The sequence below is a fragment of the Stenotrophomonas sp. SXG-1 genome, from assembly GCF_014083965.1.
Classification (GTDB): Bacteria; Pseudomonadota; Gammaproteobacteria; order Xanthomonadales; family Xanthomonadaceae; genus Stenotrophomonas; species Stenotrophomonas geniculata.
On record NZ_CP046588.1, the window covers coordinates 411,463 to 466,536 of the forward strand.

General features: G+C 65.5%; 52 protein-coding genes and 1 pseudogene (1 of these 53 only partly in view). 26 read left to right on the forward strand and 27 right to left on the reverse strand.

Annotated elements, in window-relative coordinates:
* Window positions 1-348: 348 nt before the first annotated feature.
* Window positions 349-3,144: a bifunctional [glutamate--ammonia ligase]-adenylyl-L-tyrosine phosphorylase/[glutamate--ammonia-ligase] adenylyltransferase gene (gene glnE, locus GOC52_RS01840; RefSeq protein ID WP_071306532.1), complete on the forward strand. Its 2,796-nt coding sequence runs from the start codon at window positions 349-351 to the stop codon at window positions 3,142-3,144.
* A gap of 142 nt (window positions 3,145-3,286) precedes the next feature.
* On the opposite strand, the gene GOC52_RS01845 is transcribed toward glnE, so the two are convergent.
* The 6 genes from GOC52_RS01845 to GOC52_RS01870 form a co-directional block, all read right to left on the reverse strand.
* A complete protein-coding gene (locus tag GOC52_RS01845; protein ID WP_010484198.1) occupies window positions 3,287-3,847 on the reverse strand; it encodes a queuosine precursor transporter in 561 nt (186 codons plus the stop codon).
* 75 nt (window positions 3,848-3,922) lie between these two features.
* Window positions 3,923-4,438 carry a hypothetical protein gene (locus GOC52_RS01850; protein WP_049412249.1) on the reverse strand — a complete coding sequence of 172 codons (516 nt, stop codon included), beginning with the start codon at window positions 4,436-4,438 and terminating at the stop codon, window positions 3,923-3,925.
* A 32-nt stretch (window positions 4,439-4,470) separates the two neighbouring features.
* Entirely contained in the window at window positions 4,471-4,974 is a 504-nt protein-coding gene (locus tag GOC52_RS01855; protein WP_029379931.1) for a hypothetical protein, read from the reverse strand.
* 19 nt (window positions 4,975-4,993) lie between these two features.
* Window positions 4,994-5,845, reverse strand: coding sequence for a DUF2145 domain-containing protein (locus tag GOC52_RS01860; RefSeq protein WP_071306533.1), 852 nt, complete (start codon window positions 5,843-5,845; stop codon window positions 4,994-4,996).
* 48 nt (window positions 5,846-5,893) lie between these two features.
* The gene (locus GOC52_RS01865) at window positions 5,894-6,124 is read right to left on the reverse strand and encodes a hypothetical protein (protein ID WP_071306534.1); all 231 of its coding nucleotides are present in this window, start codon (window positions 6,122-6,124) and stop codon (window positions 5,894-5,896) included.
* A gap of 128 nt (window positions 6,125-6,252) precedes the next feature.
* Entirely contained in the window at window positions 6,253-7,212 is a 960-nt protein-coding gene (locus GOC52_RS01870) for a mitochondrial fission ELM1 family protein (protein ID WP_191850529.1), read from the reverse strand.
* A gap of 126 nt (window positions 7,213-7,338) precedes the next feature.
* Here GOC52_RS01870 and GOC52_RS01875 point away from each other — a divergent pair, with 126 nt between their 5' ends.
* Window positions 7,339-7,929 carry a malonic semialdehyde reductase gene (locus tag GOC52_RS01875; RefSeq protein WP_005415046.1) on the forward strand — a complete coding sequence of 197 codons (591 nt, stop codon included), beginning with the start codon at window positions 7,339-7,341 and terminating at the stop codon, window positions 7,927-7,929.
* Between the two features lie 86 nt (window positions 7,930-8,015).
* The gene (locus tag GOC52_RS01880; RefSeq protein ID WP_191850531.1) at window positions 8,016-8,723 is read left to right on the forward strand and encodes a YceI family protein; all 708 of its coding nucleotides are present in this window, start codon (window positions 8,016-8,018) and stop codon (window positions 8,721-8,723) included.
* A gap of 157 nt (window positions 8,724-8,880) precedes the next feature.
* Here GOC52_RS01880 and GOC52_RS01885 read toward each other — a convergent pair whose 3' ends face one another.
* Window positions 8,881-9,282, reverse strand: a complete 402-nt coding sequence (locus tag GOC52_RS01885; RefSeq protein ID WP_010484191.1) for a hypothetical protein — start codon at window positions 9,280-9,282, stop codon at window positions 8,881-8,883.
* A gap of 197 nt (window positions 9,283-9,479) precedes the next feature.
* Between GOC52_RS01885 and GOC52_RS01890 the strand changes: the two are divergent.
* Window positions 9,480-9,806, forward strand: a pseudogene (locus GOC52_RS01890) (hypothetical protein); the annotation flags it as partial.
* A gap of 159 nt (window positions 9,807-9,965) precedes the next feature.
* Here GOC52_RS01890 and GOC52_RS01895 read toward each other — a convergent pair.
* Window positions 9,966-10,763 carry a siderophore-interacting protein gene (locus GOC52_RS01895; RefSeq protein WP_043399937.1) on the reverse strand — a complete coding sequence of 266 codons (798 nt, stop codon included), beginning with the start codon at window positions 10,761-10,763 and terminating at the stop codon, window positions 9,966-9,968.
* A 60-nt stretch (window positions 10,764-10,823) separates the two neighbouring features.
* Complete coding sequence (locus GOC52_RS01900; protein WP_049437044.1) at window positions 10,824-11,384, reverse strand: PadR family transcriptional regulator; 561 nt, start codon at window positions 11,382-11,384, stop codon at window positions 10,824-10,826.
* A 545-nt stretch (window positions 11,385-11,929) separates the two neighbouring features.
* Between GOC52_RS01900 and aceE the strand changes: the two genes are divergently transcribed.
* Window positions 11,930-14,617, forward strand: coding sequence for a pyruvate dehydrogenase (acetyl-transferring), homodimeric type (aceE, locus tag GOC52_RS01905; protein ID WP_191850533.1), 2,688 nt, complete (start codon window positions 11,930-11,932; stop codon window positions 14,615-14,617).
* 88 nt (window positions 14,618-14,705) lie between these two features.
* Here the strand turns inward: aceE and GOC52_RS01910 are convergent, their stop codons facing one another.
* Complete coding sequence (locus GOC52_RS01910; protein ID WP_191850536.1) at window positions 14,706-16,334, reverse strand: TIGR04141 family sporadically distributed protein; 1,629 nt, start codon at window positions 16,332-16,334, stop codon at window positions 14,706-14,708.
* A gap of 565 nt (window positions 16,335-16,899) precedes the next feature.
* Between GOC52_RS01910 and GOC52_RS01915 the strand changes: the two genes are divergently transcribed.
* Entirely contained in the window at window positions 16,900-17,787 is an 888-nt protein-coding gene (locus GOC52_RS01915; RefSeq protein ID WP_191850539.1) for an HNH endonuclease, read from the forward strand.
* Between the two features lie 135 nt (window positions 17,788-17,922).
* Here GOC52_RS01915 and GOC52_RS01920 read toward each other — a convergent pair whose 3' ends face one another.
* The 3 genes from GOC52_RS01920 to GOC52_RS01930 all read right to left on the reverse strand — a co-directional run bounded on the left by GOC52_RS01920 (window position 17,923) and on the right by GOC52_RS01930 (window position 19,471).
* Window positions 17,923-18,291: a hypothetical protein gene (locus GOC52_RS01920; protein ID WP_057499938.1), complete on the reverse strand. Its 369-nt coding sequence runs from the start codon at window positions 18,289-18,291 to the stop codon at window positions 17,923-17,925.
* Window positions 18,292-18,744: 453 nt separating this feature from the next.
* Window positions 18,745-19,170 carry a TonB family protein gene (locus tag GOC52_RS01925; RefSeq protein WP_191850541.1) on the reverse strand — a complete coding sequence of 142 codons (426 nt, stop codon included), beginning with the start codon at window positions 19,168-19,170 and terminating at the stop codon, window positions 18,745-18,747.
* Between the two features lie 91 nt (window positions 19,171-19,261).
* Window positions 19,262-19,471: a hypothetical protein gene (locus GOC52_RS01930; RefSeq protein WP_191850543.1), complete on the reverse strand. Its 210-nt coding sequence runs from the start codon at window positions 19,469-19,471 to the stop codon at window positions 19,262-19,264.
* Between the two features lie 668 nt (window positions 19,472-20,139).
* Here GOC52_RS01930 and GOC52_RS01935 point away from each other — a divergent pair.
* The 4 genes from GOC52_RS01935 (at window position 20,140) to GOC52_RS01950 (ending at window position 23,926) form a co-directional block, all read left to right on the forward strand.
* Window positions 20,140-20,607: a hypothetical protein gene (locus tag GOC52_RS01935; protein ID WP_238794417.1), complete on the forward strand. Its 468-nt coding sequence runs from the start codon at window positions 20,140-20,142 to the stop codon at window positions 20,605-20,607.
* 9 nt (window positions 20,608-20,616) lie between these two features.
* Window positions 20,617-21,555 (forward strand): XVIPCD domain-containing protein, encoded by a 939-nt coding sequence (locus tag GOC52_RS01940; protein ID WP_049453048.1) that lies wholly within the window; start codon window positions 20,617-20,619, stop codon window positions 21,553-21,555.
* Between the two features lie 133 nt (window positions 21,556-21,688).
* Window positions 21,689-22,615, forward strand: a complete 927-nt coding sequence (locus GOC52_RS01945; protein ID WP_191850547.1) for an XVIPCD domain-containing protein — start codon at window positions 21,689-21,691, stop codon at window positions 22,613-22,615.
* Window positions 22,616-22,780: 165 nt separating this feature from the next.
* Entirely contained in the window at window positions 22,781-23,926 is a 1,146-nt protein-coding gene (locus GOC52_RS01950; RefSeq protein ID WP_191850549.1) for a YncE family protein, read from the forward strand.
* 65 nt (window positions 23,927-23,991) lie between these two features.
* Here the strand turns inward: GOC52_RS01950 and GOC52_RS01955 are convergent, their stop codons facing one another.
* The gene (locus tag GOC52_RS01955; protein WP_191850551.1) at window positions 23,992-25,074 is read right to left on the reverse strand and encodes a hypothetical protein; all 1,083 of its coding nucleotides are present in this window, start codon (window positions 25,072-25,074) and stop codon (window positions 23,992-23,994) included.
* Between the two features lie 516 nt (window positions 25,075-25,590).
* On the opposite strand from GOC52_RS01955, the gene GOC52_RS01960 reads away from it, so the two are divergent.
* From GOC52_RS01960 to GOC52_RS01975, 4 genes are all read left to right on the forward strand, one after another.
* Entirely contained in the window at window positions 25,591-27,141 is a 1,551-nt protein-coding gene (locus GOC52_RS01960) for a hypothetical protein (RefSeq protein ID WP_191850553.1), read from the forward strand.
* Window positions 27,142-27,227: 86 nt separating this feature from the next.
* Window positions 27,228-27,782 carry a tellurite resistance TerB family protein gene (locus GOC52_RS01965; RefSeq protein WP_033833675.1) on the forward strand — a complete coding sequence of 185 codons (555 nt, stop codon included), beginning with the start codon at window positions 27,228-27,230 and terminating at the stop codon, window positions 27,780-27,782.
* A 12-nt stretch (window positions 27,783-27,794) separates the two neighbouring features.
* Window positions 27,795-28,820: a hypothetical protein gene (locus GOC52_RS01970; protein ID WP_191850555.1), complete on the forward strand. Its 1,026-nt coding sequence runs from the start codon at window positions 27,795-27,797 to the stop codon at window positions 28,818-28,820.
* A 70-nt stretch (window positions 28,821-28,890) separates the two neighbouring features.
* Window positions 28,891-29,910: a helix-turn-helix transcriptional regulator gene (locus tag GOC52_RS01975; RefSeq protein WP_049397217.1), complete on the forward strand. Its 1,020-nt coding sequence runs from the start codon at window positions 28,891-28,893 to the stop codon at window positions 29,908-29,910.
* Between the two features lie 39 nt (window positions 29,911-29,949).
* On the opposite strand, the gene GOC52_RS01980 is transcribed toward GOC52_RS01975, so the two are convergent.
* On the reverse strand, window positions 29,950-30,432 hold the full coding sequence (locus GOC52_RS01980; RefSeq protein ID WP_191850557.1) for a nuclear transport factor 2 family protein: 483 nt from the start codon (window positions 30,430-30,432) through the stop codon (window positions 29,950-29,952).
* Window positions 30,433-30,653: 221 nt separating this feature from the next.
* On the opposite strand from GOC52_RS01980, the gene GOC52_RS01985 reads away from it, so the two are divergent.
* Together GOC52_RS01985 and GOC52_RS01990 are read left to right on the forward strand one after the other, a co-directional pair.
* Window positions 30,654-31,466 (forward strand): alpha/beta fold hydrolase, encoded by an 813-nt coding sequence (locus GOC52_RS01985; protein ID WP_053442448.1) that lies wholly within the window; start codon window positions 30,654-30,656, stop codon window positions 31,464-31,466.
* Between the two features lie 9 nt (window positions 31,467-31,475).
* Complete coding sequence (locus GOC52_RS01990) at window positions 31,476-31,649, forward strand: hypothetical protein (protein WP_191850559.1); 174 nt, start codon at window positions 31,476-31,478, stop codon at window positions 31,647-31,649.
* A 91-nt stretch (window positions 31,650-31,740) separates the two neighbouring features.
* On the opposite strand, the gene GOC52_RS01995 is transcribed toward GOC52_RS01990, so the two are convergent.
* Window positions 31,741-32,421, reverse strand: a complete 681-nt coding sequence (locus tag GOC52_RS01995; RefSeq protein WP_053442449.1) for a hypothetical protein — start codon at window positions 32,419-32,421, stop codon at window positions 31,741-31,743.
* A gap of 133 nt (window positions 32,422-32,554) precedes the next feature.
* Here GOC52_RS01995 and GOC52_RS02000 point away from each other — a divergent pair, with 133 nt between their 5' ends.
* Together GOC52_RS02000 and GOC52_RS02005 are read left to right on the forward strand one after the other, a co-directional pair.
* On the forward strand, window positions 32,555-33,214 hold the full coding sequence (locus GOC52_RS02000) for a hypothetical protein (RefSeq protein ID WP_053442450.1): 660 nt from the start codon (window positions 32,555-32,557) through the stop codon (window positions 33,212-33,214).
* Window positions 33,215-33,284: 70 nt separating this feature from the next.
* The gene (locus GOC52_RS02005; protein ID WP_043399891.1) at window positions 33,285-34,253 is read left to right on the forward strand and encodes a polysaccharide deacetylase family protein; all 969 of its coding nucleotides are present in this window, start codon (window positions 33,285-33,287) and stop codon (window positions 34,251-34,253) included.
* Window positions 34,254-34,256: 3 nt separating this feature from the next.
* Here GOC52_RS02005 and GOC52_RS02010 read toward each other — a convergent pair whose 3' ends face one another.
* The 3 genes from GOC52_RS02010 to GOC52_RS02020 form a co-directional block, all read right to left on the reverse strand.
* Window positions 34,257-35,183, reverse strand: coding sequence for a class I SAM-dependent methyltransferase (locus GOC52_RS02010; RefSeq protein WP_428703049.1), 927 nt, complete (start codon window positions 35,181-35,183; stop codon window positions 34,257-34,259).
* Entirely contained in the window at window positions 35,164-35,544 is a 381-nt protein-coding gene (locus tag GOC52_RS02015) for a hypothetical protein (protein WP_043399885.1), read from the reverse strand. The genes GOC52_RS02010 and GOC52_RS02015 overlap by 20 nt, the downstream gene beginning before the upstream one ends.
* 69 nt (window positions 35,545-35,613) lie before the next feature.
* Window positions 35,614-36,030, reverse strand: coding sequence for a hypothetical protein (locus tag GOC52_RS02020; RefSeq protein ID WP_049412170.1), 417 nt, complete (start codon window positions 36,028-36,030; stop codon window positions 35,614-35,616).
* 90 nt (window positions 36,031-36,120) lie between these two features.
* On the opposite strand from GOC52_RS02020, the gene GOC52_RS02025 reads away from it, so the two are divergent.
* Window positions 36,121-36,405, forward strand: coding sequence for a hypothetical protein (locus GOC52_RS02025; protein ID WP_049412167.1), 285 nt, complete (start codon window positions 36,121-36,123; stop codon window positions 36,403-36,405).
* A 123-nt stretch (window positions 36,406-36,528) separates the two neighbouring features.
* Here GOC52_RS02025 and dmeF read toward each other — a convergent pair whose 3' ends face one another.
* The gene (gene dmeF / locus GOC52_RS02030) at window positions 36,529-37,500 is read right to left on the reverse strand and encodes a CDF family Co(II)/Ni(II) efflux transporter DmeF (RefSeq protein ID WP_191850561.1); all 972 of its coding nucleotides are present in this window, start codon (window positions 37,498-37,500) and stop codon (window positions 36,529-36,531) included.
* A 52-nt stretch (window positions 37,501-37,552) separates the two neighbouring features.
* On the opposite strand from dmeF, the gene GOC52_RS02035 reads away from it, so the two are divergent.
* On the forward strand, window positions 37,553-37,837 hold the full coding sequence (locus GOC52_RS02035; RefSeq protein ID WP_010484160.1) for a metal-sensing transcriptional repressor: 285 nt from the start codon (window positions 37,553-37,555) through the stop codon (window positions 37,835-37,837).
* 95 nt (window positions 37,838-37,932) lie between these two features.
* On the opposite strand, the gene GOC52_RS02040 is transcribed toward GOC52_RS02035, so the two are convergent.
* Complete coding sequence (locus GOC52_RS02040) at window positions 37,933-38,307, reverse strand: MerC domain-containing protein (RefSeq protein ID WP_010484159.1); 375 nt, start codon at window positions 38,305-38,307, stop codon at window positions 37,933-37,935.
* 69 nt (window positions 38,308-38,376) lie between these two features.
* Between GOC52_RS02040 and GOC52_RS02045 the strand changes: the two genes are divergently transcribed.
* Window positions 38,377-39,702 carry a GTP-binding protein gene (locus GOC52_RS02045; protein WP_019337975.1) on the forward strand — a complete coding sequence of 442 codons (1,326 nt, stop codon included), beginning with the start codon at window positions 38,377-38,379 and terminating at the stop codon, window positions 39,700-39,702.
* Window positions 39,703-39,886: 184 nt separating this feature from the next.
* Here GOC52_RS02045 and GOC52_RS02050 read toward each other — a convergent pair whose 3' ends face one another.
* Together GOC52_RS02050 and GOC52_RS02055 are read right to left on the reverse strand one after the other, a co-directional pair.
* Window positions 39,887-41,494 (reverse strand): ATP-binding cassette domain-containing protein, encoded by a 1,608-nt coding sequence (locus tag GOC52_RS02050; protein ID WP_191850563.1) that lies wholly within the window; start codon window positions 41,492-41,494, stop codon window positions 39,887-39,889.
* Between the two features lie 263 nt (window positions 41,495-41,757).
* Window positions 41,758-42,657 (reverse strand): LysR family transcriptional regulator, encoded by a 900-nt coding sequence (locus tag GOC52_RS02055; protein WP_053442455.1) that lies wholly within the window; start codon window positions 42,655-42,657, stop codon window positions 41,758-41,760.
* 228 nt (window positions 42,658-42,885) lie between these two features.
* Here GOC52_RS02055 and GOC52_RS02060 point away from each other — a divergent pair, with 228 nt between their 5' ends.
* Window positions 42,886-44,064, forward strand: coding sequence for a serine hydrolase domain-containing protein (locus tag GOC52_RS02060; protein WP_043399859.1), 1,179 nt, complete (start codon window positions 42,886-42,888; stop codon window positions 44,062-44,064).
* On the forward strand, window positions 44,061-45,245 hold the full coding sequence (locus GOC52_RS02065) for an MFS transporter (RefSeq protein WP_019660888.1): 1,185 nt from the start codon (window positions 44,061-44,063) through the stop codon (window positions 45,243-45,245). Before GOC52_RS02060 ends, GOC52_RS02065 begins: the two co-directional genes overlap by 4 nt.
* 314 nt (window positions 45,246-45,559) lie before the next feature.
* On the opposite strand, the gene GOC52_RS02070 is transcribed toward GOC52_RS02065, so the two are convergent.
* The gene (locus tag GOC52_RS02070) at window positions 45,560-47,176 is read right to left on the reverse strand and encodes an EAL domain-containing protein (protein WP_043399852.1); all 1,617 of its coding nucleotides are present in this window, start codon (window positions 47,174-47,176) and stop codon (window positions 45,560-45,562) included.
* A 230-nt stretch (window positions 47,177-47,406) separates the two neighbouring features.
* Between GOC52_RS02070 and cycA the strand changes: the two genes are divergently transcribed.
* Window positions 47,407-48,780, forward strand: a complete 1,374-nt coding sequence (gene cycA / locus GOC52_RS02075; protein ID WP_010484152.1) for a D-serine/D-alanine/glycine transporter — start codon at window positions 47,407-47,409, stop codon at window positions 48,778-48,780.
* A 319-nt stretch (window positions 48,781-49,099) separates the two neighbouring features.
* Complete coding sequence (locus GOC52_RS02080) at window positions 49,100-49,876, forward strand: lytic transglycosylase domain-containing protein (protein ID WP_049480840.1); 777 nt, start codon at window positions 49,100-49,102, stop codon at window positions 49,874-49,876.
* 93 nt (window positions 49,877-49,969) lie between these two features.
* Here the strand turns inward: GOC52_RS02080 and GOC52_RS02085 are convergent, their stop codons facing one another.
* A complete protein-coding gene (locus GOC52_RS02085) occupies window positions 49,970-51,490 on the reverse strand; it encodes a tetratricopeptide repeat protein (RefSeq protein ID WP_125438013.1) in 1,521 nt (506 codons plus the stop codon).
* Between the two features lie 165 nt (window positions 51,491-51,655).
* Between GOC52_RS02085 and GOC52_RS02090 the strand changes: the two genes are divergently transcribed.
* Window positions 51,656-53,737 carry an NHL repeat-containing protein gene (locus GOC52_RS02090; RefSeq protein ID WP_191850565.1) on the forward strand — a complete coding sequence of 694 codons (2,082 nt, stop codon included), beginning with the start codon at window positions 51,656-51,658 and terminating at the stop codon, window positions 53,735-53,737.
* On the opposite strand, the gene GOC52_RS02095 is transcribed toward GOC52_RS02090, so the two are convergent.
* Both GOC52_RS02095 and GOC52_RS02100 read right to left on the reverse strand, forming a co-directional pair.
* Window positions 53,715-54,122 carry a YciI family protein gene (locus tag GOC52_RS02095; protein WP_010484148.1) on the reverse strand — a complete coding sequence of 136 codons (408 nt, stop codon included), beginning with the start codon at window positions 54,120-54,122 and terminating at the stop codon, window positions 53,715-53,717. The genes GOC52_RS02090 and GOC52_RS02095 overlap by 23 nt on opposite strands.
* A gap of 616 nt (window positions 54,123-54,738) precedes the next feature.
* Window positions 54,739-55,074 carry the 3' end of an IS3 family transposase gene (locus tag GOC52_RS02100; protein ID WP_043397638.1) on the reverse strand. The gene runs 498 nt beyond the window's last position, so the window shows 336 of its 834 coding nt (coding positions 499-834); the start codon falls outside the window, past its right edge; the stop codon is at window positions 54,739-54,741.

The window sequence follows — 55,074 nt, forward strand, 5'->3', positions numbered from 1 at the left end:
ATCCTCATCCGTACGGGGGGTTCTACCTTCGTGGAATGGCTTTTCACCGGAGGGCTCACCCATACCCGCCGGTTTTGTTTTGCAGTGCAGCGTGCAAAGTGCTTTCGCAGCCCGCACGATGGCCCTGCATCCCGACGTGGGGGAGGGAGCAGAGCCCGCTGGCAGTTCGCTGCAAGCGGGCTTTTTTATTGCCTGTCATCCAGTATGAATACGCGGCACCCCTTCAGGGTCGGATCCTTTTGCCAAGGGCAAAAGGCTCTGACCCCACCCGCGGCATCAAGCGGCGGCATCTCGGGGGCAGAGCCCTTCGCCGTTGGCAAAGGGATCCGACCCCGCGAGAATCAGGGCATGACCCTCGCCCCCGCCGAACTGTCCGCCGCCCTCCAGCCCGTTGTCGACCGCGCCCTGACGCGCCTGGCCCAGGTCCTGCCCGAGCCCGTTCCTGCCGAGCTGCTGCCGCTGCTGACCCGGCTGGCGGTGACCAGTGACTTCGCGCTGGACACCCTCGTGCGGCAACCGGCGCTGCTGGCGCAGCTGGCCGCGCCCGGTTGCCCGCCGATCCCGGCGCCGGTGCTCGATCCGCTGCAGCCCAGCGACTGGCCGGCGCAGATACGGCGCTGGCGCACCGCCATGTCCACGCGGCTGATCTGGCGCGACCTGGCCGGCCTCGACGACGTGCCGCAGACCCTCGCCGGCGCCACCGCTTTGGCCGAAGACTGCCTGCGGCTGGCACTGGACGCCCTGCAGCAGGAATTCGCCCAACGCCACGGCGTGGTCCGCGATGGCGAAGGCACCCCACAGCAGCTGGTGGTGTTCGGCCTCGGCAAGCTCGGCGGTGGCGAGCTCAACTTCAGTTCCGATGTGGACCTGGTCTACGCCTACCCGCACGGCGGCGAATCCGACGGCGCGCGCGCGCTGGCCGCCGAAGAGTATTTCGCACGCCTCGGCCAGCGCCTGGCCAAGCTGCTGGACGAAACCACGGTCGACGGCTTCAGCCACCGCGTCGACCTGCGCCTGCGCCCGTTCGGCAGCGCCGGCCGCGTCGCGCTGTCGTTCGCGGCGATGGACCAGTATTTCCAGCGCGAAGGCCGCGACTGGGAACGTTATGCCTGGCTGAAGGCGCGCGCGGTGGCCGGCGACATCGCCGCCGGTGAAGCGTGGCTGCAGACCCTGCGCCCGTTCGTGTACCGCCGCTACCTGGATTTCACCGCACTGGACGGCCTGCGCGAGATGAAGGCGGCGATCACCGCCGAAGTCGCGCGCCGCGAGCTGCACGAGGACATCAAGCGTGGCGCCGGTGGCATCCGCGAAATCGAGTTCCTGTGCCAGGCGCTGCAGCTGATCCGCGGTGGTCGCGAACCGGCACTGCGCGAACGCCGCCTGCTGGTGGCGCTGGACGCGCTGGTCGCCGCCGGGCAGATCGCCCCCGAAGATGGCAGCGCGCTGCGCGAGGCCTACCTGTTCCTGCGCCGGCTGGAAAACCGCCTGCAGATGCTGCGCGATGCGCAGACCCACGTGCTGCCCAGCGATGCGCTGGACCGCGAGCGCATCGCCGTCGGACTCGGCTACCTGGACTGGGACGTGCTGCGCGCGGCGTTGGCCGAACAGCAGCAGCGGGTCAGTACTGAATTCGCCGCACTGCTGGCACCGCGCAAGGGCCAGGCCGCGCCCGATGCACTGGCCAACTATTGGCGCAGCCTGCCCGAAGGCGCCAATGCACCGCTGCTGGCCGAAGCCGGTTTCCTTGACGCCAACGGCGCCGACCAGTCGCTGCGTGATTTCGCCCAGGGCACCGGCGTGAAGTCGTTGTCCGACGCCGCGCGTGCGCGGCTGGATCGCGTGCTGCCGGCACTGCTGCATGCCGCCACGCGTTCGCCCCAGCCCGACGCCGCGCTCAAGCGCGTGCTTGGCCTGCTGCAGGCGGTGCTGCGCCGGACCAGCTATCTCGCGCTGCTGGACGAGCAGCCCAGCGCGTTGGCGCGGCTGGTCGATGTGCTGGCGCGCAGCGCACTGCTGGCCGAACGCCTGGCGGCGTATCCGCTGCTGTTGGACGAACTGCTGGACGTGCGCGTGTCCGGGCCGATGCCCGATGCCGCCGGCATGCTGGCCGAGTGCCAGCAGGTGCTGGCGGTGGAGGATCCCGAATCTGCGCTGCGCTGGCTCAACGAGACGCGGCTGGCGCTGAGCTTCCGCATGGCGATGGCCACGCTGGACGGGCGCCAGGGGGCGGTGGACAGCACCCGGCAACTGGCCGAGCTGGCGCAGGCGGTGGTGGTCACCGTGCTGGCAATGGCCGAGGCGGACATGCGCGCCGCACACGGCGAGATTCCCGGTGGCCGCTTCGCGATCATCGGCTACGGCAGCCTGGGTGGCCTGGAACTGGGCTTCGGCTCCGATCTGGACCTGGTGTTCCTGCACGACAATCCGGCCGGCGTGGACGCCAGCGACGGCGCGCGTCCGCTGGAGCCGGGGCGCTGGTATGCGCGCCTGGCGCAGAAGGTGATGGCGCTGCTCGGTGCGGTCACTGCTGCGGGCCGCCTGTACGACATCGACGTGCGCCTGCGCCCGGACGGTGGCAAGGGTTCGCTGGTGTCTTCGTTGGCCAGCTACACCGAATACCAGCGCGAACGCGCATGGACCTGGGAACACCAGGCCTTGGTGCGCGCACGCGGCGTGGCCGGTGATGCCAGTCTGCTGGCCGACTTCGAACAGGTGCGTGCGCAGACGCTGGGGCGTGAGCGCGATCCGGCCACGCTGTATGCCGATGTGCTGAAGATGCGTGGACGCATGCGCACCGAGCTGGACCGCAGCGATGCCGCGCGGCTGGACCTGAAGCAGGGTGCCGGTGGCGTAGTGGACCTGGAGTTCCTGCTGCAGACCGGCGTGCTGGCGCGCAGCGCGCAGCATGCGGCGCTGCTGCAACCACGCGATACGCCGTCGTTGATCGACGCGTTGGCGGTTGTCGGTTTCCTGCCGGAAGACACCGCAGAGGCGCTGCATGGCGCACATGCCACGTTGCTGGACGTAGGCCTGGCCTGCACGCTGGATCGACGTCCGCGACTGGCACCGACCACGCCCGCGATTGAAGAGGCGTGTGCCGCGATTACGGCAGCGTGCAGAGCCGCGGAGTTGCCGTTCGGGTGAGTGGGTGCACCCATTAGCGCAATTGCCCGGGGATGATCCGCTGTTGGTAGGTGCCGACCGTTGGTCGGCACAATCTGTCAGCGGTGATGAACTCTGATGGAGCGTGCCGACCAACGGTCGGTACCTACCAGAGCATGTGCGGTCAGCTGGTGGCGCGCAGCGGCGCCATCTTCCACAACAGCGCGCGGAACGGGGCCAGCAGGCAGACGCCGATGGCCAGCTTCACCGCCAGGTCGCCGGCGGCCCAGCTCACCCACGGCAGGGCGGAGCCGGCAAACGCGATCGACCAGAAAATGGTGGTATCCACCGTCGCACTGCAGGTGGTGGCCACCATCGGCGCGCGCCACCAGCTGCCACGGCGCAGGCGGTCGAACACGGTGATGTCCAGCAGCTGCGCCACGATGAACGCCGAGCACGAGGCAATGGCGATGCGCGGCGTGGCCACCCAGATCGACAGCAGTACCGCCACCGCGAAACCGATCCACGCCACGCGGCGCGCCGGGCCCGGGCCGAAGCGGCGGTTGATCAGGTTGCTGACCAGGAACGCCACCGGATAGCTGAAGGCACCCCAGGTCAGCCAATCGTTGATCGGGTACTGCACCAGTACGTTGGACAGCAGCACCACTGCGCCCATCGCCAGTACCGCCAGCACCAGGGCGCGCGGGGTCAGCGGGGCAAACACAGGGGCAGGACGCACGGACATGGCGAGCCAGGGGGACAAAGGGGATCGCCCATTATCCGCCCGGCCCGCGGCAAAGCCAAAACCGGTCGTTCAGCTTTACAGCACCTCGCTCATCACGTCGCCGGCGGCGTAGGCGGTCGGCACATAGGCCAGCGCCTGGCCCTGCGCGCTCTTCACGGTCCAGCCGGCACCGGCGTCGGTCGGGTCGAAGCGCACCTGCTGGCCAACGACGAAGCCGGCGACCGGGTCATCGCCTGCAGCCGCCGGCCATTGCAGCGTTGCGGTCTGGTCGGCCTTGCCAGGTACCTGCAGGTGCACCTGGCGATCACCGGCTGGCGTGGTGGCGACCTGCTTCACCTCCATCGGCGGCAGCGGAACCGCCGGTGTGCGTGCGGCGACCTTGCCGTTGCGCTCGCTGGCCTTGAACGGGGCCTTGGACAGTTCGGCCAATCCCATCGACGTGGCCAACGGAATCGACAGCACGATCAGCGACGTGACCAGCACGCTGGTCTGGCCGCTGTTCAACTGTGGCGCGGCGCCGGCATGGACGGTGGGCACCACCAGCGCCGAAAGCAGCAGGGCAGTGGCGGGAACGCGCAGGCAACGGAACATGGAGACCTCCTGGTCAGGGTGGGGACGGCGGCTCAGCGCCGGGTATCGAAGATGTCGCGCGGGCCGGTGGCCTCGGGCAGGTATTCCAGCGGGCGGCCCTGGTTGTCCTTCAGCTGCCAGCCCTGGTCGTTGCCAGTGGGCTCGAAGTTCACGGTCTGGCCCACGGTGAACTGCACGGCGGGATCGCCGATGCCGCGCGGGTACTGCATCGACGCGGTGTTCTGCGGGTCGTTGGCATCACGCAGCAGCACTTCGCGGCGGCCGTCGACGGTGGTGGCGATGGCGCTCACCTGCATCTGCGGCAGCTTGATCTGCTGCGGGCGCGCCAGCGGCTGGCCAGCATCGGCGGCATCCTGGGCTTCCTTCGCCGCCGCCGCACGGGCCGAGTTCACCATCTGCGAGGACATCTCCAGGCTTGGCCCCTGTGGGCCCGGATCGTGGATGATGACGATGCGGCGTTCTGCATGAGCGGCCGTGGACCAGGCCAGGCTCGCGACGATCAGCATCGGCATCAGGAAGGCAGGCAGGGTGCGCATGTCGTTCTCCTTGCTGGATTCAGGGCGTGGCGGCGGCAGCACCGGCCACCGGTACATGGGGGATCACCAGTTCCTGCTGCAGTTGGCTGCGCTGGTGCAGGAAGTCGAATACCGATTCCACCGTCACCACCGAATAGTTGCCGGAAATGCGTTCGCCGGCCGGATGGTCGGTGGTGGTGGCGTTGGCCACGAACAGGCGCGCACCCACGCGCTTGCCGAGGCCGATATGCAGCACGCTGGGCTGGTACTTCTGCTGGCGCAGCCACTGCTGGGCCTGTTCGCGCTTGACGATGGCCGGCGCGCCTTCGGCCTGCGCCATCGCCGCCGCCAGCACTTCCAGCACCCACTGGTTGGAGTTCTGGTAGTCGGTGGCGAACGGGTAGGCGACCACGTTGTACCTGGTTTCGTGCAGCGCCTTGGGCTGGATCGAGGGCGACACCAGCATCGCCTTCAACGCGGCACGCAGCGGCGCCGCCGGCACGCCGATGCGCAGGTCGGTATGGCCGCCGCTCTCGCCGACGAAGTTGCCCAGCCCTTCGTGGTACAGCTGCGAGCTGTCGGTCTTGCAGCGGTTGAGCAGGTGCATCGCGCGCCAGCGGCCATCGTCCTCGCGCAAAAGGAAGGCCAGGTGGCTGTGTCGCAGGCCGTAGCGGCTCAGATCCTGGCCACCGCGCGCGGCGACCACCACGTCCACATCGGGCAGCGCATCCAGGCGCTCGGCGGTGGTCCAGGCCACGTCCAGCATCGCCGCCTGCGAGGCGACGCTGGGGTAGCGCTCGCGGCACTCGGTGCTGTTGGCCCAGGCCGGTGCAGTCGCCAACAGGCTGGCGATCAGCAGGGCGGCGCGGGGCAGGCGGGAGAAACGATCCATGTCGATACCTTCAACGGCGGGCAGGCCCGCGCGCCGATCATACGCCGCTCAGCGCAGCGGGCGGTCCACGCCCTTGTGCTTGAGTTCCCTGTCGCAGGCATCGCTGATCGGCGCGATCGGCAGCGGCGGGCGCTCGCCAGTCTTCGGATCGCGCAAGGCCGGTTGTTCGCGATACGCGTCCAGCTGCTGCTGGCACTGGTAGGAAATCGGGTCCAGTTCGGTGGGCGCGGTGGAGCAGGCAGCGAGCAGGGTCAGGGGCAGCAGGAGCAGGGTGCGCATGAAGACGTTCAGCGTGATGGGGGAAGCTGGACTCTAACGGTGCGGGCGGATCGAAATGTTCAGAAATCGCTGCGCACCCGGCACCACCGTGATGCCGGGCGCCCAGGATTGCCGGCCAGCGGCCGGCACTACCCCAATGCCAGGTGCTGCTTCACTTCCGCCGCTACCCGCGCAGTCTCGCGCAGTGGCTCGATGCGGTCGTACTGCCAGTCCAGCCAGTGCGGCTGCAGGCGCCCGCGCTCGCGCAGCTGCTGCTGGAAGCGGGCCAGCCGGCCCTGCGCGGTCTCGGCCAGCGCCACCATCACCGGCATGCGCGTGGCGCAGGCTTCAGAGAGCAGGTTCACCGAATCGGGCGAGACCACCACGCGGTTGGCCCAGCCGAGCAGGCCACCATAGGGATTGGTACCGTCGCCACCATCGCCCCAGATCACGTGCGGCAGGTTGGCGAACTTCGCGCGCAGGATCTCGGCCAGGGCCGGCGGCGTGCGTCGCGACGTGGTGGCCAGCAGGCTGCCGCCCTCGCTGTGGATCTGGTCGGCCAGCGCGCGGAACACACCGACCATCGACGTTTCATCCCACGGTGCCAGCGGCGTCGGCCCGCCCACCAGCAGCGCCGTGCGCGGGCCAGGCAGGGTACTGAAGCCGGCGAACGCGGCGCGGCCCCAGGCCAGCCAGTCGTCGTCCACCGGGTTGAGGCTGCCGAGCAGGGTGAGCACGTTGCTGCCACGCAGGGCATCGTGTTCGGGCACCACCACCACGTCCCAATGGCGGGCGCTGATGCGCGGGTCGAGGATCTGCACCACCTGGCTGCCGCGTGCGCGCAGCACGCGCAGCGCGCCTGCGGCCTGGCGCCCGCAGCCGATCGCCAGCGCCGGCGCCTCGTTGGCCAGTGACGCAAAGGCCTCGCCGTAGCCGTTGACATCGCCGGGCAGGCGCCGCGGCGACAGCCAGCGCCAGGGTGCGCGCGGTTGCAGGAGCAGCGGTCGGTGGGTGCCCTGGCGCAGTGCCGAGGCCAGCGCGACCGCCTGGCGGACATTGCCCGCACGGCCGTCGGTGACCGTCGATGGCGCGCTCGATCGTTTCACCATTGGCATTAATTCGTTTCAGCCCTGCTGGGTGTTGCAACAGTCGCGACACTCTACACTGCGGCTCGTCGTTTCGCCCCGCGCCGCCCGCGGGCACTGACTTCCTTTCGCCGCCCTGGAGATCCACCGATGTCCCACGCGCTCGACGCCGCCGCCCTTGATCAGCTGTTCCGTACGGCCCGCACCCAGAACGCCTTCCTCGACAAGCCGGTCCCCGAGAGCCTGCTGAAGGAACTGTACGACCTGGTGAAGTGGGGCCCCACCGCGGCCAACACCACGCCGGCGCGCTTCGTCTTCGTCACCTCGAAGGAGGCCAAGGACAAGCTGGCCCCGGCGCTGTCCGAAGGCAACCTGGCCAAGACCATGGCTGCGCCGGTCACCGTCATCATCGGTTTCGACCTGGACTTCCACGAGAAGCTGCCGTACCTGTTCCCGCACACCGATGCCAAGGCCTGGTTCGACGGCCCGCAGGAAGGCCGCCACGAAGCCGCCATCCGCAACGGCAGCCTGCAGGGTGCCTACCTGATCCTGGCTGCGCGCGCGCTGGGCCTGGATGCCGGCCCGATGTCCGGCTTCGACCCGGCCAAGGTCGACGAAGCCTTCTTCGCCGGCACCTCCATCAAGTCGAATTTCCTGGTCAACCTGGGTTACGGTGATCCGGCGGGCCTGTTCCCGCGCCTGCCGCGCCTGTCGTTCGACGAAGCGGCGCGCATCGCGTAAGTCGCTGTATCGGTTTCGGGCCCGCTGTCGTGCGGCGGGCCATTGCTGCACCGTGTACCCACCCTACGATCCGGAGAGTTCCTCAGATGAGCGCCACCCGTAAACTGCTGCTGCCGCTGGCCCTGACCCTGGCCATCGCCGCCTGCTCCAAGCCGGCCGACACCGCTGCCCCGGCTGCCGATGCCGCCGCCCCGGCCACCACCGAGCAGGCCGCCACCCCGGCTGCCGATGCCGCCGCCGCTGCGCCGGCCGCCGAAGCGATCAAGATCGCCTCGGGCAACTACAAGCTGGACCCGACCCACACCGACGTGCTGGCCCAGTGGAGCCACTTCGGCTTCTCCAACCCGAGCGCGCACTTCGGCAACGTCGAAGGCACCCTGGTGTACAACGCCGAAGACGTGACCAAGTCCACCGTGGAAGTGAAGCTGCCGCTGAGCGGCCTGAACAGCTTCACCGCCAAGTTCGACGAGCACCTGAAGAGCGCCGACTTCTTCGACGCCGCCAAGTTCGCCGATGCCACCTTCAAGAGCACCAAGGTGGAAGCGGCCGGCACCAACAAGCTGACCGTCACCGGCGACCTGACCATCAAGGGCATCACCAAGCCGGTCACCCTGGACGTCACCGTCAACGGCGGCGGCGAGCACCCGATGGCCAAGGTTCCGGCCGCCGGCTTCGATGCCACCACCACCCTGAAGCGCAGCGATTTCGGCGTCGGCGCCTACGCCCCGAACGTCAGCGATGAAGTGAAGATCCGCATCACCACCGAAGCCACCGGCGAAAAGCCGGCGGCTTGATGCCCCCAACTCACTCGTCGTGAGAAGGCAGAAGGCCCGCTGAAAAGCGGGCCTTCTTTTTGGGTGTTGGGGAACACGCGTTGGTAGATGCCAACTTTGGTTGGCGCACGAGCACTCCGCAGGCCAACCAAGGTTGAGCACTACCGGGTATGCGCGCTCAGCGCAGCGCGCCCAACCATGCCACGCACGTTTCGCTCGGGCTCTGCTTGGCCTTCACCGTCATCCCGCTCACGCGCACGAAGGTCTGCGCTGCCTGCGCCACTACCTGGCGTGCGATCAACGCCGCCTGCTTGGTCGCGGCCTGCTGCTTGCGCAGCTGCACGATGTGCACCGACGGCCGGCCCACCGGTGCGTACTTCTGGTCGCGGCGCAGCACATCGGCCACCTGCGCCACTTCGAACTCGGCTTGCAGGTAGCGGTGCTGTGCTTCCACCAGCTCGCGCAGCGGCGTGCGCAGGGCAACGGTGTCGGCGAAGGCGGCCAGCGCCGCATCGCAGGCAGTGTCATCGGCGAAGCGGGTACGCAGCGCATCCACGCTGGCCAGGGTCAGTTTGGCCATGTGGGCCTCGTTGCTGCAGGAAAGGAGCGCGATTGTCGCATTGCTTGCCGGCTGATGCGTTGAACCGGGCGGCGGAATACCTGTAGAGCCGAGCCCACGCTCGGCTCATCGCGCGTAGCGCGAGGGTTCGCCGATCGCGGAACGAAGAGCAGCCGAGCATTGGCTCGGCTCTACAATGGCCCGCTGTATCACCCACGGAAGTGCGCGAAGGTCTGCTGTGCGGCATGGTGGAAGACACGCTGGTGGAACGGGCCGGTACCCTCGGCCTGGAACCGGAAGTGGTGCGCGAGGCGCTGACCATGCACGTGGATGAGCTGCTGCACACCCGTGGCGTGCTGCGGCTGGTGAAGGCGCAGATCAACGGCATGATGCCCGGCGTGTACTTCGGGCTGCTGCTGCCGGTGCTGATCATCGCCCTGCTGGTGGCGCTGGAAATATGGGCCGCGAAGCGGTTCGGGTGGACGCGGCAGGGGGCGCCCAGTGCTCTTGTAGAGCCGAGCCCACGCTCGGCTCATCGCGCGTAGCGCGAGGGTGGAGCGAAAAGCAGCCGAGCGTGGGCTCGGCTCTACATGGTCAAGGGCGTGCGGACCAACGGTCCGCACCCACCCAGGAAGGTGCGTCAAAGGCGTGCGGACCAACGGTCCGCACCCACCAAGCAGGGTCCGCACCCACCGGCTGCCCGGTCAATCGCCGTCGGTTTCGTCCGGGTGGGCCTTCCAGTAGCCGGTCGAGCGGATCCAGTCGCGTGGCACGCCCAGGTGGCCTTCGATGAACTTGCGCATCATCCGCGCGCGACGCGATTCGGTGGCGATCCAGTAGAAGACATCACCTTCCGGCGCCTCGAAGTCGGTCAGCATGTCTTCCAGCAGGGTGCTGGTCGCCGCCGGGAAGCCGTTGCGCTCCAGCCAGTGGATGCGCACGTTCTCGTACTGCGGCAGGTCCTGGCGCTCGGCTTCATCGCTCACTTCGATGAAGGCCTGCACTTCGGCATCCTCCGGCAGCACGTCCAGCCAGCGGGCGATGGCCGGCAGCGCGGTTTCATCGCCGATCAGCACATAGGCGTCGTAGGTGTCGGCCACCACGAACGAACCGCGCGGGCCACCGATTACCAGCACGTCGCCCGGCTGCGCGCGCTCGGCCCACGGCCCGGCAATGCCCTGGTCGTGCAGCACGAAGTCGATGGCCAGCTCGCCGGTCTCGTGGTCCCACCAGCGCGGGGTGTAGTCGCGGGCGGGCGAGGGCTCCTTGCCGTCCGGGTAGCTGCGGCCTTCGGCGGTCAGCACCGGCAGCACCATCTCGCCCGCAGCGTTGGGGAAGAACAGCTTGATGTGGTCGTCGGCGCCGGGCGAATCGAAACCGGCCAGCGCGTCACCGCCCAGCACGATGCGGCGCATGTGCGGGGTGACCTCTTCAGTGCGCAGCACGGTCAGTTCACGGAAGCGCACATCCAGGCGCAGGCGCGTGTTGTTGTGTTCGGTCATGGGGTTACCTGTAAAGGTGTCGCGCGGGGGCGCGCGGCGTAGGGGAGGACCTGGCTGGATTCAGTCTGGCTGGGTCGTTGAAAGCGGTGATGCCTCGCTACCGGCGGTACCGTTGAGCAGGGCAGACGCCCGCGTCAGCAGCGCCGCCACTTCGTCCGCCTCGCCCTCGGCCCAGCGGCCGTGGTGGTGCACCAGCGCCCGCTTGAACTCGCGCAGGGCGCAGGCCAGCGGCGGCGGCAGCGAGGCCTTGGTGATCTCGCGGGCACGGTCGAAGGCACGTCGCTGCGCCAGGCGCACCTGGGTGCGCTGCACCTTCAGCTCGAACTCGCCGGCCGCGGTGATGCGGAAGATCCGCTTGCCGTCCACTTCCTCGGCCTCGATCCAGCCGGCCTGCTCGAAGCTGGCCAGCAGCGGGTACATGGTGCCGGCGCTGGGCGTATAGGCCTGCATGAACTGGTTGCTGATCAGCTGCATCAGCTCGTAGCCATGGCGCGGCTGCTCGCCGATCAGGGCCAGCACCAGCAGGCGCAGGTCGCCGCGGCTGAGCACCCGCGGCTGGCCATTGCGGCGGGGCACTGCCGAATCGGTGGAACGGGCTCTGGGAGAGGGGCTTCGGCTCATTTCGATATATCGGTAAACGAGTGTGCAAACGATATATCGATATGTCGAAAGCGACAACACTCGATCCGGCCACAAGCAGGTGCAATTTGGGCCACGGCCAGCCCCACCCACAGCAAAAGGGGCGCCCCTTGCGAGGCGCCCCGGCGATGCTGTGGAAGGGAGCAGGGCCACCGGGCCCATCACTCACGGGCCACCCTGGGCCCGCGGCCAGCGGCAATCCAGAGGCAGGTGCGACACGTTGTCGCCGGTTCAGTGGCGAAGCCCGAACGGCGCTCGCCGTGGCCCCGGCGCTGCCCCACAACCGTCATCGGCAGCAGTAACACTGCGTCCTGCACATGGGCGCAGCGGCCCGCAAGCGACAGCCCGCGCCACCGCCAAGGCCCGCCGCAGGGCCTTCAAGGGCGCGTGCAAGCCCCTTGCGGACACTGGCCGGTTGCATCCATACGCCTGCGTAGCCAAGTGACGAAAGCCCTTGGTGCGCTACACTTTGCGGTCTAGAAATCTATACAACAGTCGCGCGCGTGCGTGCGGTTATGGGAGCGCTAATGAACTGGTTGAACGAGGTGCTGAACAACGACCCGAATCCTGTGGAAACCCAGGAGTGGATCGAGTCGTTGAAGGCCGTTATTGATGTCGAGGGCTCCGAGCGCGCGCATCAGCTGCTGGAAGGCATGGTGGAACTGACCCGTCGTTCGGGCGCCTACCTGCCGTTCTCTCCCACCACCGAATACGTCAACACCATCGAGCCGCAGCTCGAGGCCAAGAGCCCGGGCAATGCCGAGCTGGAATGGCGCATCCGTTCGATCATCCGCTGGAACGCGATGGCCACCGTGGTGCGCGCCAACCGCAAGCCGGGTGACCTGGGCGGCCACATCGCCTCGTTCGCCTCCGGCGCCACCCTGTACGACGTGGGCTTCAACCACTTCTGGCGCGCCCCGAGCGAAAACCACCCGGGCGACCTGCTGTTCATCCAGGGCCACAGCGCCCCGGGCATCTACGCGCGTTCCTTCCTGGAAGGCCGCATCAGCGAAGAGCAGCTGGACAAGTTCCGCATGGAAGTGGACGGCGGTGGCCTGTCCTCGTACCCGCACCCGTGGCTGATGCCGGACTACTGGCAGACCCCGACCGTGTCGATGGGCCTGGGCCCGCTGGCCGCCATCTACCAGGCGCAGTTCATGCGCTACCTGGAAAACCGTGGCCTGATCGAGAAGTCCGACCGCAAGGTGTGGTGCTTCATCGGCGACGGCGAGAGCGACGAGCCGGAAACCCTGGGTGCCATCGCCCTGGCCGGCCGTGAGGGCCTGGACAACCTGATCTTCGTGGTGAACTGCAACCTGCAGCGCCTGGACGGCCCGGTGCGCGGCAACGGCAAGATCATCCAGGAACTGGAAGGCGTGTTCCGTGGCGGCGGCTGGAACGTGATCAAGCTGCTGTGGGGCGGTTACTGGGATGCCCTGCTGGCCAAGGACAGCGACGGCGTCCTGAAGAAGCTGATGATGGAAACCGTCGACGGCGAATACCAGAACTGCAAGGCCTTCGGCGGCGCGTATACCCGCGAGCATTTCTTCGGCAAGTACCCGGAAACCGCTGCGATGGTCGCCGGCCTGAGCGACGACGACATCTGGCGCCTGAACCGTGGTGGCCACGACCCGCACAAGGTGTACGCCGCCTACCACCAGGCCGTGAACACCAAGGGCATGCCGACCGTCATCCTGGCCAAGACCGTGAAGGGCTACGGCATGGGCAGCGCCGGTGAAGCGCTGAACCCGACCCACCAGACCAAGAAGCTGGACGACGAAGCGGTGCGCCACTTCCGCGACCGCTTCAACATTCCGGTGACCGACGCGCAGCTGGCCGACGGCCAGGTGCCGTTCTACCACCCGGGCCCGGATTCGCCGGAAGTGCAGTACCTGCAGGAACGCCGTGCCGCGCTGGGCGGTTACCTGCCGCAGCGCCGCCGCAAGGCCGACAAGACCTTCGTGGCGCCGAAGCTGGAAGCCTACGAGCGCCTGCTGAAGAGCAGCGGCGAGCGCAGCTACTCCACCACCATGGCCTTCGTGCAGAGCCTGAACATCACCCTGCGTGACAAGGAACTGGGTCCGCACATCGTGCCGATCGTGGCCGACGAAGCCCGTACCTTCGGCATGGAAGGCCTGTTCCGCCAGATCGGCATCTACGCGCCGTTCGGCCAGAAGTACAAGCCGGTCGACGCCGACCAGCTGATGTTCTACCGCGAAGACCAGAGCGGGCAGGTGCTGCAGCAGGGCATCAGCGAGCCGGGTGCGATCAGCTCGTGGATGGCCGCCGGTACCAGCTACTCGGTCAGCAACGTGCCGATGCTGCCGTTCTACATCTACTACAGCATGTTCGGCTTCCAGCGCGTGGGCGACATCGCCTGGCAGGCGGCGGACATGCGTACCCGCGGCTTCCTGCTGGGTGGCACCGCCGGCCGCACCACGCTGAACGGTGAAGGCCTGCAGCACGAAGATGGCTTCAGCCATCTGGTGGCCGGTGGCATCCCCAACGTGCGCAGCTACGACCCGACCTTCGGCTTCGAAGTGACGGTGATCCTGCAGCACGGCACCAAGCGCATGATGGAAGACCAGGTGGACGAGTATTACTACGTCACCCTGATGAACGAGAACTACACCCACCCGGAAATGCCGGAAGGCGCGGCCGAAGGCATCGTCAAGGGCATGTACCTGCTGACCGACGCCGGCAAGCCGAAGAAGGGCGAGCTGCGCGTGCAGCTGCTGGGTTCGGGCACCATCCTGCGCGAAGCCATTGCTGCCGCCGAGCTGCTGGACAAGGACTTCGGCGTGACCGCGGATATCTGGAGCTGCCCGAGCTTCAACGAACTGCGTCGCGATGGTTTCGACGTGGAACGTGCCAACCGCCTGCATCCGGAAGGTGAGCAGCGCAAGGCCTACGTGACCGAGCTGCTGGAAGGCCGCCAGGGCCCGGCGATTGCCGCCACCGACTACGTGCGTGCGTATGCGGACCAGATCCGCGCGTTCGTGCCGATGAGCTACACGGTGCTGGGTACGGATGGTTTTGGTCGTTCGGATACGCGTGCGAACCTGCGCCGGTTCTTTGAGGTGGATCGCTACTACATCGCCCATGCCGCGATTGCGGCGCTGGCGAAGGAAGGGAAGATGACCGCGAAGGATGTGGCCCGGGCGATCAAGCAGTACAAGATTGATCCGGAGAAGGCTAACCCTGTCGGGGTTTGATTGAGCTGCACTGCTGGTACAAAAGGGGTGGCCATTAGGTCGCCCCTTTTTTATGGAAGTTAAGTAAGCGCCTTACCAACAGAGTATTTCACTTCTTCTTTCTGACAGCCTTTGGTCTATATTTCTTTATTTTGCTCAGGGTTGGATCTAACGGAATGCTCGTTAACTCAACGTTGAATCCTAGTGCTTCGAGGTGAGAAATGGAGTTCTTTAGAGTGACCTTGGAAAAGAAGGGTAGTTCGATGGGCAGCGCCTTGGACGTGGCTATTGCATACGTGATGGTGTAATTGCTTGGATCAGGACGTCTGGCTGTATCCGTCAGTGCGATATGGCTTGGCAGTTTTGCATTCAGTCTTCTGCGGAAATCTTCGTCTTTCAGGAATATCTCTGCGGCCACTGCGCCTTGCGAAAAAAGATGGCTAAGTGTCGCGGATGATCTGTAGTACTTGACATGCACAAAATTACTACTTCCAACAATTAGGTCGCAAAACTCAATTTTGTCGTATGGGCCGCCTGTTTTTACATTATTCTTATCCATCAGGTGGATGTTTGTAGTGCTCTTGGCAACTTGCGAGTTGTATTCGCCCTCGTTGGCGTACGAGTATGGTGGCAGGAAGGTCCGGGATATTTTTGCGTTAGATAGCCGTCTGTCTATCTCGGCAATGAAGTCCGCTTCTATCTTGAACCATGACCCATTCCTAATTATGAATCTGTCGTTTCCATCCACTATTTCTGCGTGGATGCATCTGTAGGCCGGCCAGCTTTGAGTTGACCGATAGTTGGCATCATTGATATGAACGGTAATGTTCTTCAGCGCATCAAGGCTGAATTTCACTGACTTTGAGTCTAGATAATCGCGAAGATCGGAAATGCATAAGGTTTGATGGCGTGGTGTGCTTTGGTACATGTCAAAGGAGTACCCAGCGTTTGATTCCCAATTGACAATTTCTGGCTCCCCAAGCCAGACATTGGTGCCTCCTACTTTTGATATTTCGTCATCAAGAAGAAGGTCAAGAATTCTAATTGTGTCCGGGTCTCGTACCTTTGCGATGTTATCTATCCACGCGTAGGCGCTCGGTAGGGGTGAGTTAAATAGCTCGATCGTCTTGGAAAGTATTCTCGGGATTCCATTAAGGTCCGTTTCGACCATTAGCGTAAGAGCGTCTCGGCCTGTGATATGTGTGCCGAGTAGTGGGACTTTGCAGGCTCCAGTAACTGCATACACCAAATCGGATTCAGTGTTCGCTTGAAGATCGAATATATCTACCTCAAGGGAGCTTTGTGTCCTAGAATTGAGCGGATTGTCGTCATAGCTGGCTTTGTCGAGGCTTCTGAGTTTTTCCGGGTCAACTGCGTTCAGTGTTACGCGCAATCCGAAATCTCTCTCAGTGAGCTCCCCATTAATTAGGTGAAATCCTGAGCCAAAAGAGATAAGGAATTTTTTCCCATCCAAGTTGGCGTAGAGAGCGGCGCCAACGTTGCTACTTTTCCCGAATTCCACCGTTGGACCATCAGGATGCTCCGTAAATATACGTGTCCAAAGAGGTGGATGCGCTGGCGCCTCCCTTTTTACATAGAGAAACGCCTCAATACCTGGGATGTTGAAGACGTACTTTCGCCCAACCAGTTCCAGCTTTACGCATTCGTCCGGGCTGTAGTGACCATCCTTAACTAAATAAATTGAGAGCTTTTCCTTACGTTCAGTAGTGTTCGCCAAATGTCATCCCCCTGAATGAAATGGCACGAAAGCGCTGCTGATGTCTTGCTGATTTAACTCTTATTTCCGGTTGTGTCAATGATTCTAAGTACGTCCTGGAGACCCTTTCCTAAAACCTGTGAGGAAGGACATGTGGACATCGGAACGCCAACTAGCAGAATCGGCCGAAGCGCTGCTTCTGCACCGCCGGCAGCGAGATGTCCCCGATCCATTCAATTCCAGTGCTACAAGAGGGATGGGCAGAGCCGAGCACGCAGTTTCGGTTGTGCAGATCGATCTTCACATGTCGCGCCGCAACTCGTGCGTGAGAAGAGCAGCATGCTATTCGTGAGCCTCAAGAGCCGCGAGAACGATATGAACTGCGCAAACGAAAGTGGAACGCGGATGTAGTTGTGGGCATCTCGCGCCATCAAGGAGAAGGAGAGCTGCCAGCGCATTCCCTGCATCTCGCTGTATTCGATGAAAGCGTGCTGATTGCGACATAGGAGGGTACTATCCCGTCTCGAAGGCCAATAGGCCGCATCAATTGGATGTGACGGGGGAAGCAGGGATGGCGTACTGGTGGGTGAACCAGAAGCAGACGTTTGATCGGGCGGTTAAGGCTGGCTACTTGTGGTCGCCGAAGACCAATGTGGAAGGGAAGACAAATCCCTTCTATGAGCACATGACCCAGGTGCGTCCAGGTGATGTGGTTTTCGCTTTTGCCAATGCTCAAATCAAGGCTGTCGCGATCGTCAATGGGGCGCACTATGCAAAAGATCGCCCTGATGATTTCAAAAAGACGGACAACGAGTGGCGCAGGGACGGCTGGGCCGTTCCGGTGGACTATCACCTGATGGAATCGCCGCTAAAGGTGAGCGAGCATATTGCGAAGATTCGGCCGCGTCTTCCGATGAAGTACTCGCCGCTGAAACCGGATGGCAAGGCTAACCAGGCCTACCTGTTCCCAGTGCCGCCGGAAATGGCTACTGAGCTTTTGTCGCTGCTCAACGTTGACGTTGATGACCTGAGCGCTTGGCAAGAGGAGGTGCGAGTCAAGGAGATCAAGGAAGACAAAAATATTGGGGAGACAGTGAAGACCCAGCTGATCAATGCCAGAGTGGGACAGGGAATCTACCGTAAGAACGTGAGCGACATCGAAAAGGTCTGCCGCGTTACCGGCACGAGTGAGCCCAAGTTTCTCATCGCTAGCCACATTAAGCCCTGGGCGAAGAGCACCAACTCTGAGCGCCTTGATGGAAGCAATGGGCTGATGTTGGCGCCCCATATCGATCGGCTATTCGACCGTGGATACATCTCGTTTGAAGATGACGGTCGGCTAATTCTGAGCAAGCAGTTGCCGGAGGCAGTGCGCTTGAGGTGGGATGTGGTGCAGAAGATTCCGAGCGTTCCGTTCTCGGCGGCGCAGGTCTCGTACCTGAATTACCATCGGGCCGTACTGCTGCGTAAGTAGGAAATAATCACCAGAGGTAGGCATCTCCGAATCGGGGATGCCTTGTGGAACCCGCAAGGGTGACTTCCATCCGACGTCAGCCGATAGCACGTGGATGACCAGCAGCCACGTGACACATGGCCAGATCCAACTGGGCTATTCCCGCACGTGCAACCGCTCAGCCACCTGCGCAGTCAACGCCACACACGCCATCTTCAATCCTTCCATAACCCGATCCCCCAGGTACTCCTCGGGCGCACCATTCTGCCGAGTGCGCTCCGCAGCCAGCATCAGCTCCGCCACCACGCGCAGCCCTGCCAACGCGCAATCCGCATCCGCCAGCTGAAGACAACGCCCAGGCAGTTGATGCCGCTCCGGCCAAGGCTGGCCGTCCGCAGCCGCACCAGTGCCGATGCGATGCAACGTGGCGACGAAGGCGTTGGGATCGATGGACCGTTCGCGGTCGGGTTCGGTGTTGTCCGGATCGTACTGCGCGTGCAGGGAACGGAAGTCCGATGTGTTCATGGCAATGCTCCGTACAGGACAGATAGCAGCGCCACCAGATAAAGGCGGCGGACGATGCGTGGTTCGAAAGCCGGACAGTAACCAAGCCGGTGGGTCCGAAGACCCCCACGCACCGCCCGCCATGGAACGCGAACGGATTGCCAGCCGGCGCCACGCAAAGGTGACGCCGGCTGACAAGCGTAAAACACATGGTTACTGAACGGGCTTTCGAACCCGCGCCACCCTTTTCCGGTGGCACGCCAAGAGATACCCGCGCAGCTGCCAAATGCCAAGAAACTGCAGAACTGACGATTGCCAGTCCTGACGCTTTCGGGATTGTCGCACACGGTGTTAAGCCGGCAAGCGATTGCGCCGCAACGGTCTTGAAGGGCTTGGCGCTATTGGCCCCAAGCGCAGGATGCCCACAGCCAGGCCCACGGCGTAGGACCAATCACGACAGATTGCACCAGCGGTTCAGCCGGGCGGCGCCTCGGCCGTGGGCACGAAGGTCATACGGACCCGAACCCGCGCGTGCAGCGCGACGCCCTCAATCACAACCGGTTCGAAGCGCCACTGGTCCACTGCGGTAAAGGCCGCACGATCAATCTCCCGCAGTCCGCTGGACCGCGCCACCATCACGTTGGAAACGTGGCCCAGCTCATCCAATTGAGCAACCAGCAGCACCTCCATGGGAGCCTGCAGCAAGGTATCGGGCGGCGTGGCAGGGGCCGTTGAATACACAACGGCAGGCGCCTGCTGCAGCTCGAAAGTGGGGTTGTCACCGCGCTCTACGAACACTTCGGTGGAAACCTGCGGGTCTGCCGCCATGGCCATGGCAGGTGTGGCGCCCAGCAGCATCAGAACGAGGTTCAGTGCCAGGGCGGTGTTCAAACGGGGCATACGTGGTTTCCATTCCGGTGCGCTGCCAGCATAGCGGCCATCCCCTGGCATCGCTTGCCTTGAATGCCTGCGTGCGGGATTGCTGCGCGGATTACATAGGCGCGCCCGGCCGTGGCCACAGTGCATCGTCGCGCTCCAGGTCGTAGTCGCCGCCGAACGCCAGCGCAGCCTCACGCGGTGGGAGGTCTGCGTAGCAGCCCAGCAGATACTCATCCATGCCGGCGTCGCTATGGTCGATGGCGAACAGGTGGAGGAGCTTCTTGTCGAAGGCTTCCAGCCATGTGGGGTGGATCTTGGTCATGGGCATCCTCCAGTGGGGACGGGGGGAGGCTTAGGCCTGTCTCAGCGGCTGTGACGGTGCGGCCCCGCCCAAATTTGGCGGGGCCGCATCCGCTTCGCTTTCGGCCGTTGATCAACTCGTATGGCAGGCTGCAGCGCAAGTGGCACAGCCATTCGACTGCCGGTACCACCTCCGGGCTTCAGCCACGGCCGTCCTACAGCTGGTGTGCAAGCCGAGGTCCTGTGTGGACTGGGCGCGAGCAAGCCAATAGCATCCCTGTTTATGCACCTCATGGTCTCCATTGGCCTGCGGCGTTCTGTTCACAAAGTAGCGGTCCATTTACTACCCCCTATGCGTGTACGGTAAGCGCACCATTGCGCGTGGTCGACTTTGATCACTCCCAGTCGCAGGAGCCGCGACGCAGCGAACTTCGTCGCAGAATCATCTGCGGCCGGGGTGTATAAGTACGGGCGAAGGCGCCTTCAACGGCTTCGATGAGCCTTGGAAGAGGAAAAGCGATGTTTCGACAAGGAAGATGGTTGGTCTGCCTGGCCTTGATACTGTCAGGTTCCCTGCTGAGCGGCTGCCGAGCCAGCTCGGAGGCGGTACCCGGGCCGCGTGCTCCGGCAGAGAACGGGACCCTGGTGCCCTTCGTCAGGCCGCTGCCGCTGGTGGCAATGACCACACCCATGGTGGTCGAGTTCACCCTACCGCCCCCAGGGAAAAGTTCCTCGCCAACCTTGTTTCTTGGAATCCGGGTGGGTGGAGAAGACGGGCTGAAATCACTGAATACGAGCCGTGAGATCCGCAGTATGGGCCTACCCGCCGAGGTGAAACTGGAGCGGCTGGAGGCGCAAAAGCGCATTCCTGTTCCGTTGGTGAGGGTGGAGTCGGTGGCAGGCACGCCCGCGCGTATTGAGCCCATCGGACCCACGGGCCGGGTGGAAGGCGGGTGGTTGGATGACGTCGATCATCAGTCTCTGCAGTCAGCAGGATTGGAGGCGCCTGACAGTCACCACACACAACTTGCCCTCGCTTGGGCTCAGGAACTGCAGCCTGGCCACTACAGGCTGAGTATGCAGATACTGAAGCCTGATGATCGATTGGCGGCCACGCAAGCCGAGTTGCTGGTGGCCTACGTAAACAGGTCGAAGTAGGAGTGCGTCATGGACGACAAGTACACAGTCACAATCTTCGTTGCCGCTCCCGGCACGCCGCTGCTGGCTGGAGGGACATCCAGCGCCGGCCACGTCTACTACAAAGTGGCACATGGCAAGGACGAGGTGAGCTTTGGCTTTGCACCCATCGAGCATGGCGTCGTGACTGGGCCTGGAATGGTCTACAACAATGACGCCGAGCAGTACAAAGACCCGTACTACACGCGGACGATGGAAATCAGCCAGCGGCAGTACGACAAGCTGGTGGAATTTGGCACAAAGCCCGGCGAGCATGGATTCAATACTGAGTATCACGGGGTGGAAAACAGCTGTATCGACTACACGTGGGGCGCACTGAATCACGCCGGCCTTCATCGAACCAACCTTCTCTTCATGCAGGACAAGAGCTTCGAAGGTGGCCTGAAACCGCTCAGCAATGTGGAGTACATCCGCAGCATCCGCGCGCCCTTTCCAGATAGCGCGCTGAATAGCGAGCACTACAACAAAATGCCGGAGAGAACGTTGATGCAGCGAATCATCAGCGATGAGCAACTGCCGCGGGGCGATCGCGATATGCTCGATTCCATCCGCAAGGGAATAGCGGGCATTGATGAGGCGCATGGCCGCTCCTACGATGGGACCAGCGAGCGGATCTCAGTGGGCTTGTTGGCCACGGCCAAGGAGAGCGGGCTGGAGCATGTCGACCATGTGGTATTGGGCAATGCTCCAAGCGATGGTTCGCCGCAGCGACTGTTCGTCGTGCAGGGGGAGCTCAACGATCCTGCCCATGTGCGAGCTTCGATGACGGCGGAGGAGGCTGCGCGAACACCGGTGGAGCAGTCATTCGCCAAGGTCGAGCAGATTGCGCAGGCCCAGCAGGAGCGCGCCTCGTTGGCGCCGCAGGAGCCGGCCCTGGAACAAACCCGGGCGCCGCTGCAGATGGGCTGACTTCCAGCGACTGCACGGAAGATCACAGTTTCGAGCGCCTCGGCCTCGAAACTGCCTCCATCTCTACCTGTCCCCCATCCCACCTATGCCATCATCCGCCCAGGACCGCAGTACCCAACAAGGCTGAGCAGGCATGGAGCAGGCAACACGCTACACCGCAACGCTGTACCTGGCCGCCCCCGGCACACCACTTAAGAGCGGGGCTATCTCGCCGCGCGGCCACATGTACCTGCAGGTGGCCGCGGACGACGAGGCCCACAGCTACGGCTTCGCGCCACCGCGCCACGCGCCGGGCGAAGCCCGCACCGGCGTGCAGTACGCGCAGGTGCGCCACGATGATGCCGACGAACATCTGGACCCGTACTACAGCCGCACCCTGGAAATCACCGAGGAGCACTACGGCTGCCTGCGTGATTTCGCCGAGGAGCCTGCCGAGTTCGAATTCGATGTGGATCGCCCGGCCACCATCAACCGCTGCAGCGATTTCGTCTGGGCGGCGCTGCACTACGCCGGCCTGCATCCGCTGCCGGCGCCGCTGGATGGCGGCAGCAACCTGGGCGAGTTCGCAGTGCTGTTCAACCTGCCGGAAATCCAGTGCATTGCTGCGCCGTTCCCGGGCAGCGATCTGAATGCCGAAACCCACCACGCGATGCCCGAGCGTGAGGCCGAGCATCATCGCCAGGGGGACCGCGCGATCGATGAACCGCCACCGACGCCGATCGAAGTGGCCGGCACGCTGCTGGACCCCTCACATCCGGACCATCGCCTGTTCTCGCAGCTGATCCAGAAAGTGGCCGAACTGGATGCCGCGCACGGCCGCCCGTTCGATGCGGCCAGCCAGCGCATCAGCGCCAGCCTGCTGGTGCTGGCCAAGCAGAACAATCTCTCACGTGTGGACCACGTGCTGCTCAGCCAGCCGACGAAGAGCAGCCATGCGGCGGAGAGCATCTTCATCGTGCAGGGCGACCGCAACGACCCGGGGCACCGCCGCGCCAGCATCGCCACTGAAGTGGCAGCCAAGACCGATGTGGCCGATTCGCTGCGGTTGAAGGAGCAGTAACCCGCGCGCCTGCCATACGTGTGCAGGCGCACGCCACGCCCCCCACCTGCTACCATTCCCCCGCAACCCCAGCCAGCCCACCCGCGCAGACAGATGCGGGGCGGGCCGTCGCAGTACGGCCCAGCGAGCCAGGACACCTTCCCGTGCCCATTCAAGGACGCTCGCATGTTCCGTACTCCTCTCTTCCGCTCGGCCGCCCTGGCCGTTGCCGTTTCGCTCAGCCTCGGCGCGCCCTCCGCATTCGCCGACAACGCACCCGCCGCCAGCGCCACCACTGCCGTGCAGCGCCAGGCCGTGGCCAAGGGCCTGTACGAGCTGGCCTACAGCCCGAAGCAGAACGCCGTGTTCGTGGCCTCCTCCGGCGGCTTCGGCGATGACGCCGGCCCGGCCCAGGTGCTGCGCCTGAACCCGGCCACGCTGGCCGTGGAAACCCGCATCCCGCTGGAGCGCAAGGCGTTCGGCGTGGTGCTGGATGACGCCCACAACCGCCTGTACGTGGGCAACACCGTGGACCTGTCGGTGACCGTGGTCGACACCGCGCAGAACAAGGCCGTCGGCACCATCCAGCTGATGGAGAAGAAGACCGGCAAGGACGGCAAGGCCGCCTACACCCACGACCTGCGCGAGCTGGTGGTCGACAGCGCGGCCAACCGCCTGTACGTGACCGGCCACAGCAGCCAGCCGGACGTGAGCAGCGTGCTGTTCGTGATCGATACCACCACGCTGAAGGTGATCAACACCATTGATGGCCTGGGCAATGCCAAGGCGCCGGGCCTGGCGCTGGATGCGGCCAACAAGCGCGTCTACACCAGCAACCTGCTGGCCGACCTGGTGGTGGTGGGCACCGATTCGAACAAGGTGGTGGCGCAGCACAGGATCGCCGCCGAGCAGCCGATGAACATCGCGCTGGACCCGGCCGGCAAGCGCCTGTTCGTGACCGACCAGGGCTCGGAATTCCTGCGTGGCTACCAGGCCAAGAGCAGCGGCCTGGTCAGCAAGCATCCGGGCCAGCGCGTGCTGGTGCTGGACCGCAGTACCGGCAAGGAACTGGCCAGCATCCCGACCGATGCCGGCCCGCTGGGCATCCTGCTGGATGCACCGCGCAAGCGCCTGTACGTGACCAACCGCGAAGCCGGTACGGTGACCGCGTACAACAGTGACAGCTACCAGAAGGTGGCGACCTACAAGGTGCCGACCCACCCGAACAGCCTGGCGCTGGATGCTAAGAACAACGTGTTGTTCGTCAGCATCAAGAACGGCGAGAAGGACGACAAGGGCGCTGACGAGAGTGTGGCGCGGATTCAGTTGTAACCGGCTACGGGGCCGCCCGTGCGTCTGGCACGGGCGGCCCTGCTCGGATCAGGGCATCAGCTTCCTTATGTCCCGGGTGACTTCTCGGTGTCTGTTTCCCGCGGGCACGGGTTGAACTCGGTAACCTGGTCCATGGGGATGCGATGGATGGTCCTGCTGTCGTCATCCTTCAAGCGTACAAGCAGCACGGAACTGGTCGAGTAGACAACGTTGACCGGATGGGTAGCGGTACCATCACCGATCAGGAGCTTGCGGGATGCGCTGTCACGCGATCGCAGATCCAGCGTCATGCAGCCGCGGGATTTTCCGCTTGGCGGATTGACAACCTGCGAGGCCAGGTATGCACCGGTCGGAGGGAAGAGCATGGCCACGGTGACCATGATCGAGGCGAACGAGAGTGCAAGTACACCAACGCCGTATCGTCCACTCAGTTCATCGACCACTCTGATGACGATGGACTGGAATATGCCCAATGCTACTGCGGCCGTGAGCAGGCACATGCCAATCACCAGATCACTTTCCCTGGAGACCAGGCCGAGCATGAGCCGCATGATCGTGTTGATGGACAGCAGTTGCATGAGCCCCATGCCCAGCAGGAAGTAGCTATCCAAGGAAAGCCATTTCTGCTTCCTGTCATCGGGCTTCGCCCAGCGGGAAAGGAGAACGAAGATCAGCAGGCAGCCAATCGTACTGAACCACAGTGCTGCATCTGAAATCTCGGTGTAGAAGGATGCGACATAGATTCCGCTGAAATGCAGTACGCCCGGAGTGATCAGCGCAAGGCTCCAGCGCCAGAGCGTCCTGTTCCGGCTCGCCGGAGCGTCCGGCAGCAGTTTGATTCCCTGGCCTGGGATATACGAGAACCGATTGGGGGACAGTACGATGGGGGAAAGGAACATGACGGCCAGGGCAAGGACGCGCAGCCCGGTCACCGCAAGCATCATGGGGAGTGCGGAAACGGCATCGGACGAAAGCAGGCTGAGAGGCAGCTCTTCCCTGACGGCGTAGTAGAGGATGCCTGCGCTGGGCAGAAGTACGGCAATCGACGCAATAAGGACCGGATGGCGCTCGATCCAGGCCAGCACCGGGCGAAGTTCTGCGACGACATTGTCAATGAAGATCACGAGCTCGGAATGACGCTTGTTCATCAATCTCTCTTTTGGGGGTTCCATCATCCTGATCTGTGTTCCCTCGCTGTCCGGTGAGGGGATTGCCTGCTGTCGACCGCTGAGGTCGTCCGGGTCTCGACAGGAGTAAAGGTCTACCTCGTGTCACGTACTTCGTGGCTGTCACGTACCCAGCATCCCAGGCCATACAGCGCGAGCCCGTACACCACGGTTGCACCGATGATTCTGAACATGGCGTTCCTCGTCAGGTGATGGAAGGAAGGGAGGCCCAGCACCTGCGTGGCCTCCCCGGAGAGGAATATGCGGATTCCCCCGACAATCTGTGTCGCAGTGCGATGTGTCGTCGCAATCGGCCACGAAAAGTTCGCAATAGGCCTAAAGTTTTCGGAAGTGCTGTCGATGATCCGGGGGATCAGGCGTTACGACATGGTTTGTCGCTATGCACGCCGAAGATGGATCTCCCAGCCAAACCCGCCGGCGAAGCATGCCTGGGTATTGGCCCACAGCTGGATGCTTTGCGTCACGGAGGAAAACGCAATGGAACCCAATGCAAATGCAGATGACAGTGCCCGCGAAACGTCGGGCAGGCAGATCCTGGACGCAGCGACGACGATGTCAACGCTGGAGACTGTCCAACGTTATGGCAATGCTAATGCCGAATACATCAAAGGGTATACCGGAAGAGACGAACTGACCGGTCAGACATTTACCCATGGCCTGAAGAAGATCTCCGGGTACAAGCTTGATCCGGTACGTCCGGAAAACAGCATTGCCCAGCAGGCCGGCTATGCGGCTGAGGTCGCAGCGACCAGTCGTGACAATGCCGAGGCCATCAGCAGTGGGTCACCCGTTCGCACGGTGCGCAGTGATGACCATCCCCAGTACCGGCGGAACGATGATCGCGTTGACCGGGTAAGGGTGCTGGATGGCCAGATCATTGAAGGCAGCCAGTCACAGATGAAGTTCGTGGGCAACCGTGACCGGCTCCTTGAGAAGATCGCTGCGCCCGATGGAGAGTTCTCGCGCTATCGTGGGCTGAAGTTGGAGCTGCCCTCGGAGCAGTACGTCGATGCCGAGGCATATTGCCGGGCGCAGGCAGCAGATCTGCGCCGTCAGGCGGACGTGGTCGACGCGAGGGGCAAGCCTGAGGTCGCACTGCATCTTCGTGCGAAGGCAGACAACTATGAGCAGCTGGCCGGCAACCTTCTGGATACGGGGCTGACCAGTGACGATGCGAAGTTCTATCGTACCCATCCGCGGATGGCGACGGTGCGCGATATCGCGCATACCAGCCACAGGGCAGGTCTTGAAGGCGCGCGCGGGGCGTTCATGGTTGGCGCGGCGATCAGCATGGCGACCAATGCCTATGCGGTGGCAACCGAGCGCAGGGGGATGATTGATGCGGGCCGCGCAGTCCTGGTGGATGGTGCCGTCTCTGCCGGCATGGGCTACGCAACGGCTGCGTCCGGGGCCGCATTGACCGCAGTGATGCAGCAGTCAGGCCGACAGAGCCTGCAGGTCCTTTCCCGTACAGCCGCTCCGGCCATGGTGGTCGACGTCTGCGTGACCATGACCGGCTGCATACGCCGCTACGCCAGGGGTGAGATCGACGGCGTCCAGTTCCTGGATGAGATCGGTGAGAAGGGTTCCGGCATGATGGCTTCGGCCATGATGGCGGCATTGGGCCAGATCGCGATTCCGGTCCCGGTGGTTGGCGCCGCCATCGGCGGGATGATTGGCTGCACGCTTTCATCGATCTTCTATCGGGAAACGTTGGAGGCGGCCCGGAGTGCAGATCTGGCTGCCGAGAGGCTGGCCTTGGCAATCGAGCTCAACAAAGCTGCCCGTGAAGAAATTCTGGCGCAGCGCTTGGCGCTGGCGCAGTTCATTGCGGCCGAGCTTCCAATGCTGAATGACGAGACGGCCCAGTTGCTGTGTGCACTCGATACCACCCAGCCGGAGATTGACGCCGATGGATTCGCGGCTGCAATCAACCGCTTTGCCCTTCTGCTGGGCAGCCGCCTGCAGTTTGCTTCGCTGCAGGAGTTTGATCTGTTCATGACGGGTGACGAGCCGCTTCGGCTTTGATCAATCGAACCCATTTCTGGTCGTGGCCTTCCGGGCAGGTTGGCCACGCCGGCTTCCGTGTGTGATCCCAGGACCTTGGAGATACGATGTTCCTTTATCTGCTTCCAGACACCGAGCAGGCAACCTTCCTGAAGGTTGCGCGCCTGCTGAGCGTGAGTGACAACCCGATGCTGTGGGACGGAAAGACCCACGAAGAAGTGACTGGCGATACCAACCTGAGCAAGGTTTCGCTGGATGAATCCGAACACGAACGTGCGATCTTCGACAGCTTTTCCCGTGAGTGCGGCAAGGTATATCGGTCCGACGGGGTGACGAAGGAACTGTTGACGCGCCTGCAGACGATGCCGCTGGTGCGCCAGAGCGACCCGGTGGAGCGGGCGCGGGTGGCGTGCGAGGTGCTCGACTCGCTGATCGACAAGGCCATGGTCGAAGCCGCGCAGCCGGCCGTACCGAAGGTGATGCTGTATGAGTTGATGCTGCTTGCACTGGCCGACGGTGAAGTGTCGAGTGTCGAGGAAGCACAGCTGCGTCGCCTGGCCGATATCTTCGGTATTGACGACTACATCTACAACGACCTGCTTGAGCGCGCGGAAAGTATCAATCGCGAGGCCAGCCGTACCGTTGCCATCATTCTTGAGTAAAAGGAGTTACCCATGATTCCAATCGTAGTCGGGGCCGCGATGGCGGCCAGCGCGCTGTATGGCATCTACAAGGGCGGCAAGGCCGTGGTCGATCACAAGGATGCCGGCATCGCCAACGCCGATGCAAAAGGGCTGATCGAGAAGGGCTCGTCGTTGCTGGAGACGCAGCGCAAGCGTACCAACACGGTGCTTGAGGACTATGGTGCACGCAAACTGCGTGCTTTCAATGGGGGGATCGCAGACTTCATCGATGCATTTGGCCTGCTCAAGAACGTTGAGGGGATCGGCTCACCCGAACTGGACAAGCTGGTGCAGGGCGATTTCACCACGGCGTCGCTGGAAGGCCTGAAGCGGGACTACCAGTTGCTGATGGACTCGGGCCTGGGCCTGGGCGCCGGGCTGGGAAGTGGCGCCGCGTTGGCATTTGGTGCGTACAACGGGACGATGCTGCTGGCCAGTGCCAGCACCGGCACTGCCATTTCGACCCTCAGCGGTGTTGCAGCAACCAACGCAACGCTGGCGTGGCTGGGCGGCGGTTCGTTGGCTGCGGGCGGATTCGGAATGGCTGGCGGCACCCTGGTGCTGGGTGGCCTAGTTGCCGGTCCGGCGCTGGCGATCTTTGGCTACGTGGTGGGCAGCAAGGCTGAAGCCGCGCTGGCCGATGCACGCCGTAACAAAGAGGTTGCTCGAACCCATTACGACGAGGCCGTGTTGGCCGCCGAACAGTTGGCAGCGGTCGAGACCGTTACAACGCTCGCCAACAGGACGTTCTCCAAGCTGTGCATGTCGCTGCGTCGTGGTGTAGCCGATATCCGTGATGTCATCCGGGAGCACGGCTGCGATTTCAGTAGTTTCCCCCAGCAGGCGCGGGAGCGGGTTTTCCGTGCCGTGAAGATTGCCCAGCTGATCAAGGTGATGATCGATACCCCGATCCTGGATGACGCAGGAGCGCTGGTGCTTTCGACCGAGAAGACCGTGGCCGATGTGGATGCGGCGATGGTGGTGATGAAGGGCGAGGAGCCCGCCAAGGCGGCTTGACGATGGGCAGAGCCCCACGCCGTTCTGGTGGGGCTCTTGTTGCCTGTCGGCTCTGGAAGGGAAGATTGATATGAAGATCCGTTCGAACGACACGTTGATGCGGCAGTGGGAGATGCTGCGCATGATCCCGCGCGCTCCGCGCAGGATATCCGTCAGGCAGATACTGGAGAATCTGGAGCCGCTGGGCTTCAGGACCAGCAGTCGCACCATTGAACGGGACCTCCAGAACCTGTCCACGCGGTTCCAGCTCATTGCCGACGACAGTGAAAAGCCCTTTGGCTGGAGTTGGTCCAGGGAAGCGAACTTCGCCTTCACGCCCAGGCTGTCGATTTCGCAGAGCGTTGCACTGCTGCTTTCGCATGCACATCTGCGTCAGCTGCTCCCGGCAACGGCCATGAATGAGCTGATGCCCGTGTTCGACATGGCGCGGGCGGAAGTCTCGACGTCGGGCTGGGGGGAGTGGGCCAGCAGGACCGCGATCCTGCCCATGGGCCCGAACCTGCTCGCCCCCGAGGTGGAAACGGCCGTACAGGTGGATGTCCACAGGGCATTGGCATCCCGACGCTGCCTGTCAGGCTGGTACCGCAGCAAAGGCAAGGACGAGCCGAAGGAGATGATCATGCATCCTCTGGGGCTGCTGATGCGCGGTTCTGCGCAGTACCTTGTCTGCATGCTGCGGGACTATACGGACATCCGCCACCTGGCGTTGCATCGCCTGAGTGGAACCCGGGTGCTGGAGATGGAGGCAAGGAGCCTGCCGGACTTCGACTTCCAGCGCTATGCGACGACCACCGCCACCGCGTTCCAGGGGCAAGGACGCATCGTGCTGGAGGCGCGCTTCCGGGCGCAGGCTGCGGAGCATCTCAGGGAGACGCCCCTGTCCGAAGATCAGACGATCAGTGATCTGGGTGATGGATGGATCCGGCTGCGCGCTACGGTGGAGGACGACCAGACCTTGCGTTGGTGGCTGATGGGCTTCGGGAGCAACGTACGGGTCGATTCCCCAACGCACCTGTGCGACGCCATCGGCGCGGAGTTGGCTCAGGCAGCAAGCTACTACGCCCGCGATCTGGAGGAGACCGTGGGCTGAATGGTCTTGGTCAGGGCGAGTGAACAGTCGCCGACGGGTTCATTTCGTTGCCGGCCGATGGTCATAGCTGATCACCCGTTCGGCCATCCAGCGCCCGTCCACGCGACGCCAGACCTGGATGAAGCGGGCCTGGCCCACCCAGCGCTCCACGCCGTCCTTGCCGCGTTCATGGAAGCGGTGGTCGCCGATCTCCAGCGCCCGCTCGTCGTGTAGCGGGAACACCTGCAACGAAGGCTCCACCCGTTCGCGGCGCAGGCTCCAGCCGCCCTTGCGCGCATTGCTGCACATGTGGGCCACGCTGCGGCGGAAGTCTTCGCGGCTGCTGGCCGACTTGCCGTCCTTGTCATGGAAGAACTCCATGTCCTCGGTGGTCATCGCGGCGGCCTTGTCGGCATCGCAGGCCTCGAAGGCGACGGCGAACAGCTGGGTGTCGGCCTGGCGGATCTGCTCGCGCAGGTCATCGGAGGGCGCGGGTGCGGCGGCAAGGCCGGCGGCCAGCAGGGGCAGGGTGAGCAGCAGCATGGCGAGTCTCCAGGGAGGGTTCACGCAGGCTCGCATGGCGTTTGGGGCGCTGCAGCCGGCGTCCGACGAAACGGCCCTTCCACGGAGTGAATGCCCGCATTGACGGCCCGGCTCCAGCGGCGTCGCCTGTGCAGGGGATGTCATGGCGGCCGGCGATTCCATCACGGTCGCGATAGGGGCCGGCCCATAGCCTGAAATCCTCCCCTTCCACAGGAGCTCCCATGCCTGCTTCCCGCATCCGCCTGCACGTTGAAGACACCGGTGGCGACGGCCGCCCGGTCATTCTGATCCATGGTTGGCCGTTGTCTGCCGATGCGTGGAAACAGCAGGTGTCGATCCTGCGCGACGCCCAGCACCGGGTGATCAGCTACGACCGCCGCGGCTTCGGCCGTTCTGACAAGCCGGCAGAAGGTTACGACTACGACACGCTGGCGGCGGATCTGGCCGGGGTGATCGAGGAACGTGACCTGCGCGACGTCACCCTGGTCGGCTTCTCGATGGGCGGTGGCGAGGTAGCGCGTTACGTGGCCAACCATGGCCAGGAACGCCTGCACAGTGTGGTGTTTGCAGCAGCGGTACCGCCGTATCTGCTGCGCGGCGAGGACAACCCGGAAGGCCCGCTGACCCAGGACAAGGCTGACGAAATGCGCAGTGGTCTGGAGAAAGATCGCGAGGCGTTCTTCGATGGCTTCACCCGCGATTTCTTCAGCGCCAATGGCCAGCTGATGGTGACCGAAGAGACGCGTCAGGCGGCCATCGCGCTGTGCCATCAATCCGACCAGACGGCGGCGCTCGGCTGCATGAAGGCGTTTGCCACCACGGACTTCCGCGATGACCTGAAGAAGATCACGGTGCCAACCCTTATCCTGCACGGTGACAGTGACGCCATCGTGCCGTTTGAAGGTTCTGGGCAGCGCACGCACCGGGCCATTCCGGGCAGCGAAGCGGTGATCCTGGAAGGCGCACCACATGGGTGCAATACCAGCCATGCGGACCACTTCAATCTGGCGCTGCTGAACTTCCTGAAGCGGTAAGCTGCGGCCATGCGCCAGACCAAGACACCCCCGTGGAAGAAGCCCACCCCCAAGGGCCAGACCTCGCAGCCGCTGTCGCCTGCGCAGAAAGAGGCGGCGCGACAGCGGGCGGAAGAGAATGGACGGCGTTACCCGAATCTGGTGGACAACATGTGGGCCGCGAAGCTGCCGCGCGGATCGTGATCTGTAGAGTTGAGCCATGCTCGACTCCGCTCTGCATCCATCCACGCATGGCGTGGATCTACTGCAAAAGCAGCCGAGCGTGGGCTCGGCTCTACAGGTTGGCCAGCGGCTTCCAGCCGGGTTCCAGCCAGGGCGCGATCTTGTTCTGGCGGACGGTGATGGCCTCAACTGGTACCCCAGCCAGGCGTGCAAGCTCTGCACGCAGCACATTGGTATCCACCGGCAAGGCCGCAGCCACCTGCAGCCGATCACCCTGATGCCTCACCTGTACCGGCAGCATGGCGCGCGCGTCATGCTGGCCGCCGGTGCGCCCGATCGGGTAGCGCATTGCTACCGGCCGTGACAGCTGCGCCAGTGCGGGCTGCCACGCTTGCAGCACGAGGGGCTGCCCTGCAGCGGGAACATGTACTTCAGCAATCGTGGCCGGGTAGCCGGTGAGGCTCTCGACCATCACCTGGAAGCGCGCGCCATCCGGCATGACCAGCACGGCGGCAATCAACGCAGAGAACGAAACGAACACCGCGGCGAGGTTCCAGCTGCGCGGCGCGGTGGCCGGGCGCGTTGCGGTGCGCAGGCCCGGTCTGCGCCGCAGCTTGCGTGCGTAGATCCGGCGGTCCTTCCTGCGCGGGCTGCTGCTGTACTCGGGCAGGTTCAAGGGAACCCGTGGAAGGCGCGCCACGCGGGCCTTGATCAGGCGCGACAGCAGCATCCAGGCGATCACGAACGCCAGCAGCGGAAGCAGCGTTCGCACCCACAGATACAGCGTGACCATCCACAACACCTCTACATACGACCATCCATGCTCATCCACATCCTACCGGGACCACGCGACGGTTGTCGTATCCGCCAGCCGACAAGCACAGGGCGCTTGGTTAGGATGGTCCTTTGTTGTCACGGATGAACCGATGGTCTCTGCTGCTGCCCGCTTCTGTCGTATCTGTGGTCCTGGCCCGATTCTGCTGGCACTGCAGGTGGTGGCGCTGCTGGCGGTAGCCCTTGCAGCCGGCTTCTTCCACTACCGCGTGGGATTGCTGCTGGAGCCGGTGGATGACGCATGCGGTGGGCCCGACCCGGTCGCACGCATGCAGGTCGCAGAACAGCTGCTGGCGCGGTCCACTGCGCTTGCACCATGGCAACCGCTGCAGTGGATTCCGATGGCGGGCGTGGCGCTGGCGCTGCTGGGCGCGATGTCGATCAGCGTCTACCGCCTGGGCCGCGTGTCGGAACGCCTGCGACGCGCCAACTGGGGATTGATGGCGCTGCACGCAGCGATCCTGGCACTGGCCGCCAGGGTATTGCACCTGTACGACATGGCATGGATCAGCGTGGCCAAACTGTCCCCAGCGGCGTGCCTGGTGGAACTGGGCGAGCAGGGCCGGCTGCCGCTGGCACAGGCGCAGGAGGTGGTGTTTGGCATCCTCACCCGCGAGCACGCGCCGCTGCTGCGTAATCCCGATGACCTTGCCTTCGTGCTGGTCGCGTTGTTGCTGATGGCCATGGCCGCAGGATTCATGCTGTGGCGGGCGATCGTGCGCGAGCGTCAGGTGCAGTCGCGCAGCCCATAGCGGGTGCGTGGCCGACCATGCATCCACAATCGCGCTAAAGTCAGCACTTCGCTCCTGCAAGGATGTGCTGATGCGTTGGTTGCTGCGTGCTGTGCCATTGCTGCTGTGTTCGTTGGCGGTGCACGCCGCCGAAGTGGATCGCCGGATTGCGGTGACCATCGACGACCTGCCCTGGGCGCGGGTGGACCAGATCGTTCCGCCGGACCTGCAGTCGCGGCATGAAGCGCTGATGGCGCAGCTGCATCAGGCGGGTGTGCCGGTAGTCGGCTTCGTCAACGGGAACAAGCTTGAGATCGACGGGCAGGTGCAGCCGGCGCGGGCGCAGATGCTGCGCGACTGGCTGGACGCCGGTTATGTGCTCGGCAACCACACCTACTCGCACATGGACCTGAATGCCAAGGGCGTGCCTGCGTTCCAGCAGGATTTCCTGCGTGGCGAGACGGTGCTGCGGCCGCTGCTGGCCGAGCGTGGGCTGAAGCCGCAGTGGATGCGACACCCCTATCTGCGTGCAGGGCGCACGCCGGAAGAACGCGCGCAGATGGACGCGTTCTTCAGGCAGCATGGCTACCGCGTGGCACCGGTGACGGTCGACAACGGCGAGTGGGTGTGGGCGTTCGCCTATGCCAACGTGATGAACGAGCAGCCCGATTCCCCGGCGCGTGAGGCCACGCTCGCGCAGCTGCGCAAGGGCTACGTGCCGTACATGCTGAACAAGCTGGACTACTACGAGAAGCAGTCGCAGGCACTGCTGGGCTACGCGCTGCCACAGGTCTGGCTGATGCACGCCAACGAACTCAATGCGGCCACGTTCGCCGAACTGGTGGCGGCGACGAAGCGCCGCGGCTATCGCTTCATCTCACTGGATGAGGCGATGCGTGACCCGGCCTATGCACGCGGTGCCGAAGGCTACAGTGGCCGTTACGGCCCGAGCTGGCTGCACCGCTGGGCGATGGCGGAGAAGAAACCGAAGGACTTCTACGCTGGAGAACCGGAAGTGCCGACGTGGGTGATGAAGCTGGCCAAGGTGGATTCGGAGTGAGGCTCAGCGCTTGACGGCCAGCACACCGTCAAGCGCCAGCTCGGCCTTGAAGCCGGCCTTTTCCAGACGTTTGGCCACTTCACGTGGCACGTCGCGGCCGCTGGTCAGCTTGTTCGGCGCGCCGGTGTAGTGGAACAGGCGACCGCCCTTTCGGATGACGCGGGCGAGGTGGTCGTAGAATACCTGCGAGTACAGTTCGCCGGCGATGCTGAAGCGCGGCGGGTCGTGCAGGATCGCGTCGACGCTGTTGCTGGCCACCTGTTCGATCTGCTGCGAGACATCGCCGTGGCTGAACTGCAGGCGGCCACCGGCCGCAGCCGAGTCCGGATCCGGTGACCACGGGTTGAGCGTGCGCAGCCACATCACGTCGGCATTCTTCTCGAACGAGCGGATCTGGCCGACACCGGCCTCCAACGCGCAGGCGGCGAAATAGCCCAGGCCACCACAGGTATCGAGGATCACCTTGCCGGCCGGGGCGACCAGCTCGACCTTGCGGCGCGCATCCTCGAAGGGTGACAGCTTGGAGGTCGGCAGCATCTTGATGCCGTCGATCTCGAAGGTCGGTGCGCCCCATTCGGTCGGCACCAGCTTGATCAGCGAGCCGCTGTAGCGCGAGATCGGGGCGAAGTCCTCGCCGTCCCAGTAGTACAGCGTGCGGTCCTTCAGCTTGCCCGGCCACGGGTAGGGCTGGCCACGGAAGCGGAAGCCGTCGGCATCCAGCGCCACGCTGTCCTCGCTGCGGCCGAGGTCGAGCGAACCCTGCCAGTCGGCAGCGCCCTTGTCATGGGCACGGCGCAGGGTGTCAGCGCTGTCGCGGGTCAGCAGGGGGCCGGTGTAATGGGGCACGGCGGGTACCGGGGCGGTTCGGGGGAGGGCATGGTACCGCAGCTGTTGTAGAGCCAAGCCGATGTCAAAGTAGGTCCACGCCATGCGTGGATGCAGGCAGGGAGGAGTCGGGCGTGGGCCCGACGCTAGCGCTGGTGCAGCTGTAACCGTGTGTGGTCCCTTCCCCCGCGATCATGCCGACGCCACGCGACGGCTGCATGCCCTGCCGCGCGCACGATCGACGATGGGCCTCCTGGGTTTGCGGTGGCTGCCGATCGAAGTCGTAGCGCATGCGGCCGTCCTCCTGCAGCAGCCAGTGCACGATGACGCGCTCCTTCGTGCCATCGCCGAGGTCCCAATCCAGAGTGCGCATTATCAGGGTCTGGCCATCGGGCAGCTGCCGGACTTCGTCATAGGCACCCTGGGTCTTCGGCGCGCTTACCGCAAGCAGCAGAAACAGCAGCATTGGCATCGCTCCTCAAAGAAGACAGGATGCGCCCATAGTGCCCTGAGTCGCCATCAGAATCATTGCGTCTTACGGGCACTTCACCGCATACACCGGCCCAGCCCCGATCAGCATCAGCGCCATGTAGTCACTATCACTGGCCTTGCCCTTCAATGTCGCGTCCTTGTTGAAGTGGAAGATGCCGAAGCCACCGGCCATGCGGATCAACGCGCTGTCGATCTGCTCGGCGTCATCGCGGAAGTAGCGGCTGATCTCGCTGCGGGTGGCCTTATGCAGGGCATTCGGCTCGCGCTGCCACTGGTCGCCGCGGCTGAAGGAGACGAAGTACTGGCCGCCTTCCCTGTCGATGCGGAAATCGGCCGGTTTGCGCGCGCCGGTGGCGAAGCAGCCCTGCAACGGGTCGGCGCTGAAAGGAAGCCCGGCGTCGCCACTGCAGGCGGTGAGCAGCAGGAGGGCACCGGGCAGCAGCAGGCGGAGCGTGCGCATGGGATGTCCCTACGGGGCAGGTGCGGCTAGTGTAGGCAGCATGCGGGCACGGCCCGTACAGAAATTCGGCAAGAACAAAGGGGTTTTCGGATGGCGCAGGGCAAGGCACCGTGGTGCGGCATGGCCAGTTGGCTGGGGATCGCTGTGGGTTGGGGCGCGGGCACGTTGGCTGCGCAGGCGGCGGTGGCCGCAGGCGGCAATGGCATGGCCGCCGGGCTGGGCGTGGGCGTGCTGGGTGCGGCACTGGTGGGCGGCGGTCTGGCGGTGGCTTCGCGCGTGCGCGGTGAGCGTTGGCCGTGGATCGGCATCGGTGGTGCGGTGCTGAGTGCGCTGCCGCTGCTGATGTACCTGCTGCGGATGATGCTGAAGTTCTGACTGTAGAGCCGAGCCCGTGCTCGGCTGATGGCCTGCGACAGCCGAGCATGGCTCGGCGCTGCAAAGGCAACGGCAAGCCGAGCATGGGTTCGGCTCTACAGATTCGACCGCAGTCGCGCAGGATCAGCTGCGGTGGATCTCCACCGTTACATGCACCAGCTCCTCATGGATCGCCAGCGCGTTGCGCACGGTATCGGCATCCAGACCTGCGTCGCTGGTAACCACGCTGGCGCTGACCGCGTACTTGCCGCGACCGACCTGCCAGACGTGCAGGTCGGCCAGGCGCGCCGGCCAGGGACCCTGTTCGATCACTTCGCGCACTTCGGCCACCACCGGTGCGTCCATCTGCGCGTCGAGCAGGATGCGGCCGCTGTCGCGTAGCAGGCCTACAGCCCACACCGTGACCAGCGCGGCGCCGACCAGCCCCATCACCGGGTCCAGCCAGGTCAGGCCCAGCAGCTTGCCGCCGAGCAGGGCGACGATGGCCAGCACCGAGGTGGCGGCGTCGGCCAGCACGTGCACGTAGGCCGAGCGCAGATTGAGGTCGTGACCGTGCGCATGGCCGTGATCGTGGTGTTCGTGGTCATGCCCGTGATGATGGCCATGGTCATGCCCGTGGTGGTGATGCGCGTGGCCCGGGCTGTCGTGCAGCCACCATGCGCAGAGCAGGTTCACGCCCAGGCCTACCGCAGCGATGGCGATGGCTTCGTTGTAGTGGATCGGCGCCGGTACCCACAGCCGCTGCAGTGACTGCACGGCCATCAGCGCGGCGACGCCGAGCAGGGCGATGGCGCTGGTGTAGCCGGCCAGGATCTCGATCTTCCAGGTGCCGAAGGCGAAGCGCGGGTCGTGCGCGTAGCGGCGCGCGCAGCGGTAGGCGAACACCGCCAGGCCCAGCGCCAGCGCGTGCGAACTCATGTGCCAGCCATCGGCGAGCACGGCCATGGAGTTGAACCACCAGCCTCCTACGATCTCCACCAGCATCATGCCGACGGTGAGCCACAGGGCGCGGCGGGTATTGCGTTCGGCCAGCGGGTTGCCGTCGTCGAAGCGGTGTTCGTGGCGGCGGGCGGCGGCGAGGGCGTCCAGGTGCATGGGGGGACCAAGGGGGTGGAGTGGATACCCCCATAGGGTATATGATCCAGTCATGGCCCATGTACACAAGAATCGAAAGCAGCTGCTGACCCGGGTGCGCCGTATCGCGGGTCAGGTGGCGGCGTTGGAGCAGGCGCTGGACAAGCCCGAGGGCGAGGCGGGCGACTGCGCGGACGTGCTGGTGCAGGTCGCCGCCGTGCGCGGTGCAGCCCACAGCCTGTTGATGGAGCTGCTGCACGAGCACCTGCAGGAACATGTGGTGGCTGCCGACGACCCGCAGCAGCGGGCGGACGAGGCCGCGGTGCTGGTCGAGCTGCTGCGCCGCTACGGCAAATAGGCCGAGGGGCGGTAGAGTCGACTGTTAGTCGACTGCTCTTCGCCCAGGCGGCATGAGATCCCGCGCTTCGCGCGAGAGTCGACTAACAGTCGACTCTACCCGGCGTGCCGGTGCCGTGCGTTCCAGATGTGCGTGGCGGCCAGCAGCAGGCTGCCGGTGACGGTCATCGGCGTTTCCCAGTCATGCGAGGGCAGCGCCAGCGCGCCGGCCAGCAACAGGCCCAGACCGGCGCCGGCGGTGGCCCAGGCCAGCACCGGCAGCGGGTGACGGCGCTCGGCCCGCCACAGCGCGTAGCCGGTCAGCGGCAGGGCGATGGCCACGAACAGCAGATGCACCCATTCCGCTTCGGCCCAGGTGCCGAACAGGGGGAGCGCGGCGGCCAGCAGGGGCAGCGCCAGGCAGTGCAGCAGGCACAGGCTGGACAGGGCGACCGCGCCGGCATCGAGCAGGGCGGCAGAAGGCGACTTCATCGGGGGAGGTTCCTTGCGCAACAATTGTTATACAGTAACATTTCTGTTCCGCAGCCAACCCGCTCCGACATGAACACTGTTTCCCGCGCCGACCGTCGCCTTCCGGTCACCGTGCTGTCCGGCTTCCTGGGGGCCGGCAAGACCACCCTGCTCAACCAGATCCTGCGCAACCGCGAGGGTCTGCGCGTGGCGGTTATCGTCAACGACATGAGCGAGGTCAACATCGACGCGCAGCTGGTGCGCGAAGGTGGGGCCGAACTGCGCCGCACCGAAGAGACGCTGGTGGAGTTCAGCAACGGCTGCATCTGCTGCACGCTGCGCGATGACCTGCTGCAGGAAGTGCGGCGCCTGGCCGATGCGGGCCGCTATGACTATCTGCTGATCGAATCGACGGGCATCGGCGAGCCGATGCCGGTGGCGGCCACCTTCGCGGTGCGCGACGAGCACGGCTTCAGCCTGAGTGACATCGCGCGGCTGGACACGATGGTGACGGTGGTCGACGGCAGCGCGTTCCTTGCCGACTTCGGCTCGACGTCGCGACTGGCCGAGCGCGGCCAGCAGGCCGGCCCGGAGGACGATCGCGGCGTGGTTGACCTGCTGTGCGAGCAGGTGGAGTTTGCCGACGTGATCGTGGTCAGCAAGGTGGACCAGGTGGATGACGAAGTGCTGCAGGACACGCTGGCCGTGCTGCGTGGCCTGAACCGCGACGCGAAGCTGCTGCTGTCCAGCTTCGGCAATGTGCCGCTGGCCGAGCTGCTGGATACCGGTCGCTTCGACATGGAGCGTGCGCAACGTGCGCCGGGCTGGGTGAAGGAACTGCGGGGCGAGCACACACCGGAAACCGAGGAGTACGGCATCGGTAGCTTCGTCTACCGCTCGCGACGTCCGTTCCACCCCGCGCGATTCGCCCGCGCGCTGCAGTCGGGCATGCCCGGCGTGATCCGCAGCAAAGGCTGGTTCTGGCTGGCCAACAGGATGGACTGGGTGGGCGAGCTGAACACCGTGGGTGCCGCGACGCGGACGCAGGCGGCGGGCTTCTGGTACGCCGCGCGCGATCGCGTGCGTGCGGGCATCGAGGACACCACACCGCTGTTGCCGCCGACACCGCTGCCGTACAGCGACCTCGGATGGGCGCGCCAGCAGGCCGACTGCTGGAGCGCGCCGTTGCCGGGACCGGAGGAGTTTCCGGACGCGGCCGCGCATTCGGCAATGCAGCGCCTGTGGCACCCGTTGTGGGGCGATCGGCGCCAGGAACTGGTGGTGATTGGCGTGCACATGGACGAGCGCGCCGTGCGCGCAGAGCTGGATGCCTGCCTGCTCAACGAACAGGAGCTGCGTGCGGGACCGCTGCTGTGGCAGCAGATGCCGCAGGCATTCCCGGTGTGGAAGCGCTGAGCTAACGGCTCCTGTAGATCCACGCCATGCGTGGATGGCGGTTCAACCGGTCTTTGCCCGCCTTGTAGAGCCGAGCCCACGCTCGGCTGGCGGATCATTCCATCCGCGCATGGCGTGGATCTACTGCAATTGCAGCCGAGCGTGGGCTCGGCTCTACAGAATCGAATCCACGCATGGCGTGGATCTACAAGGCGTCACGCCACTGCCAACCCCCAGTGCTCACCTGCAGCACGTGCGTCGGTCGCAATGCCTGCAGCAGGTGCCGGTCGTGGCTGACCATCACCAGCGCGCCCGGCCACGCCGCAAGCAGTTCCTCCAGCGCCTGCAATGCGCTCAGATCCAGCGCATTACCGGGTTCGTCCAGCAGCAACAGTTGGGGCGCGGGATCGGCATACAGCACGCTGGCCAGCGCACCCTTCACCCGCTCGCCATCACTGAGGCTGTGGGCCGCCCGCTGGATGCGCTGTGCATCCAGCCCGAGCAGGGCCAGCCGCGTGCGCAGCTCGCCTGGGTCCGCGCGCGGGTTGGCGGCCTGCACGGTGTCAAGGATGCTGCGCGCGCCGGACAGCCCCAGCAACTGCTGGTCGAGCAGGGCCAGTGGTGCATGCCGTTGCACGGTGCCACTGCATGCAGGCAGCTGGCCGGCCAACACACGCAGCAGGGTCGATTTGCCGCTGCCGTTGTTACCGACCACGGCGATGCGCTGCCCCCGGCGGATCTCCAGCTGCAGCGGGGCGCTGCAGCCATGTGGCAGCACCAGCGCCTCGGCCTCCAGCAGACGCGCGCTGCCACGCTCGCCCGCACCGGCAAACAGCGCCAGTTCCGGCGCCGCATGCACCGCGGATGCCGCTGCGCGCAGCTGCTCTGTGCTGGCCTGCAGGCGCTCGGCCTGCACCTGCTGTGCGCGGCCGTGGCTGGCCTCGGAGCGCTGCTTCTGCCGGCCGAGCAGGATCGGGGCCTGGTTGGCCTGCTTCGCATCACGGTTGCCACGTGCCTGGCGCTGCTGCTGGCGTTCGTGTTGTTCGCGCGCGCTGCGTTGCTGTTGCCGGTGCTGTGCACGTGCATGGTCAAGCTGGGCGGCGGCGGCTTCACGTTCGGCGGCGCGCGCGTCGGCGTAGTGCTGCCACGGTCCGCCATAGCGATGCAGCCCACGCGCATCGAGCTCGACGATCTGCTGCATGTGCGCCAGCAGTTCGCGATCATGGCTGATCGCCAGCAGGCCGCCGCGCCACTGCTGCAACTGTTCATACAACTGTTGGCGATGGCGTGCGTCGAGGTGGTTGCTGGGTTCGTCCAGGATCAGCCAGTCGGCACCGCTGGCCCAGGCACCGGACAGCGCCACCTGCATGGCCTGGCCACCACTGAGGCGCGCGGCCGGCTGGGCCGGATCGAGGTCGTCGGGTAGCTGCAGCGTACGCCATTGCTGCTGCAGGCGTTCGCGCAGATCCCAGCGGTCGCCGACGCGGGCGAAGTCGGCCTCGTCCACGCTGCCGGCTTCGATGCGTTGCAGTGCGGCCAGTTCCGCGCCGACACCGGCCAGTTCACCGACCGTGCCGGCGGGTGGATAGCCGGGCGTCGGCAACAGGAACACGCGGCCACTGCCGCGAACCTGGCCGTTGTCGGGCAGCAGCCGGCCGGCCAGCAGGCGTGCGAGCACGCTCTTGCCGGCGCCATTGGCACCGACGAGGCCGGTGGCGACCGGTTCGAAGGAAAACGTCAGATCGGAAAACAGCGGGCGGCCGTCGGCCAATCGATACGACACGCGATCGAGCGTGAGGGAATGCGGGGTCATGCGACCTCCATGGATGCCGGGTTCTCCCCTGCGCGCAGGGGCGGGAAGAGTCAGGCCGTCTAGTGGGAAGACGGCGGCATCAATGGCGCATTGGTCGCGAGCCTCTTGGAGGAATGAGCGGCCAGTATAGCGGCAGTGGCTGAATGGTCGGGTGCGCGGCCGCCGGGCATGGCCCGGCGCTACCGATGATCGGGCGGTTCTGTAGAGCCGAGCCGATGCTCGGCTTCCTTTCGCCGCGAGACGCATCCACGCATGGCGTGGATCTACGGCACGTTACCCAGGCGGGCGCCGACGAAGTCGATGAACACCCGCAGCTTCGGCAGTACGTGTCGGCCCGACGGCCACAGCAGATGGAAGGTGCCGCAGGAATGCACGTGTTCGTCCAGCACCGTGACCAGGCGGCCGTCGGCCAGGGCATCGCGCACCGAGTGCACCGGCACGAAGGCCAGGCCGATATCGCGCAGTGCGAGCGCTACCCGCGCTTCGATGGTGTTGGCCACCATGTGCACCGGAAGCTCCTGCGGCGTTTCATCGTCGGGCCAGTGGATCGGCCACGGTTCCAGCTTGCCGGTGGTGGGGAAGCGATAGTGCAGCAGCGTGTGCTGCATCAAGCCTGCCGGCGTGCGCGGAACGCCGCAGCGCTGCAGGTAGCCCGGCGAGGCAACGACACGCCGCGGGAATACCCCCAGCCGGCGTGCGTTCATCCGCGAGTCGCTGGGTTCGCCGACGCGCAGCACCGCATCGAAGCCCTCCTCGATGACATCAACCAGGCGGTCACTGAAGTCCAGGTCCAGGCGGATATCCGGATACGCGGCCATGAACTCGGCCATCAACGGCAGGGTGAGGTCGCCCACCAGCGGCAGGCTGATGCGCAGCGTACCGCGGGGTGTAGCGTGCGGCTGTGCCAGCTCGGTGCGTGCGGCATCGCGCTCGTCGAGGATGCGCCGGCAACGCGCCAGGAACAGCTGACCCTCGGCGGTGAGCGTGATGCTGCGCGTGCTGCGGTGGAACAGGCGCACGCCCAGTGCGTGCTCCAGCCGCGCCACGCATTTGCCCGCTGCCGAGGCGGATATGCCCTGCAGGCGCCCGGTCTCGACAAAGCTGCGGGTGTCGGCGGCATGCACGAAGGTCTGCAGGTTGGCGAGGTTGTCCAGGACTGACATGGGCGTGCGGGCAATGAAAGCGGCAGGGTAGGCCGGCGCGGCTGTAGCGGGCGGCTCCGCCATCGCAACACTGTGGTGCGGGGTGGCGTGGAGACCGTTGCGGCCTTGCGGTTCCGGCCATCATGCCGATTGCGGACTACACGGTCCATGATGCCCGGAGCGGCAACCGGCTTTTTGCGCGGACGCCCGCTGCCTAACGTGGCGGCCTCTCCCCCACGGATCACCGCGATGAATGCCGCTCCTTCCTTCGAACCTGCGCCGACACTGCCTTCGGTGCAGCGGCTGCTGCAGCAGGTCCACCCGCAGCGCCTGGTCGGTGCGGTGGTGCTGGTGCGCGAGCACGGCGCGCTGCGCCATGCCAGCGCCACGGGCCTGGCGGATCGCGAGTCGGCCACGCCGATGCAGCGCGACCAGCTGTTCCGGCTGGCCTCGGTGAGCAAGCCGCTGCTGAGCACGGTGATCCTGGGCCTGGTGGCCGAGGGCGTGCTCGACCTGGATGCACCGGTGCAGCGCTGGCTGCGGGACTTCCGCCCGGCGCTGGCTGATGGCAGCACGCCAGCGATCAGCCTGCGCCAGCTGCTCAGCCACAGCAGCGGGCTGGGCTATCGCTTTCTCGAAGCCGATGCGAAGGGTCCCTACGCACGCGCTGGCGTCAGCGATGGCATGGACGCGAACCCGCTCTCTCTGGCCGACAACGTGCGCCGCATCGCGCAGGCCCCCCTGCTGTTCGCGCCGGGCAGCCAGTGGCTGTACTCGCTGGGCGTGGACGTTGCCGGTGCCGTGGCTGAAGCAGCGACCGGTGAATCCCTGCAGGCACTGTTCGAGCGCTTGCTGGCCGCACCCCTGGGCCTGCGCGATACCGCCTTCGCCACCCACGATGCGGCTCGGCTTGCCACGCCCTACGTCACCGACACACCGCAGCCGCACCGCCTGCGCGAAGGCGAGGTGGTCGCTCCGTTCGAGGGTACCGTCGGCATCGAGTACAGCCTCGCGCGCGCCACCGATGCCAGCCGTTTCCCCTCGGCCGGGGCAGGCCTGGTCGGTAGCGCCGATGAAGTGATGGCGGTGCTGGAGGCCTTGCGTGATGTGCAGCGTTCAGGCCTGTTGCCGCCCGCACTGGCAGCGGAGATGGCCAGCCCGCAGGTGGGCGAACAGGGGCCGCCGGAACCGGCCGGCTGGGGTTTTGGCCTTGGCTTTGCGGTGCTGCGCGATGCGGCCGCCAGCGGTACGCCGCAGAGCGCAGGCACCTGGCGTTGGGGCGGCGCCTACGGGCACAGCTGGTTTGTCGATCCTGCGCGTGGGCTCAGCGTGGTGGCGCTGACCAACACCCTGTACGAAGGCATGGACGGTGCCTTCGTCGATGAGCTGCGCGATGCGGTCTATGCTGATCTGGAGACCGCGCGATGAGCGGCCATGCCATCGATGCGGCTGGCCCGGCCGGTGAAGCCACGCGCCTGCCGTGGGCGGGACTGCTGGCGCTGGCCGGTGGCGGCTTCATCACTCTGCTGACCGAGACCCTGCCGGCCGGCGTCCTGCGGCCGATGGGCGAAAGCCTCGGTGTGAGCGACGCGGCGGTTGGCCAGCTGGTCAGCGTGTATGCGCTCGGCTCGGTGATGGCCGCACTGCCGATGACCGCACTGACCCAGCGCCTGCCACGACGTCCCTTGCTGCTCGCCGCGATTGCCGGCTTCGTGGTGGTCAATACGCTGACCGCATTGAGCAGCAGCTACCCGCTGATCCTGGCCGCGCGCTTCCTGGCCGGCGTGTGTGGTGGCCTGCTGTGGTCGCTGGTGGCCGGCTACGCCGCGCGCATGGTGGTGCCCTCGCTGCAGGGCCGGGCGATTGCGGTGGCGATGGTCGGATCGCCGCTGGCACTGTCGCTGGGCGTACCGGCCGGCACGTTGCTGGGCCAGCAGATCGGCTGGCGCTGGGCATTCGCGCTGATGAGCGTGCTGGCAGTCGTGCTGCTGGCCTACGCGCGCTGGGCATTGCCCGCGTTGCCGGCGGCGGCGGCCGGTCAGCGTACGTCGTTGGCTACGGTGTGGCGCATGCCGGGCGTGCGCAGTGCGTTGGCGGTGATGGTGCTGTACGTGCTGGCGCACAACGTGCTCTACACCTACATCGAACCGCTGGCGGTGGAGGCCGGTGCCGGCCCGTGGCTGGACCGCCTGCTGCTGGCCTTCGGCCTGGCCGCCATCGCCGGCATCGTCATTGCCGGCTGGGGTGTGGACCGTCATCTGCGCACGCTGGTGTGGGCCGCGGTGATCGGCTTCATCGTGCCGGTGCTGACCCTGCTGTTGTGGCCGGGCGACGCGATCGCGCTGCTGCTGGCGACGATCCTGTGGGGCGTTGCCTTTGGCGCGGTACCTACGTTGTTCCAGACCGCATTGGCGCGGCGTGCCGGTGCCGCCGCGGATCTGGCGCAGTCGATGCTGGTGACCGGCTGGAACCTGGCCATTGCTGCCGGTGGCGTTGCAGGGGGTTTGCTGCTGCAGGCGGGCGGCCCGAACCAGTTGGGATGGCTGCCGTTGCTGCTGCTGGCGGTGAGCGTGGCGTGGCTGTTGGCACGGCCGAAGGCCTGGGCGTAGGCGCAGCCACACGTTACGGAGGTGCCGGCCAGCGGCCGGCACTACCGTGGTCCACGCCATCCACGCATGGCGTGGATCTACCGAGCGCAGCGACCCGCGTTTGCTTTTGCCTTTTCCCGTTGATTCCGTGGTGGGATGCTGCAGGAACCTGTCAGAGGCCGGGGCGGTCGGGTTCGCGGGGGTGTCCGCGGCATGGATGCCGCGGCCAAGCCCCCATGGACGGGTTTACGGCGTCCCCCGCGAACCCGACCGTCCCGGCCAGCCCTGGGATAGCAGTACGCGACCCACCACGAGGGGCTCCGCCGTTCGCCGTCCTACTCCACTCCCTCACGCTCGATCGGCACGCTGCGCGGATTCTGCATGTGCTCCCGCGCCGCGCCATAGCGCTGCTGCCGCTTGTGATGGAACACCACGAACTCATCCCGTGGCAGCGGCCGCGAGAACAGCCAGCCCTGCGCGAACTCGACCTTGCGGGTATGCAGATACGCCAGCTGTGCCTCGGTTTCAACGCCCTCGGCCACCACCCACAGGCCCAGCTCCTTGGCCATGTCGATGATGTGCGGCGTCACCGGGCTGGTCGCACTCTCGGTGCCGATCGCATCGATGAACGACTTGTCGATCTTCAGCGCGTCCAGCGGCAGCTGTTCCAGGTACTGCAGGCTGGAGAAGCCGACGCCGAAATCGTCAATGGCCACGCTGTGCCCGGCCCGACGTGCCTGTGCCAGCATCGTGCGGGCGCGGTCCAGGTCGAGGAAGCCGCGCTCGGTGGCCTCCATCCAGATCTGCTGCGGCAGGATGCCGCTGCCGGCCATGTGCTTGGAGATCATCTTCAGCGCGCGGCCGCTGCTGATGTCTTCGGCGGCCAGGTTGATTGCGATGTGCGCGCTGCGGTCGGCCACCAGCAGCTCGCGCATGTCGCGCACCACGTTCTCGATCACCAGATCGGTGACCGCGCCGATCATGCCGGCCTCTTCGGCCAGCGGAATGAACAGGTCCGGCCGCACCTGGGTGCCATCCGGGCGCTGCCAGCGCACCAGCGCTTCGGCGCCGACGCAGATGCCGGTATCCAGTTCGATGATGGGCTGGTAGTGCAGGTACAGCTCGCGGCGGCGGATCGCCGTGGCCAGCTCGCCGCGCAGCGACAGGCGGCGACGCGACAGCCAGATCACCAGGCCGGCACCGACAGCGGCCAGCAGAACGCCGATCGGCACGAACAGCCACGCCTGCTGGCGGAAGGTCGCGGCGAGCGCGGTACGCGGTGTGGTCGCGATCGCCAGCCACTCTTCGTTGCGGGCGGTGGCGTACAGGGTGTTGTGGTCCAGGCCTTCACCCGGCGCGCGCAGCAGGATCTCAAGCAATGCCGGGTCCATGCCGTCCTGCCTGGCCAGGAGGCGGCCGTCCGGGCTGGCCAGGGCAAGGCGCACGTTCGGGTCGGCGATGACATCGACGAAGCGGCGCGGATCGACCAGCACGTCGTAGTTGCCATACAGGATCGACAGGACCTGGCGCCGTCCGCTTGCCTCGGGGCGCACATCCACGGCGATGCCGGCGCCATCACTGGTGACGTGGTCGGACTTGGGCTGGTTGACGTCGGACAGGAACGGCCCCCACGACGTACAGCGTAGCTTGCCACCCTCGAAGTAGCCCATCTGGTCGACCGACGGCGAGGTCATCACCAGCGTCTGCATGCGCCGGATATGGTCGGGCCCGCAGGCGTTGTGGGCGCCGACCTCGGCCGACTGCAGTGCCGCCAGTGCTTCCTGGTAGGACTGGTCGGCGCGGCGCAGGGCACGGCCGGCAATGTCGCGCAGGCGTTGCTGCTCGACGCTGACCGCACGGTCCCAGGTGGCATAGGCCATCACCGCGATCGGCACGGCCGCGGCCAGCAGCGCCAGTGCGGTGCCACCAATGATGACGCGCAGCCGGCTCATGGCCGGGGCTCCAGCGGGGCGGGCAGGGCAGGGCGCATGGTCGGGCCGATCCTTGGGCAGGTGCGGCTATCTGAGCATGGCGCCGGGCCGGGCGGAATGGGATGAATCCGGTATTTGGTCACATTGTGATGAAAGCGGCCAAGTTTGACGGGATTGGCTCATCCGGCGCTGGCGCTCCTGCCTGAGGAGGACTACCGTCGAACGCTTCGCCCGCCCTTTTGCCCGCGCCCATGACCGAGCCCGCAACGCCCCCCGAGCACCTGCGCCGCAGCCTGTCCAACCGCCACCTCCAGTTGATCGCCATTGGCGGTGCCATCGGCACCGGCCTGTTCATGGGGTCGGGCAAGACCATCAGCCTGGCCGGCCCGTCCATCGTCTTCGTCTACCTGATCATCGGCGCGATGCTGTTCTTCGTGATGCGCGCGATGGGCGAACTGTTGCTGTCCAACCTGCAGTACAAATCCTTCATCGATTTTTCCACCGATCTGCTCGGCCCCTGGGCCGGCTTCTTCTGTGGATGGACCTACTGGTTCTGCTGGATCGTCACCGCCATCGCCGATGTGATCGCGATCGCTGCCTACGCACAATTCTGGTTCCCCGGGCTTGAAGCCTGGAAGCCGGCGCTGGCCTGCGTGATGCTGCTGCTGTCGTTGAACCTGGTGACGGTGAAGCTGTTTGGCGAGATGGAATTCTGGTTCGCGCTGATCAAGATCGTGGCGATCTGCGCGCTGATCATTACCGGCGCCGGGCTGGTGGCCTGGGGCTTCACCTCGCCCAGTGGCCATACCGCGGCGCTGTCGAACCTGTGGAATGACGGCGGCATGTTCCCGATGGGCCTGGTCGGCTTCTTCGCCGGCTTCCAGATTGCAGTGTTCGCTTTCGTCGGCATCGAGCTGGTCGGCACCACCGCCGCCGAAACCGCCGACCCCGAGCGCAACCTGCCCAAGGCGATCAATTCGATTCCGGTGCGCATCATCATCTTCTACGTACTGGCGCTGATCGCGATCATGGCCGTCACCCCGTGGCGCCAGGTGGTGCCGGACAAGAGCCCGTTCGTGCAGCTGTTCGTGCTGGCCGGTATTCCGGCCGCGGCCAGCCTGATCAACTTCGTGGTGCTGACCTCTGCCACGTCCTCGGCCAACAGCGGCATCTTCTCCACCAGCCGCATGCTGTACGGCCTGGCCGAAGAGGGCCACGCCCCGCGTGGGTTGTCGAAACTGTCACGCGCCGCCGTGCCGGCCCGTGGCCTGTTGTTCTCGTGCCTGTGCCTGCTCGGTGGCACGCTGCTGATCTACCTGATTCCGAACCTGGTGACCGCCTTCACCCTGGTCACGACGCTGGCGACGGTGCTGTTCATCTTCGTCTGGTCGCTGATCCTGGTGGCCTACATGGCCTATCGCCGCCGCTACCCGGAACGCCACGCTGCCTCGATCTTCAAGATGCCCGGCGGCGTCGCCATGTGCTGGGCCTGCCTGGTGTTCTTCGCCGCCGTGCTGGTGCTGCTGAGCCTGCAGGGCGACACCCGCCAGGCGCTGATCGCCAGCCCGGTGTGGTTCGTGCTGCTGGGCGTGGGGTATTGGGTGCGCCGCAGGACCGCGAAGTGATCCAGGTGTTCCGTCACATCGATTGATCCATCGTCTCCAGGCAGCTTCATCCACGCATGGCGTGGATCTACTGTCAGCCGCAGCAAACTGTCGAGGGCGGGTGGGTGTGGCCCGGCAGGACCGTTGGCGCCATGGATGGCGCCATCGAGCCCCCATGGATGGGTTTACGGCGTGTCCTGCCGGGCCACACCCACCCGACCAGCCCTCAACTGCCCAGCGCTGCTCTGGCTGTTGACGTTGCCTCTGCAGGTGCAGGGCGCAGCCCTGCCGGCCCCCATTCACCCAACATTAGCGGGCGCGGCCGGATGATCCGGCCGCCATGTCCCGTCGCCCTCTCCTGCTAGCGCTGTTGCTGCTGCCCAGCCTGTGGCCCGGGCTGGCTGCCGCGCGCACCGTCTACCGCTGCGTGCAGGGCAACACCGTCAGCCTGGCCACCGCGCCGGAACCCGGTTCACGCTGCACCCCGAAGGAAATCGACGACAACGCCATCCAGACCCCGAACCTGTGGGGCAACATGGGCGTGTTCAGCGGCGTGCTGTACGAGCGCGAGCAGGATGGCGCGCTGGTCTACTCCACCCGCAACCTGCCCGGCTCGCGGGTGTTCCTGAAGTTCACCATGGCCACGCCGCCGGGCGAGCCGGCCCACGAAGGCCTGGGCAAGGTCGGCAAGCCGCAGCTGGCGCAGCACGCCAAACAGTTCAGGGCCGCGGCCAAGGCTACGGGCGTCGATGACGCGTGGCTGCGCGCGATTGCCCATGCTGAAAGCAACTTCGATGCGCTGGCGGTGTCCAGCAAGGGCGCACAGGGCGTGATGCAGTTGATGCCGGACACCGCGCAGGAGTACGGCGTGAATGATCCGTTCTCGCCCCAGCAGTCGATCGATGGCGGCGCCCGCTACATGCGCGCGCTGCTGCGTCGCTACAACGGTGATCGGCCGCTGGCGGCGGCTGCGTACAACGCCGGCATCGGCGCGGTCACCCGCTACAAGGGCGTGCCGCCCTATGCCGAAACCCTGGCCTATGTGGACAAGGTGATGGCGCTGTACGCGCGCTACCGCGAGGCGATGGGCATCCGTACCGAGGTGCCGGCGCGCTAGGCCAGTGGCGCTGTACGCGCGGTGTAGCGCCGAGCCCATGCTCGGCTGCGCCAATTGCAGCCGAGCATGGGCTCGGCGCTACACAAAAGCTCCTCAGCGCGAGGTGGAGGTGCTGACCAGGTCGTAGCGCTCGATGCGGCCGACGCGTGCCACCTCGGCCTGCACGTCGGCACGCTGCTTGAGTGCACGCCACGCGGCATCGATGCGCACATCGCCCGGCAAGGACGGATAGGTGCGCATGTCCTGCAGGCTGGCCAGGGTTTCACCACGCTCGACCGGCGAGCGCAGCTGTTCGATCAGCACGGCGGCGGCACCGTCCAGGTTGCCTTCCTCCAGCAGCATTTCGCGATGGAACAGGCGCGCGTCATCGCCCTGGGCCAGGATCGCTGCACGCGCGGCCTGTTCGGCCTTGGCATCGCCACGTTCACGGGCGGCAACGAACTGCAGCAGTGCCTGGGCCGCCTTGCCGTATCCGGCCAGGCCCGGCATGTCATTCACCGCGGTGGCGGCATCCTGCATGCGGCCCAGCGAACTGAACACGAAGCCGACGTTGAACTGGTGCTCGGCACCATCCGGGCCCAGTGCGCCGATGCGTGCGGCCAGTTTGGCTGCCGCCAGCGCATCATCGGTACGGCCCAGCCGGCGCAGCGCCGTAAGCCGGCTGTTGAGCAGCCACGCCACCCATTCGGCTTCCGCCGCCGGGGGCGACTCGCCTTCGGCCGCCGCACTGGCCATGCCATCGGTCAGTGCCAGCACTTCCTCGTTGCGGTCCAGCATCAGCAGCGTGCTGCTGAACTCGGCCATGCGTGCATCCAGCGCCCGGTCGAGCAGGCCGGAAACCCGCAGTTCGTCGAGGTGCTTCTGTGCAGCCTGCACCGGATCGAAGCGGGCATCGGCGCGGTCGACATAGCGGTCAAACCGCTTGTCACTGCGCAGGCGGATGATTTCGGCGGGACCGGTGATGCGCGCCAGCGTGGCGGGAATATCGTCGCCACGGCCGTTGTCGGCCTGCAGCGTGGCCAGTGCCAGCCACAGTCCGGTGGGTTCCAGGCCGCCGCTCTTCCAACCGTTGTCGAACAGCGCCTGCAGCAGTTCCATGCGCTGCTGCGGCTGGTCCCGCAGGCGGAACTGCAGGTAGTTGATCGCGTGGCGGTCCACTGGCAACGGCGCGTCGGCATGCTTCAGTGCCTGCACCAGGTGCTTCGTGGCGGGCGCTGGTTGGTTCTCGGACAGTTCCACCGAGACCAGGGTCAGCAGGATCTGCGCATCGTCCGGCAGTGCTTCCTGAGCGCGCTGCAGGTAGCGGCGGGCCTGATCCGGCTTCTTCTGCACCATCGCGGTCCAGCCGGCCACCTGCGCGGCGCGGCCGCGATGTTCGGCATCGAAGTCATCCAGCATCGGATCTTCCATCAGCCGTTCCATCGCGATCAGCGCGCCCAGCGTGTTGCCACTGCGCGACTGCTGGATGGCCTCATCCCATCGCGTGGCATAGGCCTGGTGCATTGCATCGGCGGTGACGGACGGCTTCTGTGGCACCACCGTGATCGAGGCGGTGGCGGATGAACTGGCCAATGCGGCAATCAGCAGGGCGGCGAGGGGGAGGATGCGGGGCATGGAGGATCTCCATCCGTGGGAACCGCATTGAACCCGCTGCAGCCAGCGAGAACAAGCGCGATGGATGGAACTCTGGCGTTTGGCCGTACGATTGGCCATGGCGGATCATGCGTTCAGCGTCTATTGTCGGTGCCTCTTCAGGCAGCAGGCAGGCAGCGCAGCACGATGGCACGGTGGCAATGGATGGCGGCAGGCGTAGCGTTGGCGACGGTAGTGGCATTGGCTGCGACCTGGTGGGAGACACCGCTGCATACGCTGGCTGAACCGGTGGGTCCGGTTCCAACGCCGCTGGCGTGGACCGCGCAGATCGAACCGCTGGCCGGCGATGGCCACCCGGGTAACCGCGACGGCGCCGCCGCGCAGGCACGTTTCGCCGATCCGTACGCGTTGCTGCGCAGTGCCGATGGCAGCGTCTATTTCACCGATGCCGGCGACAACAACCGGATCCGTCGCCGCCTTCCCGATGGCCGTGTTGAAACGGTGGCCGGGCAGGGCGAGGGGCGCGTCGATGGCCCGGCACTGCAGGCCAGTTTCAATACGCCCTCGGGCATTGCCGCCGACGCGCAGGGCAACCTGTACGTGGCCGACACCGGCAACCATGCGATCCGCCGTATCGGGACCGATGGGCAGGTGACCACGCTGGCCGGTGGTGAACAGGGCTATGTCGATGGGCCGGCTGCGCAGGCGCGCTTTGATGCGCCGATGGGCATCGCGGTGGACGCGCAGGGCCAGGTCTACGTGGCCGATACCTACAACGACCGCATCCGGGTGATCGGTACTGATGGCAACGTGCGCACCCTGGCCGGTGGTGAGCGCCCGGGAATGGCCGATGGCGTGGGCGCTGCGGCGCGCTTCGATACGCCGGTGGCACTGGCCTTCGATGCGCAGGGCGCGCTGCTGGTGGCCGATCTGTTCAACAACGCGGTACGCCGCATAGGCGCTGATGGCACGGTCAGCACCGTGGTCGCCGCCGGTGGCGTGATCAATGGGCCGCTGTCGCTGGCCACCACCCACGACGGCGTGCTGTACGTGGGCGACATGGATGGCCGCATCGTGCAGGTGACACCGCAGGGCCACCAGATCGCGCTGGTCGGCAATGGTCGCCTGCCGCGCCTGGCCCGCCCCAGCGGATTGGCGATGGATGCCGATGGCAGCGTGCTGGTGGCCGACGCCGCCAGCTACCGTCTGCATCGCCTGCGCCCGCTGCCGGTAGGCGAGCTGCCCGCGCCGGCACTGGTCGGCCCGGCCGCCGATGCCGCCTTGCCCGATACCGGCGGGCGCTGGCCGTTGGCGCCGCAGGATGGCTGGCACGAAGTAGTCGGCACACTGGGTGAAGTGCGCGGCAACTTCAAGGGCGAGAGTCGCCATCACCTGCACGGTGGCTTCGACGTGCGCGGTGATGTGGGCCAGACCGTGCTGGCGATCGCCGATGGCAAGATCAGCAGCCCGATGGCGGCCTGGAGCCTGGGCGAGCAGGCCGAGGGCCTGGCCGTGGATCGCCTCAAGTACATCCACATGCGGGTGGGCCGCACCCCACGCAATGAACCGTTCGATGCGCGCTGGCAGGCGCTGTACGACGAGCAGGGCAGGCTGGAGCGGATGCGCGTGCGCCGCGGCATGCGTATCCACGTCGGCGATCGCCTGGGCAGCATCAACAACCAGGCGCATGTGCACCTGGCCGTGGGTACCGGTGGTTTCGAGACCAACGCCGTGGCGCTGGGCTTCAAGAACTACGCCGACCACTTCGCACCGCGCATCACCGATGTGGCGCTGCTGGACGACACCGACCAGCCCATGGCCGCCGGCAGCGACGGCGTGGTGATGGTGGCGCGGCAGGGGCGTGGCGTGCAGATCGTGATCGAGGCCTGGGACCAGGTTGACAACAATTTGCCGCGTCGACGCCTGGGCATGTACCAGGTGGGCTACCAGATCCTCGATGCGGCTGGGCAGCCGCTGCAGGGTTACGAGCAGCCGCGCTGGAACATCGTGTTCAACCGCATGCCGCCGCAGAAGGAAGCGGTGCGCGTGGCCTACGCCCCCGACAGTGGGATCACCGTGCATGGCAGCGCGGTGACCCGTTTCCGTTATCTGGCCACCAACACCGTGCGTGACGGCCTGATGGAAACCGGGCGTTGGCAGCCGTCGGCGCTGCCGCCGGGTGAGTACATCGTGCGCGCCAGTGTGTGCGACTACAGCGGCAACGAAGGCATCGGCCCGCGCGAGATCAGGGTACGGCTGCTGCCATAGCGGCAGCCGGGGCGCCGCAGCGTTCGCGCTCGGCGTCCATGTCTTCCAGCGGCCGCACTTCGATGCTGCCGAAGCGTGCCCACGGGAAGTCGCGGGCGATGCGCATGGCTTCGTCGCGGTCGCGGGCGACGATCAGGTTGAAGCCGGCCAGCAGTTCACGGGTTTCGGCGAATGGGCCATCCAGTACGCGGCTGTGGCCATCACGCACGCGCAGGGTCTGCGCGGTGTCGACCGGCTGCAGCTTCTGCGCGGCCAGCAGCGTGCCTTCGGCCTGCAGCTTGTCGGCATGGGCCAGGCAGTCGCGCATCAGCGCGTTGAATTCTTCGATGGGCAGGGCCTGCAGCAGGGCAGGCTCGATGTAGATCAGAAGCAGGTACTGCTGCATGGCGCGGTCCTGGCGGGGGCGGGGTGCTCATGATGGCGCAGGTCTGCGCGTGGGCATGTTGCAGCGCGGGAGGCGCGCCTTCGGCGAGGGTCGGCGAACGGCGGAGCCCCTCCGTGGTGGGGTTGGGTTGGTCGCTGAAAGCTGGGTTCATGGGCTTTGCCGGGTGGGTAGGCGGGTCGGGGGACGCCGTAAACCCATCCTTGGGGGCTTGGCCGCGGCATCCATGCCGCGGACACCCCCGCCCCGCCTACCCACCCGGCCCTGGACAGGTTCCTGCGGCGTCCACCACGGAAAATCACAAACAAGAGCAAAAGCGGGTCGCTTCGCTCACAAAGCCGAGGCCGCCAGCCATCCGCCGTTGCCGTTGTTTTTGCTTCTGCCTTTTTTTCTTGATCTTCCCGTGGTGGATCGGCAACCGGAATCTGTCTGGGGCCGGGCGGGTGGGGGTGGCGGGGTATCCGCGGCATGGGCCCGAGGCATGCCTCGGGCGGGTTGGGCAGGACGCCCAACCCCGGTCTTGCCGTGTGCGCAGGACAGCGCGCACGAGCAAGCCGCGGCTAAGCCCCCACGGACGGGTTGTGGTGGTCAAGTATTTTTGGACACTCCCAAAGGGAGTTCAGGCCACCTGCTCTTCACAAAGCGCAGGTGGCACAAGGCCGTTGGCACTGTGCGGCCGACGGTGGTTGTACCAGTCCACGAATTGCTCGATGTCTGCTGCAGCCTCCTGTCGAGTGGGGTATTTGGAGTAAAGCCACTCCCCTTTGAGGGTGGCGAAAACCCGTTCCACCACCGCGTTGTCCCAGCAGTTGCCCTTCCTGCTCATGCTTTGGGTGATGCCGTTGTCACGCAGAATTTCGGCCATGGCATGGCTGGTGTACTGCCGACCTTGATCCGAGTGGAAAAGTAGTCGCCCGTTGGGACGACGCTGTTTCAGAGCCCCACGCAGGGCTCT

Bases quoted from the DNA above. Each gene is read 5' to 3' on its own strand.
- GOC52_RS02090 (WP_191850565.1), top strand. From the start codon at position 51,656: ATGGCACGGTGGCAATGGATGGCGGCAGGCGTAGCGTTGGCGACGGTA.
- GOC52_RS01875 (WP_005415046.1), top strand. From the start codon at position 7,339: ATGTCCCACGCGCTCGACGCCGCCGCCCTTGATCAGCTGTTCCGTACG.
- GOC52_RS01925 (WP_191850541.1), bottom strand. From the start codon at position 19,170: ATGCCCCGTTTGAACACCGCCCTGGCACTGAACCTCGTTCTGATGCTG.
- GOC52_RS01920 (WP_057499938.1), bottom strand. From the start codon at position 18,291: ATGAACACATCGGACTTCCGTTCCCTGCACGCGCAGTACGATCCGGAC.
- GOC52_RS01965 (WP_033833675.1), top strand. From the start codon at position 27,228: ATGTTCCTTTATCTGCTTCCAGACACCGAGCAGGCAACCTTCCTGAAG.
- GOC52_RS02050 (WP_191850563.1), bottom strand. From the start codon at position 41,494: ATGACCCCGCATTCCCTCACGCTCGATCGCGTGTCGTATCGATTGGCC.
- GOC52_RS01880 (WP_191850531.1), top strand. From the start codon at position 8,016: ATGAGCGCCACCCGTAAACTGCTGCTGCCGCTGGCCCTGACCCTGGCC.
- cycA (WP_010484152.1), top strand. From the start codon at position 47,407: ATGACCGAGCCCGCAACGCCCCCCGAGCACCTGCGCCGCAGCCTGTCC.
- GOC52_RS02005 (WP_043399891.1), top strand. From the start codon at position 33,285: ATGCGTTGGTTGCTGCGTGCTGTGCCATTGCTGCTGTGTTCGTTGGCG.
- GOC52_RS01955 (WP_191850551.1), bottom strand. From the start codon at position 25,074: ATGAACAAGCGTCATTCCGAGCTCGTGATCTTCATTGACAATGTCGTC.
- GOC52_RS02065 (WP_019660888.1), top strand. From the start codon at position 44,061: ATGAGCGGCCATGCCATCGATGCGGCTGGCCCGGCCGGTGAAGCCACG.
- GOC52_RS02020 (WP_049412170.1), bottom strand. From the start codon at position 36,030: ATGCGCACGCTCCGCCTGCTGCTGCCCGGTGCCCTCCTGCTGCTCACC.
- glnE (WP_071306532.1), top strand. From the start codon at position 349: ATGACCCTCGCCCCCGCCGAACTGTCCGCCGCCCTCCAGCCCGTTGTC.
- GOC52_RS02015 (WP_043399885.1), bottom strand. From the start codon at position 35,544: ATGCTGCTGTTTCTGCTGCTTGCGGTAAGCGCGCCGAAGACCCAGGGT.
- GOC52_RS01975 (WP_049397217.1), top strand. From the start codon at position 28,891: ATGAAGATCCGTTCGAACGACACGTTGATGCGGCAGTGGGAGATGCTG.
- aceE (WP_191850533.1), top strand. From the start codon at position 11,930: ATGAACTGGTTGAACGAGGTGCTGAACAACGACCCGAATCCTGTGGAA.
- GOC52_RS02055 (WP_053442455.1), bottom strand. From the start codon at position 42,657: ATGTCAGTCCTGGACAACCTCGCCAACCTGCAGACCTTCGTGCATGCC.
- GOC52_RS02000 (WP_053442450.1), top strand. From the start codon at position 32,555: ATGGTCTCTGCTGCTGCCCGCTTCTGTCGTATCTGTGGTCCTGGCCCG.
- GOC52_RS01900 (WP_049437044.1), bottom strand. From the start codon at position 11,384: ATGAGCCGAAGCCCCTCTCCCAGAGCCCGTTCCACCGATTCGGCAGTG.
- GOC52_RS02045 (WP_019337975.1), top strand. From the start codon at position 38,377: ATGAACACTGTTTCCCGCGCCGACCGTCGCCTTCCGGTCACCGTGCTG.
- GOC52_RS01945 (WP_191850547.1), top strand. From the start codon at position 21,689: ATGGAGCAGGCAACACGCTACACCGCAACGCTGTACCTGGCCGCCCCC.
- dmeF (WP_191850561.1), bottom strand. From the start codon at position 37,500: ATGCACCTGGACGCCCTCGCCGCCGCCCGCCGCCACGAACACCGCTTC.
- GOC52_RS01865 (WP_071306534.1), bottom strand. From the start codon at position 6,124: ATGCGCACCCTGCTCCTGCTGCCCCTGACCCTGCTCGCTGCCTGCTCC.
- GOC52_RS01860 (WP_071306533.1), bottom strand. From the start codon at position 5,845: ATGGATCGTTTCTCCCGCCTGCCCCGCGCCGCCCTGCTGATCGCCAGC.
- GOC52_RS01990 (WP_191850559.1), top strand. From the start codon at position 31,476: ATGCGCCAGACCAAGACACCCCCGTGGAAGAAGCCCACCCCCAAGGGC.
- GOC52_RS01850 (WP_049412249.1), bottom strand. From the start codon at position 4,438: ATGTTCCGTTGCCTGCGCGTTCCCGCCACTGCCCTGCTGCTTTCGGCG.
- GOC52_RS01940 (WP_049453048.1), top strand. From the start codon at position 20,617: ATGGACGACAAGTACACAGTCACAATCTTCGTTGCCGCTCCCGGCACG.
- GOC52_RS02035 (WP_010484160.1), top strand. From the start codon at position 37,553: ATGGCCCATGTACACAAGAATCGAAAGCAGCTGCTGACCCGGGTGCGC.
- GOC52_RS01885 (WP_010484191.1), bottom strand. From the start codon at position 9,282: ATGGCCAAACTGACCCTGGCCAGCGTGGATGCGCTGCGTACCCGCTTC.
- GOC52_RS02040 (WP_010484159.1), bottom strand. From the start codon at position 38,307: ATGAAGTCGCCTTCTGCCGCCCTGCTCGATGCCGGCGCGGTCGCCCTG.
- GOC52_RS02095 (WP_010484148.1), bottom strand. From the start codon at position 54,122: ATGCAGCAGTACCTGCTTCTGATCTACATCGAGCCTGCCCTGCTGCAG.
- GOC52_RS02080 (WP_049480840.1), top strand. From the start codon at position 49,100: ATGTCCCGTCGCCCTCTCCTGCTAGCGCTGTTGCTGCTGCCCAGCCTG.
- GOC52_RS01970 (WP_191850555.1), top strand. From the start codon at position 27,795: ATGATTCCAATCGTAGTCGGGGCCGCGATGGCGGCCAGCGCGCTGTAT.
- GOC52_RS01870 (WP_191850529.1), bottom strand. From the start codon at position 7,212: ATGGTGAAACGATCGAGCGCGCCATCGACGGTCACCGACGGCCGTGCG.
- GOC52_RS01845 (WP_010484198.1), bottom strand. From the start codon at position 3,847: ATGTCCGTGCGTCCTGCCCCTGTGTTTGCCCCGCTGACCCCGCGCGCC.
- GOC52_RS02010 (WP_428703049.1), bottom strand. From the start codon at position 35,183: ATGGCGTGGACCTACTTTGACATCGGCTTGGCTCTACAACAGCTGCGG.
- GOC52_RS01995 (WP_053442449.1), bottom strand. From the start codon at position 32,421: ATGGTCACGCTGTATCTGTGGGTGCGAACGCTGCTTCCGCTGCTGGCG.
- GOC52_RS02085 (WP_125438013.1), bottom strand. From the start codon at position 51,490: ATGCCCCGCATCCTCCCCCTCGCCGCCCTGCTGATTGCCGCATTGGCC.
- GOC52_RS02060 (WP_043399859.1), top strand. From the start codon at position 42,886: ATGAATGCCGCTCCTTCCTTCGAACCTGCGCCGACACTGCCTTCGGTG.
- GOC52_RS01930 (WP_191850543.1), bottom strand. From the start codon at position 19,471: ATGACCAAGATCCACCCCACATGGCTGGAAGCCTTCGACAAGAAGCTC.
- GOC52_RS01935 (WP_238794417.1), top strand. From the start codon at position 20,140: ATGGTGGTCGAGTTCACCCTACCGCCCCCAGGGAAAAGTTCCTCGCCA.
- GOC52_RS01950 (WP_191850549.1), top strand. From the start codon at position 22,781: ATGTTCCGTACTCCTCTCTTCCGCTCGGCCGCCCTGGCCGTTGCCGTT.
- GOC52_RS01980 (WP_191850557.1), bottom strand. From the start codon at position 30,432: ATGCTGCTGCTCACCCTGCCCCTGCTGGCCGCCGGCCTTGCCGCCGCA.
- GOC52_RS02070 (WP_043399852.1), bottom strand. From the start codon at position 47,176: ATGAGCCGGCTGCGCGTCATCATTGGTGGCACCGCACTGGCGCTGCTG.
- GOC52_RS01960 (WP_191850553.1), top strand. From the start codon at position 25,591: ATGGAACCCAATGCAAATGCAGATGACAGTGCCCGCGAAACGTCGGGC.
- GOC52_RS01985 (WP_053442448.1), top strand. From the start codon at position 30,654: ATGCCTGCTTCCCGCATCCGCCTGCACGTTGAAGACACCGGTGGCGAC.
- GOC52_RS01895 (WP_043399937.1), bottom strand. From the start codon at position 10,763: ATGACCGAACACAACAACACGCGCCTGCGCCTGGATGTGCGCTTCCGT.
- GOC52_RS02025 (WP_049412167.1), top strand. From the start codon at position 36,121: ATGGCGCAGGGCAAGGCACCGTGGTGCGGCATGGCCAGTTGGCTGGGG.
- GOC52_RS01855 (WP_029379931.1), bottom strand. From the start codon at position 4,974: ATGCGCACCCTGCCTGCCTTCCTGATGCCGATGCTGATCGTCGCGAGC.